Origin of the sequence: Acetobacter ascendens, assembly GCF_001766235.1 — a bacterium.
GTDB classification, from domain to species: domain Bacteria; phylum Pseudomonadota; class Alphaproteobacteria; order Acetobacterales; family Acetobacteraceae; genus Acetobacter; species Acetobacter ascendens.
Window position 1 is genome coordinate 2447928 of record NZ_CP015164.1, and the last position, 57671, is coordinate 2505598.

The following is a 57671-nucleotide window of genomic DNA, read 5'->3' on the forward strand; positions in this document are numbered from 1 at the left end:
CAGGCTCATAAGCAGAGCAATCACAACATCACGCGAATACCCGGCCTGTTCTGCCTCTTTCACAAAAGCTTCCAGGCGGGGTTTAAGATATGCCTCCGCCGTTAAATTGTTCATAAATCACTTTCTCCATATTCCTGAAGGCCGCATAAAAAGAACATGCATGTGCCCTCAGCTTTTTCATTACATTACTTATAATAATGGGAACGCTCGGAGGCGCGGTCAATGGATACCCGGCACCATGTGAATGGCTGATACCCATATATCCAGCAGCCGCTAAAAGTAAGGCGTGGCATCTGGCGCTCATACTCTTTATAAAGCCCAGAACGTAAGATAACGGCGTAAACACACTTTGCTAACATTTATGCCGCAAACCAGAATGATGGAGAAACCGGTCATGGCTGACAAACCGCGCTTTTTTGATGATCTTGCCGGCGTGGCCGGTGGAGCTTTTTCCGCCCTTACAGGTGTGCGCGAAGAAATTCACGCTATTGTCCGCAGCCGCGTAGATGAAGTGTTGACAGGCTTACAGGTTGTGCGCCGTGAAGAATTTGAAGTGATGCGTGATCTGGCTGCCCAAGCTCGCATTGGCCAGGAAGAAGCCGAACGCCGCTTGGCTGCGCTAGAAGAACGCGTAACTGCTCTGGAACATAAGCTGGCCCATAACACGCATGAACATGGGCACCAGCATCAGGACTGAAGCAGCACTTTCCCTCAATATTTTTTCTGCCTTCCCGCAGGCACGGAGTAACCCCATGCCAGCATTGACCTCCGAAGCATCATCCATGCTCGCCAACCCGCTTGACCTGATGGAACAGGTAATTGGTGGCCATGGATGGACATTCGAACGCTGTACCCCCACGGAAATGGCAGCAGAAGCCCCTTCCCGCTGGTGTGATTACGGATTGTTCTTTTCATGGTCTGCCGAACTGGGCGCCATTCTGTTTACCTGCGCGTTCGATCTTAAGGCAGCACCTACGCAGCATTCCGATCTATACGAACTGATCGGGCTGGCGAATGAGCAGATATGGGTTGGGCACTTCAGCCTAGATACAGAAGACGGCGTTCTGCTCTTTCGTCATGCGCTGCTGTTACGCGGCACGCCAGCCGTTACCGATGTATTTGAAGACATGATTGATATTGCGTTGGCTGAATGCGAACGCTTTTACCCTGCCTTCCGCTTTTTTCTACACGCAGGGTTAGATGCCAAAACAGCACTCGCAACAGCCATGATTGATTGTCAGGGAGAAGCATAATGACAAACATCCCCCTCCTGCCCTCCATTCTTTTGGTCGGTTGCGGTAAAATGGGCGGTGCCATGTTGGAAGGCTGGCTTGCGCGCGGATTAGCCCCTTCTGTAATTATAGACCGGCACCTTACAGAGCTTCCTGCACCCCACAGTGTTGTGCGCTCTCTTGATGCTATTCCGGCTAACTTTAAGCCAGATATTATTCTGGTTGCTGTCAAACCCCAAAAAGCCAATGGCGTTCTGGCAGAACTTGCCCAGCGCTTTCCTAACGGCACACTGCTTTCCGTTATGGCTGGCCGCACCATTGCCAGCCTGTTAGCAGCTTACCGAGAAGGAAATGCCACAGCTTCCCCTATTATCATCAGAAGCATGCCCAACACCCCTTCTGCTTTGGGCGCTGGTATGAGCGGGCTTTATGCACCGCCTGAAGCCTCTGAAGAACAGAAAAAACAGTGTGATCAACTCCTCAGCGCTGTGGGTGAAACCGTATGGGTTGAGCAGGAAGGATTGATAGATTCCGTAGCTGCCATTTCTGGTAGCGGACCGGCCTATGTTTTCCTTTTGGCAGAACTTCTGGAACAAGCCGGTGTGGAACAAGGATTGGATGCCTCAACAGCCCGCGCACTCGCACGCGGCACCATTTGTGGTGCGGGGCAGATGTTGCATCAGCTTCCCACCGATGCCGCAGAATTACGCAAGAACGTTACAAGCCCCGGTGGCACCACAGAAGCTGCGCTAAAGGTTCTTATGGCATCGGATGCATGGCCTCAGGCTGTTTCAAGCGCCATTGCTGCTGCCGTTAAACGCGCCAAGGAACTTGCATTCTAATTTTTGCCTTTATGACTATTGATTATATTTTCTCTTTCTTCTCCCGCAGGTTTTTAAATGGACAATGATGATTTTGATGCAGCGCTGGTTTCATCAGCTCTAACACTTGCTGCAGAACGTGGCTGGTCTAGCATTTCTGTATTGGATGCAGCGCGTGATGCAGGCCTTTCTCTGCGTGAGGCACGGCAACGCTTCCCACTTAAGGCTTCCATCTTGCTCCGTCTTGGACGTATGGCGGACGATGTGGCTCTGGCTGATGACACAGTAAGCGGCAACACGCGGGAGCGCCTGTTTGACCTGTTGATGCGGCGGTTGGATGTGTTCCAGCAATATCGCGATGGCCTCGGCTCTGTGCTGCGCAGCCTGCCTATGGACCCGCCCTTAGCTATTATTCTGGGCGGTGCCACGCTTGAAAGTATGCGCTGGATGGCAGATGCCGCCGGTATTAACGCCAATGGGCTAGGCGGATTTGTGCGCGTGAACATGATTGTGGGCGTATGGACCCATACTTTGCGCGCATGGGAAAAAGATGACAGCCCCGATATGGGCAGCACAATGGCCGCCCTGGATCAGGCCTTAGACAAAGCGGCCCGTTTTGGCCTTTTTCCTGCGGGTGATGAAGCTGCCTCTCTGGATGACGGATTGCCTGATCTGGAAGCTCTGCCCGATGCAGATTCTAGCTTTGCAGAAGGCAACTAATTCTTCCTTCTAACAAAGATATAAAAAAACAGACTTTACGAAAGCTGCCAGTTTGCCTTAAAAAGGGCGGCACTGGCAGCTTAATGCTGATGGGGCGTAGCCAAGCGGTAAGGCAGCGGATTTTGATTCCGCCATGCGGAGGTTCGAATCCTCCCGCCCCAGCCAGAACTCAATATCCTTGCCAATATTCGCGCTTCCTGTTTTTCTACAAAGAAGTGAAAACGTTTATTTTTAAGATTTTTTGTATTCTATATTTTATTAAACAAGTAAAATATTTCTTATATATTTAAGTTTGGGAAAACTTTTCAAGCATATCATCTAAAAAATAAAACTATTCTGGAAAAGTTTTCTTCTACTCACACTTACTCTTGACGTTACGGGCTATTCCTTTCTCTGGTAGAAAACGCCATTAGTGCTTTTTCTTTTGCTCTATCAGACTGCCCCTCTTCCCATGACAAACCCTTCTGCGCCGTCTCCTTCACTTTTAAAGCAACCGGGTATTCCTGCTGTTCTAGGGGGCAGAACACTTTCTGCCTTTGCATCTCAAGTACAGGCAGTAGCTGTAGGATGGCAGGTTTATGCCCTTACCCATAGTGCAGCCGCGTTGGGCTTTGTGGGGTTGGCGCAATTTCTACCTATGGTGCTGTTTATATTCCCTGCCGGGCACGCCGCAGACCAGCATAACCGGCAGCGTATTGTTATTTCGTGCCAGGTGATTGAAGCGCTTGCTACAGCATTCATGGCGTATGCATCCTTCTCACATCATCTTACTTCCCTCATGATTTACGGGCTTGTGGTGATATTTGGTATCTGCCGCGCCTTTGAGGCATCCGCACAACAAACTTTTCTACCCTCTCTGGTTCCACCTGCACTCTTTCCTCGTGCAGCCGCCCTTTCTTCCTCCTTATTTCAAGTAGCCTGTATCGCAGGGCCATCTTTGGGCGGGTTACTATACGGTTTGGGTGCTGGGGTATGTTACGCGCTGTGTGCGCTTAGCTTTGCCACTGCAGCGTTTTGTACTTTTTCCATGAAATTACAATTTCCAACCCGGGCCAAACAACCTGCAACACTGGCTGCGGTTTTTGGCGGCATTGCGTTTTTACGCCGTAAACCCACCATGCTGGGGGCTATTTCCCTAGATCTGTTTGCTGTTCTGCTGGGAGGAGCCACGGCCATGCTCCCCATTTTTGCAAATGATATTCTACATGCAGGCCCTTGGGGATTAGGTTTGCTACGAGCCGCCCCCGGTATTGGTGCATTATTGGTGGCCACTATTCTGGCCCGACATCCCTTGGGACGACATGCTGGGTTGTGGATGTTTGCAGCCGTTGCCATTTTTGGCTTTGCCACCATTGCCTTTGGTTTTTCTCACTCCATTGCTGTTTCAGTCATCATGTTGGCAATATTGGGCGGAGCTGATGTTATTAGCGTTATGGTACGCGGAGCACTGGTTCAACTTGGCACACCGGATGAAATGCGAGGCCGCGTTTCTGCCGTGAATATGCTCTTTATCGGCTCATCTAACCAGTTGGGAGAGTTTGAAAGTGGAATGCTAGCCGCTGCTATTGGCCCCATTCCTGCCGTTGTATTAGGCGGCATTGGCACATTATGCATTAGCGGAATCTGGATGACGCTCTTCCCCGGCCTGCGCAAGCTAGACAGGCTGGAAGACATTACACCCGAGCATTCCTAATAAAAAAGAGCCTTACGAAGCAATGTCCGTAAGGCTCTTTCAAAAGCTTATTCAGCTACCCGATAGTTCAGACTTAAACAGTCTTTTTCAGGTTCGGGCTTGCTTTAAAGCGCACCGTTTTGCCAGCTTTAACCTTTACCTGCTCACCTGTGCGAGGGTTCAAGGCTTTACGGGCTTTGGTTTTACGCACTGTAAAAGTCCCGAAAGAAGGAAGTGTAAAACCACCTTCACGCTTCAGTTCTTCTACAATTGCATCAATAAGGTCATTCGCTGCCTGATTGGCGGCAACGCCGGTGCAGTTGATCGAGTCCTGGATCACTGCTGCAATAAAGGCCTTGCTCATGAAGTACTAACTCCCTTTCAGACAGAACTGTATGCACAAGAATTATTTGGCTATCATGCCTATGCTTTAAGGGCTTGTAGTCACATTTTGATGAAAAAACCAACTTAAAAAATGCAGCATCTTTTAAATCCTCCCGATCCTGTCAGCAAAAACAGATCATGTGACTTTTCAGACACAGGTTTGCCACCGGGGTCTGTATGTCTTTTTGCTGCATTTGCACCAGATGGTATTTTACCAATTTTTACACGGTTTTACCTAAAAAACATTTTGAACTGCGGTTTTATTCTCCATCTGGTTCTTTCTGGTGAAACACCAGCAGATAAAGAAACCATTGTTTTCTGTAAAAAAAACAATATTCACGTTTGGCAACGCCCTAATGGCGGGATGGACTTTGGGGCATGGCGTTTTTTGTTGCAAAAAAATGTTGCAGCCCAAGCTCCGTACATCCTTTTAGCGAATGACAGTGTCTTCGGGCCATTTCAGCCTCTTGCCGATGTACTGAAACAAGCACGCGCATATGCGCTACCCGCTTGGGGGCTTGTTGCCTCCCGATTAGTAACACCACATTTGCAATCATGGTTTGTTGGGCTTTCACAACAGACACTGCAAACAGCACCAGTGCAGCGCGTTTTCTCCCTACCCTTTGAACACATGAGCCGGAATGAAATTATCTGGCATGGGGAACTAGGATTATCTGTTGCGCTACAAGAAGCTGGCATTCCTCTTCAGGCAGCTTGGAGCGATTTACAGTCCCCCCTAGCCCGCTTTCTTCCCACCAATCCTATGCACACGCACTGGTATTCTCTTGCCGTTTCAGGGCAGGTCCCTTTTATCAAACGCGAACTCTTACGGAACAACAGCTTTGCCATCTCGAACTTGCACCAATGGCCAGAGGTTATTCCCCCAGCCTGCGGCTTTAACCCACAATGGGTTACAGATAGCTTTTGCAAGAACGAATCCAGGCCAGTACCGGCTGCCACAACAGCAAAAGGCCGAACGCTTTATAACCTTATCAGCACAGCAGATGGCCTACGCTGGAAAGTAGGCCATCTGAAACGGTTTATACGTTAGCCTGAGACTTGCGCCACTTCGTGCAACCAGTTTCCCAGTTCTGCGCTTTGCTGTTCAAACGTGGCAAGAGTAGCCTTGTTGGGGTTTACATAGCCCTGCATAAATCCGGGTGTATCCAGAAGATTCTCTACCGCCATATGCAAGGTTTCGGGCCTGCCATCTATAGGGATAAGGGTGCCATTCACCCCATCCTCAATATCCTCTGCCTGCCCACCTGGAGCCGTAGATATCACCCATACATCGCGCGATAATGCTTCACGCACAGTCAAGCCATAGCTTTCCTTCCACTGTGAAGGAAACAGAAGCACATCAATGCTATTGAAAAACTCGTCTATCGTCTCACGCGTATAGGCAGGAATGGTGGAAACCTGCCCCTGTGTTTTCCATGCCCCTGTGTAAACAGATTTGATACCAAGATTAAGCTTGTTATCAACGATAACCAGTTCCCAATCATCTCGTTTTAGCGTTTCAAAGGCACGTTTTACAAGAGAATATCCTTTTATTTCTTCCGTACCTCCAACATAGCCAAACCGCAGCTTTTGGCCTGCTGCTCGTGGCGTATGAGGAGATTTTGGCCACAAAAACCCGTTCCGGTTAACGCGAATTTTGTCTGCTGGAACTCCATTCGCAATAAAAAGCGCACGGTGTTCGGCACTAGGGGTCAGCAGCAATGCCGCATGTTGCATGGCCGTTGTCATCAATACCTGACGTTCAGCCAAATGCCGTGCATGAGGCACACAAAGCTGACACGTGTGCAGATTGATTTTTTCTTGGAAGCAATAATGTCCATCGGCTTTTACCATGAACTGCCGTTCACATAGCCACCAGGCATCATGTAGAGTGATGACGTAAGGAATATTTTTTTCCATACATACCCTTACACAGCCCAGCCCTAACCCTTGTGTTGCGTGAAAATGCACAACTGAAGGACGAAATGCCTCTACCCACTTTTTAAAAGCCTGCGTGGCATCGGTATTATCCAACCCGGCTACGGAATCATGATCTGGGGGCGTAGTCACACCCAGAATATCTGTATTTTCCATACAATAGCGAATGCTGGATTTTCCACGTTCCGGTAAAGCTGGGCGCGAAGTAAACACCGCCACCTTTGTGTTTTCTTGCTGCTGAAGCTGGCGTGTCATTTCTTCCGCAACAAATGTTGCACCGCCAAATGAGCGTGGCTCATAATAAATATTTGCACATAAAATACGTAGTTCTATTGCCTGCTGAACATCCGGTTTGCCAAATGCTGGCAAAACCTGATTTTTCACAATGGCTTCTGGGCTGTAGTGGTCCAGAACATCGTTACGCGCTTGATCGCCAATTGTGCTTCGTAATGTGCTATCTGCCGCTAGCTTTAAAATAGCATCGCGCCATTCTGTATCGGTCTGCGCAACAAGCCCATTTTTACCTTCTTGCACAATCTGCATAAACGCATCACGCGGCGAGCAGATCACTGGCAGACTTAAAACGGCTGCTTCCAGAAACTTGATATTGCTTTTGGCATCATTGAAAATCGTGGGTTCTAACGGCGCGATCGTAATATCGGCCTGTGCCAACAACTTCATATAAGCTGCATAATCCAGCCCCGTTTGGGTATGGACACGCTCACCCAACGAATCAAACTCTGATGGCAGAGTAAGATCTCCAATAATATGCAGTGTCAGCCGCGCATCTGCTTGCATAGCAGCAAGAATACCGGCTGCTGCCAACTTAAAATCGGCATCATGCGTACGTGTGCCTGAACCATAAACAATGCGTATCTCGCGCTGCGTATCATGCTGAGGTACGCCTTCCTGCCGAATGGCCACCACCACATCCAAAGTCTGCTGATCCAGAGCGTTTTCTATAACGACAGTGTGCTGAATGCCGGCTTTTTGCATTGCCTGGGCCAGCACACGTGTAGAAGCGATAGCCTTATCGCAAGACAACAAACATTTACGAAAAAGCCGAACGCCAAAAAGAAGCTCTTCTTGCTCCTGTTTATCCAACGTGGCCAGATTGCCATTCTGCTTATAATCTTCCGCAGAAAAAATAAGATCATCCACTTCCCACCAAGGGGAAAGCTCTAACCGCCTTGTTTCCTTAAGAAGCGTTTCAACCGCAGGAAACGCGGGAACACGGTAAAAAATAACCTCAGTGCACACTTGAAGAGCTGAAAGTGCTTCTTCTGTTTCTCGCCAATCAACAACCTCTACAAGCCACCCTAAAGACCGTAGCTGCTCTTCTTTCTGCCAAACGCGATATTTGGCACATTGGCGCAAAGATAGTTCTGCAATAATAAGGATTCGAGGCGTAAAATTTTTTAAGCGTTCTTGACTAACCTTTGCAGAATAAACCTGATTTATTTTTTCTTCATGCGTTAAAATACTTGTGTTTTTCTTGGTGCCATTATCAACAGTTGCATTCCCCTTGGCAGCTTTACGCTCAAATAGACGCTCGGCAGCACGTCCAACAGATGAACGCGCCAAGCGGTGAGAGATACGAAACCTTACCCCTGCTACACCTTCATCCTGATAAATTTCTTGTAGTCTATGATAAACATCCGAGATCTTTCGGCCGGTAGGCAACTGCCCTTTACTTAAATGCCGGACCACCCTTAACGGGGCCGTAAGACGCCAAGATAACGTATGCTGCCAGATGCTAAGCTGATGTTGTGACTGTGAAAGTTCATGCCGAAGGTAAGATGCTTCATGAGCTATGCCGTCCATGCGCATAGCCTGAATACGCATACTGGCCCGATAACTGGCAGTAAGAGCTTCTTCGGTAGATTGTTGCTTTTCAGGCGTGTCACACGGTAGTTCAGAATACGCCATAAGCTTTAATTCTTTCACAATACTTTAAGAATACCACACAACCTTTTTATACAACCTATTCAAAAAAGAAAAGCCGGACCATAAGGCCCGGCTTTCCTTTTAAGCAAGAACGTAAACCTGTTCTAAAGACTTACTTCAGACCAGAAAACTGGTTTTCGTTCAGGGTATCAACATTCACAAATGTAATCTGGCTGTGATCAGACAGAGTAATTGTGGTGTTGTTACCGCTGTGTGTTGCTTTATCCAGAACGTCTGTCTGGAAAGAAGCTTTGGTGTAATCGTAGTCAACCAGCAGAACGGAGTTGTTAGCAGCGCTACCAAAGTCCTGAATGGTGTAATCTGCGCCGGCAACGCTGTTACGGAAACCGAACACGTTAGCTGCACCGCTACCACCTTCTAGGGTGGCGTTACCTACACCAGCAACCAGCGTATCGGAAGCTGTGCCACCGATGAAGGTCTGGGTGCCTGTTGTGCCTGCGTTGTTACCGAATGCCTGGAACCCGAATGCAGAAGATGCACCATCCAGCGTTTCGTTACCATCATTTGCAACGAACAGGTTGTTCGCGCCAGCACCATCGATAGAGCCCTGCAGGCTTGCACCAACATGGATATCCAGACCGTTGGAACCGAAGATCGTAGCGTGACCAGCCGTAATGGTGGTTTCGCCCGTGCCACCAATAAAGGTGAGATCGTCGGAAACGTTGATCAGTGCAGAATCGGTGTTTTCGGTCTGCAGGTTACCATGAGCAGCGGAAATCGTGCTGTTCTGGCCACCTTCAACAGTGCCTGTAGCACCGGAGAAGTTGATGTAATCCAGAGAACCACCGGTAACGGTGGAAGCACCACCAACCGTGATCTGCTGGCTACCATTGGCATCCACAACCAGGGAGTTGTCAGACAACTGAACCGTGGAGCTGCTGCCAGACAGAGTAACGCTCTGACGACCAGCAGTTGCTGTAATGGTGTCCTGGCCATCGGAATGAACATAGTTCATGCCCGAACCCAGATCGATCGTGTTGTGGCCCTGGCCAGCAGAGATGGTGTTGTTACCAGCACCACTGTTAACTGTGTCATCACCGTTACCGGTCATGATGTTCCAGTTACCTGCCGTGGACAGACTGTTGCCTTCGAACAGGTTGTCACCAGATCCAGCCAGGAACTGGCCGCTCTGATCGCCTGCACGGAAAGCAATACCTGTGTTGGTGCCGCCAAGAACGGTCATGCTGGAGGCTGTGCCACCATATGCATTAACGTTCACCCAGCCATCAAGAGCCGTACCCGGCTGAGTGCTGGCATCGGAACCAATGCTCAGATAATCAACATTACCAGCAACGCGGTAAGAGCCTGCAGAGGTAATAACCCCATAGCCAGCCTTGTTGCTATCGCTAAAGGTTGTGTCCCCAGCAGAAAGATTCTGTGCATCAAGAGTGCTGATGACTGAGTTCAACTGGTTCGACAGGTCAGTGGCCTGGTTGTACAGGACCGAATTCTGTGCGCCGTCTACGGTAACCTGAACATTACCGGACGCACCGACAACCGTGATAATCGGCATGTATCCGTCCTTTTTCTTTACATTTTGCCGCGCTAGCCAGAAATTCCAACCCGCCTACGGCAATCTAACGCTATCCTTTCCTGCTTCGCAAAATACTGCACGAAACGCAAGTAGATTATAGCGTTATTCCCTCGCTAACGGCCGACATTGCATAGCATTGCCAGCCATTAGCACTGTAAGAAATTTCTCTCTTTGATGAAATCAAAAAACGCCTAACCTATAGTGACAAATATTTATAATTTTCCTGATAATTGTATAGAATAGCACATTAGTATTGTTTGTTATTTTTCATCACCATAACTGGACTCGTGCCGGACTCATGCCTGTACCGCCTTCTTCGCTTTCAGAATCTCTCTCATCATTGGAAGATTCTCCGCTTTTCACGCCCGTTGTGCTCATACAAAACAGTACATCTGGATGTGAAAACATACCCTTCCTGACATGGATTCTTAAGGAGGCGTTTTTTAGTGGATTATTATTGGTTGGAAGCAGCCTTTCCATTAAGGAAACTCTGAATTTTAGCTTTAATATTCACCCCTCACCATTCCAACTCACCTTTCAGGCAGAGTTGCCACCTGCAATCACACATAACAATCGAGTTATTTATATAGCTGCGCAAATGTGGCAGGCGACTGAATCCATTCAGCATCTTCTAAATACCGCCCCAGAAGGTACTCTTTTTCTTCTAGAAGGCATAAAAGACTCGCCACGAGCAAAATCGTGGGAGCACCTTTCCACTCTCTTCCCTGCCTTTACACTTCCACAAGGAAAAGGATTGGGAATTCTGGCAACGACAGAGATTGCCAGCCTGTTTCCCCTGCTCACACCGGATTCCCGCCTTTCGGATACGGAAAAAACCACCAAGTGCTTGCTACGTGAACGCTTCGCTTTTGCTGGAGACTTCTGGTTCAACAAAGCACTTCTAACGGCTGCCCATACCCAGATAAATACACTCAAACAGGACCTGGTACAAACGCGCAGTCATGTTTTCTCACAACAAATGCTGACGCATCATGAGAGCGACCAAAGCGCACAGAAAATCGACTCACTTCAAAAAGCTCTTCAACAAACTCGGGAAAACGAACAAGCTCTTATTAAAGAAAAACAAGAGCTTACAGAACGCTTAACTGGCTTTATCAGCACAGTAAAACAGAGAGAAATTTATTCTCAGCAACAAACGGATACTCTTAACAACTACATAATTGGCCTAAGTACATATATAGAATCCTTAAAACAAACGTACTCTGCTTACTCCCAGCACATTCATGATCTATGGAGCCGGTTTGCGCAGGAGGTTCTTGATCGGACTGAAGCGCAAGATGCGCTTAAAACGTATCTTTCAACCCCTTCGGGCGTTATTCGTTCTATTGCACGTGCATTAGTAAAAGGGGTGACTGTTCCCTACGTTCCAGATCTGCCTCACCCCCCACAACTAGAATCCCCTCCGCAGGCCCCTCCGGCTCCGCCACCAGTCTTGCTGGAGCACAACTCCGTTACACCGCTTACTTTTCCTGATGTTCCAGAATCTGCTGCAATTCCTGCCCTTGAACAACCTTTACGGTCTTCTGAATTCAATGTTCTTTTTGTTGCAGGTGAGCCCGACTCCCCCGGCGTAAATTACCGCTGTATCCGCAATGCCGCTGCCTGCTCTCTTGCGGGCTTTCCCGCACAATGGAAGAGCTGCGCAGACGTTGGCCCCGATGATATCAATTGGGCTGATGTGATGGTTCTATGGCGTGTTGAATTCAGCGGCCATGTAGACATTATGCTGCGGCTGGCACGGGAACAAAACATACCTGTTATTTTTGATACAGATGATCTCACGTTTATTCCTAGCCTTGCGCGTATGGATATTATTGATGGCATACGCAGTATTGGCGCCACGGAAGAACGGATAGAAACTGTTTTTACAGATATGCAGCGCACCCTTTTGCGCACAGATATTGGCTTTGCCCCAACAGACGCCTTAGCAGATGCCATGCGGGTTTATCAGCCCGTTACTTATACTGTACCTAATACCTATAATGCAGCATGCTTGGCCCTAAGCCGCAAAGCGTATCGTATGCGTCAGCTTAACCCTGCTGAACAGATTATTCGTATTGGCTACGCAACAGGCTCCCGCACGCACCAGAAAGACTTTGCTCAGGTAAGCGGTGTTCTTGCACGCTTGTTACAGGAAAAACCCAACCTTCGGCTTGTACTGTTTCGTGAAACAGGAAACCATCGCCCCGTTCTGCTCATGAACGAGTTTCCTGAATTCGCACCCGTGCGTGATCAGATAGAATGGCGAGATATGTGCACCTTACCTGCTCTTCCTTCTGAACTAGCCCGTTTTGATATTTCAATTGCGCCACTGGAAACACAGAATCCATTCTGTAACGCCAAAAGTGAATTAAAATTCTTTGAAGCCGCTTTAGCTGGTGTGCCATCAGTTGTTTCACCAACAGCCCCCTTTCGCCAATGTGTTGAAAATGGCAGCACCGGTTTGTTCGCTACAACACCGGAAGAGTGGGAAACCGCACTACGCACGCTTATTGAAAACCCAGATTTGCGCCGCAGTATGGCGCGAAATGCGTATCATGCTGCCCTGTGGCACTTCGGCCCACAACGCCAAGCCATTCTCCTAGGCACCATTATGGAAAGCTTGAAGGGAGAAAAGCAGGCAGCCCAAACTGCTGAAATACAGATTGCACGCGGAAATTACATGGCGCGCAATCTACCAGATATTCCAGATTGCAGCGTACTGTTCGTGCATGATGCTCTGCAAGAAGCAAACGTTACCGTTATTATTACATCTTATAACTACGAAAGCTTTATTCTTGAGGCACTAGAATCCGTTCGACTGCAAACCCTCCCAATCCTTGATTTAGTTGTTGTTGACGATGGTTCTACAGATGGATCAATCAACCTGATCAAAAGCTGGATGGAAAAACAGACAGCGCGCTTTAATCGCCTCGTTCTGCTTCAAACCAATACCAATGCGGGGTTGGGCGGCGCACGTAACTGTGGTGTTACCTACGCTGAAACCCCATTCTTTTTGCCCTTAGATGCAGATAATCGGCTTTTGCCACATGCATGTGAAACACTTGTAAGCGCCACAGATGAATTAACAGCTTACGCCTACCCAATTATTCAGCAATTTGGAGATCCTGCCCAACACCCAACGTTAGGCCAAGAACCTTTCCGCCCCATGCAACTGGTCGCGGGAAATTATATTGATGCCATGGCTCTGGTAGCCAAATGGGCATGGGCTGCCGCTGGTGGTTACTATGTAAGGCGGGATGCAATGGGGTGGGAGGATTATGATCTCTGGTGTACCATGGCCGAATATGGTTTGCGGGGCACCCATGTGCCGGAAGTGCTGGCTGAATATCGCGTACACCAAACATCTATGACCAATAATGTAACGGAAAAGATGGCGCATAAACAGCGCGTCGTCTCATTAGTAGAAGCACGTCACCCGTGGATCAGACTGGTGCAAAAAAGCGCCAAGCAGCGTGAGGTCACAACAAGCTAAAAATTACGGATCAAAACGCTAAGAGCCCTTTTGGAAATTCACGGATGAGCGTTTCGGCGTAGCATGAGGCTTCCCATGGCGATGTGGATCATGGCCTCTGCGACGTCGATCCGCTGTTCGTAGTCCTTCACAAGGCGACGCCAGCGGATCATCCAACCGAAGGTCCGTTCCACAACCCACCGACGCGGCAGGATTTCAAACCCTTTTTGCTGTCTCTGACCGCCGGATGATCTCGACTGTGAAGTCGAGAAAAGTGGCCTTATCCATCAACTGGAGGCGGTCATAGGCTCCATCGGCAAACAGGTGCTTCACCCAAGGCCAGCGTTTGCGAATGGCATCAAGGATCATCTGTCCTCCTGCACTGTCCGAAATATCGGCTGTTGTCAGCTGGACCAGGAGAAGGCGGCCATCCGTATCAACTGCGATGTGACGTTTCCGACCGACGATCTTCTTGCCTGCGTCATAACCACGTGTCTTTGCGTGGGGTGCCTTGATACTCTGGCTATCAATGACACCACCCGATGGACTGGTTTCGCGTCCTGCCGCTTCACGATCGACGCGGATTTCTCACACTTGAGGCAATTTCAGGTCATTTTGTAGAGTTCAGTCATCCCACAGGAGCCCGATCTGGAATATTGACGATATTCTGCTTCTGGCGGCGGGTTCTGAACGCAGTGAGGGTGTCACGGCCTGAGAAGGCAGTGTTGGTGGAAGCTATGTGGTCTGTGCACTGTCTGTTTCTTCAGATGGCCTGCCGGAGCCTTCGCAATCGTGCATGAGCGAGGGCGAATTCATGCTGACAGGGGAACATGTCCGGCATGGACAGGACAATCCGACGGACGCTGAGCGTTACACGTGTCGCGATTTTGAGCAGTCGTGCGCGTATGGTGCCACAGGTCGCCGTCTCCAGGCTGGTCTGGCCAAGGGCCAGTCTTTGCAGAGCGGTCAGCAGGACATAGGCAGCGGCCGAGAACCACAGCCGGAGCTGGTTGGCCCGGATGGTGTGGGACGAGGTCCTGTCTGAGAACAGATCCATCTGGCATTCCTTGATGCGGTTTTCCATATCCCCGCGTGCGCAGTAAATCTGTTCGTAGAGATGGCGGGGGTCGGACATTCCCTGCGGTAGCGTGGTGACAATAAAGCGATGATAGCGGTTGCCATGGCGCCATTCGGCCTTGGCCACGACCCGCCTGCGGCGCGTCCAGCTGTCCTTTGTGATCCAGTCAAAGGAGGCAAAGCCGCGCGCCGCTTTGCCTGTCGTGGCGGCTTCGTCACGAACCTCAGCGGACAAAGAGGCAATCCGGTCATACAGGCGGGTGTTGCCTGCAAGCCCAAACAGGAAGTCAACGTGGTTGTCTTCGCACCATGTCATCAGACTGTCCCGGGCGAAACCGCTGTCCCCACGCACCAGGATACGCACCCGGGGCCAGCGGCTCCTGATCTGCTCCACGATCCGGCGGATGTCTGCCAGTGCTTCCTTCCCCGGGTCCCTGTCTGCCGTGCGCAGGGTAGCGCTAAGGAGATGGTCCCCGCAGAAGATGTATAACGGCAGATAGCAGTTATGGCCGTAATATCCATGAAAGGCCCGGCCTTCCTGATGGCCATGGATACGGTCATCGGTGGCATCCACATCCAGAACGATCCGGGCGGGTGCGCGCTCATGCTGGTCCATGAAAAGCATCACGAACAGGGTAGCCAGGGCCTCATGATCAGCAATGATGCGGCAGTAACGATCTGCCTGCTGCCCACTGCGCTCCAACCGGTTCAGCGTGGATTTGCCAGCCAATGCTGCGCAGTTTGCCCGGCCTCCTGACAGACGGCCCGAGGCCAGACCAAAGATCAGGTCATGCCGCAGGGCATCGTGATCATTGAGATCTTCATAGCCCAGTGCCAGGCCCATGATCCGCTGACGGACAAGGTCTTCAACCCGGTATTCCACAAAGGCAGGATGCCGCTCATCGCGAAAACAGGCAGCAAAACGGCGACTGAACCCCAGACTATCATCGACCTGCTTTACCAGGATGACACCGCCATCCGAACTCATGCGACCCCCGTCAAAACGGGCTACAACACGCCGTCCATAGGAGGCTGGAAATTCATACGCGCCTGCGCTACACTCTGTCTGCATCGGGTTTTCTTATAGCTTACGAAAATTTCTTTTGTGCAAAACAGACTTTTTCATAATCTAACCCGATGTACAACCCTTCCGTGAGATTTCCGCGTCGAGCATCAGACAGACATCATGAATGGTCTGGAACAGGAAACGGCGCATCAGCCTGCGGAACCACCAGTAAACCGTTTGCCATGGGCCAAAATGAACCGGAAGCATCTCCCAACCGCAGCCTGAGCGCACGAGATAGCGCAGAGCATTGATGATCTCACGGAAATCGGTTGTCCGTTTCCGACCACGCCGGTTCGCAGGGGGCATCAGAGGCGCTATGCGCTCCCATTCCTCATCTGTCAGATCAGACGGATAGCGTTTCGTCTTGCGTGTAATTCCGGCCATGCGGCCTCGTTGTGCTGGCGTCCACATCCTGCCTTTGAATCACGCTCAAAACCTCTTGAAAACCTATCATAGCGAATTTCCAAAAGGGCTCTAAGCCCGCAAACAGGCATACTGTTTGTGCGGCTTGGTATTTTGGCGCTGTGAAAAGCGCACAAAAAAAACAGAACTCCATTTCTGGAATTCTGTAAACCGCTCTGATTTTCTTGGGAAAATCTGGAGCGGGCGATGGGATTCGAACCCACGACCCCAACCTTGGCAAGGTTGTGCTCTACCCCTGAGCTACGCCCGCATTGGATGGCCTCCTTTTACGGATGATCATTCAGATAGGCAAGAGGGAAAATGAAAAAAATGCCTGAATTTGCATTTTCTTTCTCTCACCCTTTCCTACTTGTGTTGGAAAGGCCTGTTGGTGCTTTTCAGCCTGTGCTGATACTGATGCTCAAACGCTTTTGCGCCGCAAGGAAGGAAAACCGTGTCTGCTTCCATGTTCCGATCCCTTTATCATCAGGGATTTGCCCGTGTAGCCGCCTGCACCTTACCCGTAGCGCTGGCAAACCCAGCGATAAACGCGCAGCGTATTCTAGAATCTGCTTCAGCATGTGCGGCAGATGGTGCCGTTTTGAGTGTGTTTCCTGAACTTGGGCTATGTGGATACACACTGGAAGATCTTCTACAACAGGAAGCGCTTCTGGCAGAAACCAGAAAAACTCTTCTTTCCTTGGCGCAGGCTTCTGCCGCGTTGTGCCCTGTGCTGGTCGTAGGCGCACCGCTATTATGGAAGAACGCACTTTATAACTGCGCCATCGTAATTCATTCTGGCAAAATTCTGGGTGTGGTTCCCAAAAGCTATATCCCCAATTACCGAGAATTTTACGAGGCACGGCATTTTCGCCCCGGCGCAAATATTCGCGGGCAGACAATAGAGATCAATGGTCATACCGTGCCATTTGGGGTGGATCTCCTGTTTGAAGCAGAGGATGTGCCCTCATTCTGCCTGAGTGTAGAAATTTGTGAGGATATGTGGGTGCCTATCCCACCTTCAGCACATGCTGCACTGGCTGGCGCCACAATTATTGCCAACCTTTCAGCAAGCGACATTACAGTTGGCAAGGCAGAAACTCGGAACATGCTGTGCCAATCGCTTTCTGCCCGTAATGTTGCAGCTTACCTTTATGCCGCAGCCGGAGAAGGTGAATCCACCACAGATCTGGCTTGGGATGGCCAAACCGCTATTTTTGAAAACGGTAACTTGCTGGCAGACAGTGCGCGCTTTCCCTCCGGCGCAACCACCGTGATTGCCGATGTAGATCTTACGCTTTTGCGGCAAGAACGCCTGCGTATGGGAAGCTTTGCTGATGCAGCGCGCCAAACAAATACAGATACATGGCGGCACATTCGCTTTCCCTTAACGCCTCCCTCCGCAAATCTTGGCCTCAAACGCCCCCTTTCCCGCTTTCCTTTTGTGCCCGCCGCCCCAGAACGCTTGGCGCAGGATTGCTTTGAGGCCTTTACCATTCAGGTATCCGCTCTCAAGCAGCGCCTTAAAACAAGTGGCGTTAAAGCCATGGTTATCGGTATTTCCGGTGGGCTGGATTCTACGCACGCCCTATTGGTAGCTGTGCGTGCTGCAGATGAGCTGGGTTGGCCACGCAGTGCTGTACGAGGCTATACAATGCCTGGCTTTGGCACAACGGATAAAACCCTTGCCAGCGCCAACGCGTTAATGATCCAGCTAAATATCACGCATGAAACGCTGGATATCCGCCCTGCTGCGGAGCTGATGCTACGCACCATTCAGCACCCTTATGCAGATGGGCAGCCTGTGCATGACATTACATTTGAAAATGTTCAGGCTGGCCTACGCACGGATTTCCTGTTCCGGCTGGCTAACCAACATCATGGTATTGTTATTGGCACAGGAGATCTTTCCGAACTGGCGTTAGGGTGGTGCTCCTATGGAGTGGGCGACCAAATGGCGCATTACAATGTGAATGCTGGTTTGCCTAAAACACTTATCCAGCATCTTATTCGCTGGTGCATTGCTTCGGGCCATTTTGCGCCCAGTGTTGGCAAAGTGCTGACAGACGTTCTGGCTACAGAAATTTCTCCCGAACTTATTCCTGTGGGTGAAAATGGCCCCCAAAGTACGGAAAGCATCATAGGCCCTTACGCCCTGCATGATTTCACTCTGTTTTATATTCTGCGCTATGGCTTTAGCCCATCACGCGTGGCCTTTCTGGCTGAACAGGCTTGGCAGGATACCTCAACAGGCCAATGGCCACCGGGTTTTCCGGCATCAGAGCAAAAAAGCTATGATTTGCCCACCATTCGCCACTGGCTGGAAATATTTGTGAGGCGCTTTTTTGCGACAAGCCAGTTCAAACGCTCTGCCATGCCAAATGGCCCTAAAATTATGCCCGGCGGCAGCCTTTCCCCTCGTGGGGACTGGCGCGCCCCCTCCGATGGCAATGCCCACCTCTGGCTGGATGACCTGAAACACAATGTGCCCGAAACCTAAGCCATAAAAGAGGATTTCTGCCCACCGCTCCCCTAATGGCGTTATGCCCCATCTTGGGCTATACTCGCCAACATTATGAAAGCATCGCGTCAAGCCACCATCCATCGCGTTACAAGCGAAACCGATATCGCCATTACCCTTGATCTGGATGGATCCGGGCAGGCCGATATTCAAACCGGACTCGGTTTTTTCGATCACATGCTTACGGCATTAGCCAAGCACGCCCTGTTTGATCTGAAAGTAACCGTGAAGGGTGACCTCTATATTGATGGTCATCATAGTGTTGAAGATACAGGCATTGCCCTTGGTATGGCCTTAAAACAGGCTTTGGGGGATAAACGTGGCGTGCGCCGTTTCGGGCATGCCCTTGTGCCGCTGGATGAAGCTTTGTGCGAAGCCGTGGTTGATCTTTCTGGCCGGCCGTTTCTGGCATTTGATGCCACGTTTACCCGTGATCGCATTGGGGATCTGGACACCGAACTGGTAGAGGAATTTTTCCGGGCCTTTGCCATGTCCGCCATGCTTACGCTGCATCTAACAGAAAAAGCCGGCAAAAATTGCCACCATATTGCTGAAGCCGCGTTCAAGGCACTTGCACGGGCACTGCGCATGGCTGTGGAGCCAGACCCACGGGCGCAAGGCAGCATTCCTTCCACCAAAGGCGTGCTATAATTTTTTATACGGGTTAATAACCCAGCCCTGCCCGACATATCTGTTTTGCAGCGCTGGGCACAACCGAGAAGAACGCAAACCTGTCTGGGCTGCGCCTTATATGGTCAGCAGGATTCAGGTAGGATCACCAGCAACAAGAGGGTTCCATGACCCAGCCTCTTTCTATCGCCGTTGTTGATTATGAAGGCGGCAATCTGGCGTCCGCTGCCCGTGCTGCCCTGCGGGCTGCTGAGCTTTCAGGTATTACAGCTAATGTTGTTATCACCAACGAACCCGCTGCTGTCCGGCAAGCAGACCGTATTATTCTGCCCGGACAAGGCGCGTTTGCAGATTGCGCTCGTGGGTTAGAAGCCATTCCCGGCTTAAAAGATTCCATTCTAAATGCCACAGCCAACGGCACACCCTTTTTAGGCATTTGTGTTGGTATGCAGCTTATGGCGGAACGCGGGCGGGAACATGGGGTAACAGAAGGATTTGGGTGGATTCCGGGAGAAATCACCCAGATGGAAGCCACGGGCCTCCGCCTTCCCCAAATGGGCTGGAACGAGTTGGAGCTTCACACGCAGCACCCCCTCACCCAAGGGTTGGGTGATGCACCGCATGGATACTTTGTGCATTCCTATGCGCTGCAAAACACTGCGGCAGATGTTTTACTTGCCACTACAGATTATGACGGCAGCGTGCCTGCTATAGTGTGTAAGGGAAATGTTGCTGGCACACAGTTCCATGTTGAAAAAAGCCAGACTGTTGGCCTCAAGATTCTCGCCAATTTTTTAAGGTGGAATCCGAAAGCTTCCGTATAATGACCCGGAATAAACGCGTTCAACGCATTCTTAACCTAGAAGAAGATGACCTTCAGGCCTTATGTGAAGCCGTAGATGCTTCCATTCTGGATGGTGGCGGTTTTGGCTGGCTCCAGCCACAAGGGCGGCAGGTACTGGAGCGCTACTTCAAAGGCCTGTTGCTAGTGCCTGAACGCATGTTGTTTGTTATCCGGCATAACGGTGTGATTGTAGGATGTGCACAGCTTGTACGCAGCGCACGTAATAATGAGCTGCAAGCCATGTGCGTTACTCTGGCGCATTTGTTTATTGCACCATATGCGCAACGTCAGGGCCTAGGCACAGCCTTATTGCACGAAGTAGAAAATGCAGCCCGCAGCATGGGCTTTCGGATTATGAATACCGAAGTGCCTGAAACACAGGATGGCGCCATTGCCCTTTTCCGTAAGGCTGGTTTCCTGCATTGGGGCACACACCCCCTCTATACCCGTTTGGGCGACACTTACCTGCGCGGTCTGTACTTCACTAAATCATTGGATACAGATCCTCTTCCCCTTTCCTCTTCCTTTCAGCAAACGCGGCCTGAAACAATGACAGCATCCTCCTCCACGCATCCTCTTACCCTTTACCCTGCCATTGATCTTAAGGATGGGGCCTGCGTACGCTTACGCCGCGGGGAAATGGATGATGCCACCGTGTATTCAGATAACCCTGGCGCTCAGGCGCTGGCGTGGGAAGCTGCAGGTTTTAAATGGCTACATGTTGTGGATCTGAACGGGGCTTTTGCCGGACAGTCTGAAAATGCAGAGGCTGTACGCTCCATTGTGGAATCAACAGATATTCCCGTCCAGCTTGGGGGCGGCCTGCGTGACATGAAGGCCATTGAAGCATGGCTGGAGGCCGGAATCAGCCGCGTTATTTTGGGATCTGTTGCCGTAAAAAACCCCTCTCTTGTGCGTGAAGCCTGCCGCGCTTTCCCGGGTCGCATTGTTGCGGGCATTGATGCCAGATCCGGCCGCGTTGCAACCGAAGGCTGGGCCGAAGTTTCTGACATGCAAGCCACCGAACTGGCCCTACGTATGCAGGAAGCTGGTGTTGCATCCATCATCTTCACGGAAATCAGCCGTGATGGCATGCTAGAAGGGCTGGATGTGGAACAAACCATTACATTGGCCAATACGGTTTCTATTCCGATTATCGCCAGCGGTGGCGTTGGCAGCATTGAGCATCTGATTGCCCTGCGGGAAGCCACGCAGGACGCTCCGGGTATTGAAGGCGTAATTGTGGGCCGCGCATTGTATGATGGGCGCGTAACCCCAGCTGAAGCTCTAAAGGTATTAAGCTGATGCTGAAACTACGTGTTATTCCTTGCCTGGATGTTAAAAACGGCAGAGTGGTCAAAGGCGTTAACTTTGTTTCTCTGCGCGATGCGGGCGACCCGGTTGAACAAGCCGCTGTTTACGATGCAGCCGGGGCTGATGAACTGACTTTTCTGGACATCACAGCCAGCCATGAAAACCGTGATACAATTTTGGAAGTTGTTAGCAAAACAGCCGAGAAAATCTTTCTTCCCCTCACAGTCGGAGGGGGTGTGCGTACAACGGACGATATGCGCCGCCTTCTGCTGGCAGGCGCAGACAAATGTGCCATGAATTCCGCAGCAGTTAACCGCCCTGAACTGGTAAATGAAGCAGGCAACAAATTTGGCAGCCAATGCGTTGTGGTTGCCATAGATGCACGCCAGACTGCACCAGGAAAATGGGAAGTGTTTACCCACGGTGGCCGCACCCCTACCGGGATAGATGCCATAGATTGGTGCCGTGAGGTTGCAGAACGTGGTGCCGGAGAAATCCTTCTCACATCCATGGATCGGGATGGCACAGGAACAGGGTTTGATCTGGAACTTCTTAAAGCAGCAACGCAGGCCGTAAGGCTTCCCATTGTTGCATCTGGCGGCGTGGGCAAGCTGGAACACTTTGTAGAAGGTGCCAGGGCTGGTGCCACAGGCCTTCTGGCAGCAAGTGTTTTCCATTTTGGCCAGTTCACCATTCCTCAGGTTAAAGCGGCATTGTCAGAAGCAGGCTTGCCGGTTCGCCCTTCCCCCGCCCCTTTTGCAGGTTAATCCGTATCATGACAAAAAAAGCACCATCCAAAGCAGAAGCAAAAACAGATACAAAATCTAAAAAAAACAAAGAATCTCTATCTCTTCCTGAAATTTCAGAAGCAGATATTTCCGTTCTGAACCGCCTTTACGATGTTGTGCAAAGCCGTAAGGGCACAGACCCTTCTGTAAGCCATTCAGCGCGCCTACTTTCCCGAGGCACTTACAAGATTGCCCAGAAATTTGGGGAAGAAGCTGTAGAGTGTTTGATTGAAGCCGTAGCTGGCCGTAAAGACCTTATGATTGGTGAAAGTGCTGATGTACTCTACCACCTTATTGTTTTGTGGGTAGACGCTGGCATTACTCCAGATCAGGTTTGGGCCGAACTGCAGCGCCGTGAAGGCACAAGCGGCATTGCCGAAAAAGCTGCCCGTTCCAAAACAACAAAATCTGTAAAGGAATAATCAGAAATGGCTGTAACAGGTAGAGGGCCATATGACCCGCAAAACGTTTTTTCAAAAATCCTTCGCGGCGAAATTCCTTGCAAAGCCATTTTTGAAAACGAATGGGTTCTGGCATTTTATGATATCATGCCCAAAGCTCCTGTTCATGTTTTGATTATTCCCAAAAATCCTTATGTTTCCTTTATGGATTTCAGCCAGACTGCACCAGCAGAAGAAATTGCAGGTGTTATGCGCGCTGCGGGCCAGATTGCGCTTGATCTTGGGTTGGAAGAAAATGGCTATAGGCTGATTACGAATGCGGGCCTGCATAGTGGCCAAGAGGTTCCTCACTTTCATATCCATCTTCTGGGCGGAAAAGCATTGCCAGCCTTCCCGGCCTGATTTTTTGTTTCTTAGCCAGACGGACATATCCTTATGACACCCATGGACATGCTTTTATCTCGTGCCTCTACGGATCACCTTAAGGCTCCGGCACCATCTGAGGCGCAAATGGCAGAGGTTTTGGCGGCTGCTATGCGGGCTCCAGATCATGGAAAGCTGCGTCCATGGCGTTATGTTATTGTAAAAGATGATGCGCGACCGCTGCTAGCCAAACGTATTGTTGCCAGTATGGTTCGTCTTGATCCAGAAGCGCCTGAGTTTAAAAAAGAAAAGCGCTTTAACAGATTTTCCACAATTCCCATGACACTCGTTCTAGGTATGCACTTGCGACCAGAACATAAAATTCCTTTATGGGAACAGGAAATGACTGTAGCCGCAGGTGCCATGAATATTCTCAATGCACTACACACATTAGGGTTTGGTGCTATTTGGGTTTCTGGTGATGTGGTGAATGATCCGGTTCTTGCAGAAGAACTCGGCTTTCCCGCACCCCATAAGTTGGCAGGCTTTTTATTTATCGGCACGCCAGACGCGCCGCTTCCTGCACCCAAACGCCCAGATCCGGTTCAGTTCACCGCTACGTGGCAGGGCGAGCCGGTAAGTTTTGCAGCTGATGGAAAAACACCATGACACATATAACAGATGCCGTTGTTATTGGTGGTGGCCCCGTTGGGTTGGCAACAGCCCTTTCATTAGAAAAGGCGGGCCTTTCTGTAACCGTGCTAGAACGTTCTGCGCTACCTGTATGGGAAGAACCTCCTTTTGATGGGCGGGAAATAGCCCTTACGCATTATTCCATGCGTATTCTTAAAGAATGCGAAGCATGGGACCATATCCCGCAAAGCGTTATCTGCCCTTTGCGTGAAGCTCATGTTGAAACAGGAAATTTCCGCCACCCGCTTACATTTGATACAAACGGACGTGGAGAGGAAGCTCTTGGCTGGCTGGTTTCCAACAACCACATTCGGCGCGCCCTATTTGCCGCTGCAAGCGAAAAAGAGCGCGTTCACCTACAGCCTCACACCAGCGTAGAAACAGTACGACAAGGCCAAGATTATGCAGCCGTCCACCATTCGGGCGGACAGATTAAGACACGTCTTGTTGTTGGGGCTGATGGTCGCTTTTCCCTCACACGCAGGCGCGCAGGTATTGGCGCGATTGTGCATGATTTCCACAAATCCATGCTGGTTTGCCGCATGGCGCATGAATCTCCTCATCATAACATCGCGCTACAATGGTTTGATGAAGGACAGACGATAGCCTTGCTGCCAGTAAACGGTATGGCGTCCTCTTTAGTTCTCACGCTGCCAGCAAACGAAATACAGCGCCTGCTTGCAACACCGCGTGATGAATTCAATGCGGAAATTACCCAACGCGTTAGGGCCAGACTAGGCCAAATGCGCCTTGTAAGCACACGTCATGCTTATCCGCTTAAAGGAGTGTATGCGCATCGTTTCGTAGGACGACGTTTAGCTTTGGTTGGTGATGCGGCTGTAGGGATGCATCCCATTACAGCACACGGCTTCAACCTGGGGTTGAAGGGGCAGGAAACACTTGCCCAATGTATTCGCATAGCCTTTAACACTCAGGCTGATGCCGGAAGCGCACATGCTTTGCGGCAGTATGAACGGCAACACAGACGTGCAACTGCTTTGTTATTTGCAGGCACAAACGGCATTGCCTCACTTTACACGCATGATGCGCTGCCATTTAAACCCATTAGGCAAGCCTGCATCCGTCTGGCAGACAGGTTTACGCCTTTTAAGCAGGCCGTTACCACGCTGCTAATGGACAAAAAAACAACGGCCTGATTGTAAAAAGGCAGCCTGATTAGAGGCTGCCTTTTTTATTTTCGCGTTCTAATTCACGTTCCAACCAACCCATAATAACAGCCAGCACATAAGTCTGCTGCATTGGAGAAAGAGGCTGGTATTTTATAAAACCATGCCATTTTTCCAAGCATGATCTACAACATGTTCCCGTAGCGTGTTGTGCCACAAAAACAGGATGCCCTTTCCATGGGGTTTGCTTGCCATCTTTTTTGGGATTTGCAGGAGCAAGACGCCGAGTAATAAAATCTCGCCCATGCTCAGCAACCACAGGTAAACCTTTTCCTGTCAGATATGTCATATCCTGACAGTTTAAATGAAACCTGCTCCGAAAAGATGACCTTGCAAGCCGCGCCCACAGGGTATCTGGCACCGCAGGAAGTGTTTGCTCCTGCGAGAAAAGCTCACCCTGCTGCACTGTTATGATGTTCCTGAAAAGCAAAATACAACATTATAATAATGTGGCTATCATTCATCTGTTTTTACAGGGGGAACAGGTGTCTGTGCGATCAGTTCACCCTTACCTGTTGCCACACGAATATCCTGCTCGCGAATCAGCCAGTAAACAACACCCAAAGCCAAGACTGCAGCCGAAAATGCCAGCATTTCAGCAGGCCTTACTTCGTGCAAATCCAGAATGATAAACTTGCGAGAAACAGCCAGAAGCGCAATGAGCACAATTGTACGCACACGCACAACATCCCGACTATGCGACAGACTGATACGCAGCGAGCTTTTAAACTCCAGAGCAATAATCACCGTAAAAATATTGCCAAACACTTCCTGAAAAGCGGGCATATTTGAAGCATCTATTTGCGATGACATCACCAGATACCAAACCTCTTTGGTCAGATGCCATGTTGCAATAGTTGTAATGACCATGATCAGGCCCGTGAGAACCAGCATGATCAGAAGTTCGAATCCTTCATAAAGATTCATCTCAAAAAAGCTTTTCCGCAGCCGTGTTGCTTCACGAGAAAAAGGATCTTGGGACATCTGATTATGGTCTGGACTGCTCATGTTTCTCTATACATTTGGTAAAAAAGGACTGTTCTTTCTATCAGAATATTCTGACCAAGTCTCACTTAGATGATGATTATTTCCTTTTTAACTGAATCCTAGCGCCATCTAGAGCGGAATGATTTCGTTATCCTGTGATAATCTAAATATGTTTTCTGCTGCTTCGTGAACTGGCGGCCTTTCACTTTCAGCCCCTCTTGGCAGCCTAATAGTACAAGCTAATTTTTGTTTACTTGAGCTGCAACCAGCACAGTCCCTTCATCACTAAAAGTGATATATCCGCAGTCAAACAGATGATCGATATTAGACAGCCGTTGTGGCTGTCTATATGCTCGGCCCCTGTCACTATTGCTTCTACACTGCTTCTGAATTTACCTTACCCGCGTCTAGCTTGATATTTAGGCTTGGCGTTCTGTCTGGCTCAACGCCACATCTACTTGAATAGTTTGAGCTATGGCATCGTTTAAGGTGCATAACGCACCATCATCATTGCCAGCCCCTTGCGTCATTGCCAGAAAATCTTGCCCCATACGCCAAGCTGAGGGCTAATAGCCGCAGGATGGCTCACCACACCTTCCTGGCGAATTTGGCCGGAAGCGTTGGAAAGTATGTTTCACCCACCAAAACTGCATGAGGCGTAATTTCCCTTCCGTATTACTACGGTGCCGCCTTGCTGCCTTCGTTGGCGTAAGCATATGCCCCGCCACGATGAAGGGCACGCTGATAGGCAGAACGATTATGAATACGATGCAGAAATGCCGCCACATGAGGCCGATTCTTTATTGCCCCAGCACGTGCAGCAGCGGCTGCTTCAAGAGGAAAACTCATCTGAATGTTCGCTGCGGTAAAATCATTTCCGGCAAACCATTCATTTTCAGAGAGACTGTGTTCCCAATAATCCATATGCAATTTTAGCTGTGGATTTATCAACTTTGATTGCACCCCTTTTGCAATCAGGAAAGCAAAAGGGCGGATGGGCAAAGGAGCCTGCTTGGGCAGCATACCGAATATCAGCTTCAGCAATAGTGGCGGCATAGCAGACCCTTCTGCGTAATGAAGCCAGTATAGAAAACGAATATATTCAGGTGTCTCGCGCGCTGGTGCCAGTCGGCCATTGCCATATTTATTGATGAGATATTCGATGATTGCTCCGCTTTCTGCCAGCGTCACATTTCCATCTGTATCCGTTATGATGGGAGCCTTGCTCAACGGATGAATAGCCCGCAGAGACTTTGGAGCCATCATAGTTTTAGGGTCGCGTTTGTAAAACTGGATGTCATAAGGAAGTTTCAGTTCTTCCAGCAGCCACAGAATTCGCTGTGAACGGGAGTTATCCAGATGATGTACGGTTATCATAATACACGGCCCTTCTTCCAACTGGTGCCCAAACAGAGCTGATTACCAATTAGAAGATGTGTTTAGGGGCTTTGGTTCCGTATGCCATTTAAACCATACCATAGGCATATTTTTGCACCTGCAAAATTGCAGCAAAAAAAATACGCAAACACTAGAAAGTAGCAAAGGATAAGCGAAAGCTGGTGCGGCTTTTGTCCGTAAAACCCAAAGGCAAGAAAAAGCCTCTGCCTTACTAGCCAGCCACCAAAATACCACCAAAAATTTAAGAAAAATTTGGTGGGCGCACAAGGGCTCGAACCTTGGACCCGCTGATTAAGAGTCAGCTGCTCTACCAACTGAGCTATGCGCCCTTACAGCATATAACTGCTGAATTGAGGCAGTTTTTACCACCTCTAAATCATTAAGACAAGTCTGAAATTTAGGTTTTTAACATAGCTAGCACGGCATCAAGCTGATCCAGGCTTTTGTAATGAATTTGTAAGGAGCCCCCTTTGCGTCCATCAAAATGGACTTGAACCTTAAGCCCTAAGCGCGTTCCCAAATCTCTTTCCAATGCGGAAATTTCGGGATCCTTCATAACTTTAGGTTCTTTGGGTTCAACTTTTGTATTTTTTGCCTGCTCAAGAGCTTTCTGAACCAAAGCTTCCGTTTGCCGGACAGATAATCCTTTAGAGATAACCTCTGCGGCGGCCTGTATGGGATCAGGGTGCACCAGCAACGCACGCGCATGTCCCCCAGAAAGGGTTCCCTTTTTAAGTTCCTGCCGCACAACATCAGGCAAACGTAACAAACGCAGCGTATTGGCAACATGCGGGCGAGATTTGCCTATAGCTTTGGCCAATTCCTCTTGGGTCAGGCTATATTCTTCCATTAGCCGACTAAAACCTTCAGCCTCTTCAACTGGGTTCAGATCTGCACGCTGAAGGTTTTCAACCAGAGCGGCTGCCATGGCATCTGCTTCAGACAGATCCCGGACATGCACTGGCACTTCATGGCACTGCGCCAACTGCGCAGCACGCCAACGACGTTCCCCTGCAATAATCTGGTAATGCCCAGTTTTATGAGGATCTGGCCGCACCAGAATAGGCTGAAGTATGCCCCGCTCCCGAATAGATTCAGCAAGCTCCTGTAAGGCTTCTGGTTCCATATCCTGGCGTGGCTGAAAAGGCCCCGGAGCAAGAACCTCAACTGGTAATGAGCTTGCTGTAGGCGTAGCCTTGCCGGCAGTTTTACTGGAGGAAGATGCAGGTTCCTCTACAGAAGCAGCATCACCAAGCAGAGCAGCCAGCCCACGACCAAGCTTGGGACGTGCAGAGGTTTTACGTGATGATTGACCACTCATGATACCGATGCCCTCTTCATGACTTCTGCTGCCAATGCCTGATAAGCTGTTGTTCCGCTTGCTCTGGAATCATACAGCATAACAGGCTGACCGTGGCTCTGGGCTTCTGAAATACGGATATTACGTGGGATAACCGTTTCGAGCACATCTTTACCAAAGAAGCTTCGTGCATCTGCAGCCACAAGCTCAGACAGATTATTTCGTCTGTCATACATGGTCAGAACAATGCCCGCCATTTTCAGCTCAGGGTTCAGGTTTTTTTGCACGCGTCCAATAGTTTTAACCAGATGGCCCAAACCTTCTAAGGCAAAGAACTCACACTGTAGTGGAGCCAGAACACCATCTGCGGCCACAAAGGAATTCAATGTCAGCAACCCCAAGCTAGGGGGACAATCTATAATCACAAAATCCACGGTCTCACGCAAAGGCTCTAATGCCGTGCGTAATCTGGTTTCTCGGTGCTCCGCATCCACCAGTTCAATTTCAGCTCCTACCAGCTCTGTGTTGGCGGCAATGACTGAAAGATTATCAATTTCGGTAGGCTGCAAAAGATCATCTGCGGCTTTTTCATGCATCAGAAGCGCGTAAGAGCCACCTTTGCGGGAATCATAATCAACCCCCAAACCTGTTGAAGCATTCCCCTGAGGGTCCATATCCAGAAGTACAACTTTAGCACCATCAGCCGCCAGAGATGCTGCCAGATTAATGGCCGTAGTGGTTTTACCTACGCCCCCTTTCTGGTTTGCAACAGCAAAAACGTGGCAGGCTTTCCCGCTCTTCTTAACCTTAGACACGATTAAAATTTCTCACTTCCAGAATCATACCATCAGAACTTGTCTGGCTTGGATATGCTTGAACATCCATCTGCCAGACCTGCTCCGCGTCTTGGATTTCCTGCACAGCCTGTTGCCCTTTAAGAAAAATAGCTTTCCCTTCAGGCTGTAACAGCGGGTGCGCCCACTCCAAAAGTTTAACCAACGGAGCTAAAGCCCGCGCTGTTACTACAGGTGCGGGCTGAACTTTTACACTTTCAAGCCTGCATGGCAAAACTTCCAAATTTGTTTGGGTAAGCCGTGCGACTTCACGCAAAAAAGCAGCCTTCCTTTGGTCCGATTCAATCAAAACCCCGGGTATACCAGTTGCTATCCCTACCACCACAGCAGGAAACCCGCCCCCAGAGCCCATATCAATAAATCGGCTTTGGCCTTGTATCAAAGGAACAAGTTGAAGACTATCAAGAACATGCCTGCTCCAGACATTCTCAATATCCTTGGAAGAAACAAGATTTATACGAGGGTTCCACTTTTCCAGAAGGCTTACAAACGCGAAAAGCTTTTCTTCTGTTTCACGTGAAACATGAACTCCCTCAGGCCACTTGTGCATGGTGCTGCCCTTTTTTAAGATAAGCTAGAACAGCCATAAGGGCAGAAGGTGTTATGCCTGGTATACGTTGTGCTGCACCAAAGCTTTCTGGCCGTGCCTGCTCTAACCTTTCCTGCATTTCAGCACTCAGGCCGCCTATTTTTCTGAAGTCCATATCCTGAGGGAAACGGATTTCTGTTTCTGCCTCAAGTTGTTTGATCTCACGCTTTTGCCTTGCCAGATAACCGCTATAGCGCGCCTCTGTTCTCACGTAGCTACGTGCACGCTCAGAATACTCCTGCACCCAAGGTGCTAAAGTTTCTATGGTATCCTCATCAACTGCCTGCCCCATCACTTCCAGAAGGTTCCGACGGCGACCATCTTGAGCAACTTTAATGCTAACTTGAGAAAGTGCCTGTGGAGGCCAGCTTTCTGCTTCTGCTTTTTGAGTGAAGTGCTTTATCTCATGCATATCTCGCTCAAAGACCTCACGCCTTTCAGCACCTATGCATCCCCACTCCAAGCCTATCGGGGTTAAACGCACATCTGCATTATCCGCCCGCAATGTCAGCCGATATTCAGCACGTGATGTAAACATGCGGTAGGGTTCGCTCACCCCTTGCGTTGTCAGATCATCAATCATAACGCCCAAATAAGCTTTCCCGCGATCAAGGCTAACAGCTTTCTGCCCACCTGCCCTTCTTGCTGCGTTTACACCTGCCAAAAGGCCTTGAGCGCCAGCCTCTTCGTAGCCTGTGGTGCCATTAATCTGGCCTGCTAAGAATAAATTAGGGCACTTTTTAAGTTCTAAAGAAACAGTTAGTTCGCGTGGGTCAACGTAATCATATTCTACAGCGTAACCGTATTGCGCAATAACCGCCTTCTCCAACCCTGGGATAGAGTGGATCATGGCATCCTGCACATCTGCCGGCAGGCTGGTAGAAATACCATTGGGGTAAACCAGCCCCCCCCCTTCGTGATCAGGAAGTGCTTCTGGCTCCAGAAAAATCTGATGTCCCGTTTTTTCTGAAAATCGCACGACCTTGTCTTCAATAGAAGGACAGTACCGTGGCCCCCGGCCCGAAATAGCCCCGCCATATACAGCAGAAAGATGTAAATGTTCTCTGATAATATCGTGGGTTTTTGAAACTGTTGCAGTTATGCCGCACACCATTTGCGGGTTTGTGATGGACGCTGTTAAACGGCTAAACGGCTCGGGGGACGCGTCCCCCTTATCAACAGCAAGCGATGCCCAATCTATTGTGTCACGTTTGAGCCGCGCTGGTGTTCCAGTTTTTAAGCGCGCAATCCGCAAACCTAACTTTTTTAACCGTGACGCCAATGCAACCGAAGGTTGTTCTCCAATTCGCCCCGCTGGTTGGCTTTTATGCCCTATATGAATAACTCCATCCAGGAACGTACCTGTTGTTAAAACAACAGCACCCGCTGCCCATTGGCGTCCATCTTCACAGGCAACACCGGCAACATGGCTTTGATCATCACAAATAAAATCCGTTACAGCCCCCTCATCAATATCAAGTCCCTCTGTGTTTGCCAGAATATCCTGCACAGCTTGACGATATAAAAGACGATCAGCCTGGACTCTCGGCCCCTGCACAGCGGGTCCTTTAGAGCGATTGAGAAGTTTAAAGTGAATACCGGCTCGGTCTGCCGCCCGTGCCATAACACCATCCAGCGCATCAATTTCACGCACCAGATGCCCCTTACCGATACCACCGATGGCAGGGTTACAGGACATAGCGCCAACCGTGTTTTTATGGTGCGTTAACAAAAGCGTTTTGGCACCACAACGCGCAGCAGCGGCAGCGGCCTCGCATCCAGCGTGGCCTCCTCCTACCACAATAACATCGTAAGCCTTGTTCATCGTTTGCCCTTCCTGCACACCTTACTTTCCAATACAAAATTGGCCGAATATCGTATCCAGCAGATCTTCTACACCAACATGCCCTGTTAGGCGCCCTAACGCCCGCATAGCTAACCGCAGCTCTTCACCACGCAATTCTGGCCAATCCTGCAGCAACGCAGCATGGAGGCACCTTACAGCCTCCTGCACGCCTGCTTTGTGTCGTGCGCGCGTAAGAAGCGGTGCTCCAGATGCGGATGCAGCCGTAAGCTCCTCAACTTTTCTCTGTAGGAAAGTATATAACTCAGGCAGCCCATCTCCTGTTTTCAAACTAATGGCAAAAACATCCTTGCCTAGAATGGTTTTGGGAATTTCACCGATATCTACCTTATTCCCAATCAAAGTGGCGCCGGGGAAAATATCATCTGGCGGCTCATTGGCTGGGAACATTTGTAACACACAATCTGCCTGTTTCACGTGAAACAATGCACGGCGTACCCCTTCCGCTTCAATTTCATCATCTGTTTCTCGCAAACCAGCAGTGTCAACAAATGTCACTTTTATCCCGGCAAGAATACAGGCGGCCTCTAAGGCATCACGCGTTGTTCCTGCCTTTGAAGATACGATGGCAGTATCCCGGCCCGTAAGCCAATTTAACAAACTGCTTTTACCTGCATTTGGTGGGCCTGTAATAGCAAACACGACCCCTTGCCGTATTCTCTCCCCATGCTCACCGTCGGCAATATGTTGCTGCATTTCAAACTGAAGTTTTTGAATTTCCTGATTGATACCCTCTTCCACTTCAGCGGGTAAATCTTCGTCCGGAAAATCTATAAGAGCTTCCTGAAAAGCGAGTATCTTTTTTAACCGTTCAGACCAGCCTGAATATAATTGGCTTAATGCACCATCAGCTTGTGCCAAAGCCAGCTTTCTTTGACCATCGGTTTCAGCAGCAACCAAATCGGCAATACCCTCGGCTTCAACCAGATCCATGCGACCATTCACAAATGCACGCCTTGTAAATTCACCGGGCTCAGCTGGCCGCGCCCCAGCGTTCACCAAAGCCTCGGAAACAGCACGTATAATGGCAGGCCCAGCATGTAGATGCAGTTCAAACCCATCTTCACCTGTATAATTTTGCGGGCCAGGAAACCAGAGAACCAACGCCTCATCTAGTAAGTCATCTTGAGTAGAAGCATTGTTCCAGATTTTACGAAGAACAGCCTTACGCGCTACAGGCAGCTTGCCACAAACCTGTAAAAGAATGTTTCGGCTGCCTGCACCGCTCACACGCAAAACTGCAATTGCCGCACGCTCTATTCCTGTTGAAAGCGCAAAGATTGTATCTTCAGCCTGATACCCCAACGCGGCCACCCTTTCCGTTATCGTATGCCTGTTTCTTCTTGCTGCTTCTAATGCAGTTTTTCATGCAAACGTAGAGTTAAAAAATGATAGCCTCCCCCTTGCCTGCGTGATGAAGCACACTCCGGTTAGACAACACCAAAAGATTTTGAACAAAAGTAAGGTTTATGTTTTATGCCCCAACTCTCGCTGCACTCTCCTTTAGGTCCAATCACTTTGTCTGAAGAAGACGGGAAGATTATCTCTTTGGATTGGGGATGGGGTCGAGATCAAACCGAAACTCCCCTGCTCTGCCAAGCACGTGAATGGTTGGATAATTGGTTTGATGACCCTGAGAGTGCAGGTTCTTTCCCGCTTCCTCTGGATCCTTATGGAACAGCTTATCAGAAAAAAATCTGGGCCGCATTGCAGGAAATCCCAGTGGGCGAAACAACCACATATGGAGAACTCGCCGAAAAAATCGGTGGTAGTCCCCAGTCAGTTGGTCAAGCCGTTGGGAGAAACCCTATCCCCATCCTTATTCCCTGCCATCGCGTTGTGGGGGCTTCTGGCTTAGGAGGATATTCTGGTGATGGTGGTGTGGATGATAAAGCGTGGCTTCTACGCTTAGAAGGCGCCAAATTTCCACACCACTCCTAAACTGCTCTGATACGGATTCTAGCGTTATCGGATGAACGTATGTTCTCTATTTTCTGTCACAGCTTTCTGTACGGGTATTAAAAAATTTCCCGGCGCTACATCTGACCACAGAAGATGAATCCGTATCATTTCCATAACTTGTTGGGGGTGGATAAGAAGGTGCATTTCCCCCCTGCTGGCCACCATTATAATAGTAAGATGGGGGCGCATAAATGCTCTGCTGTGGTGCCGAATTATATTCAGATGCAGCTGCACTTCCTATTGCTAAACCAAGCACCGAACCGAACATAAACGGCGCCCCCCAGCCCCAGCCGCCGCCCCAGTAAGGATAGCCCCACGGTCCTCCACCATAGCCCCAACCATAATACGGATAACCCCAGCCCCATGGGCCGCCACCCCAGCCGCCGTACCAACCACCGCCCCACGGACGCCCTCCCCAGCCGCCGCCACGCCAAGAACCACCACCCCATCCACCTGGGCCGCCATGTGGCCCGCCAAATCCACCATGAGGAAAACCTCCTCCCGGACCACCGAAACCACCACCTCTTGGGCCACCGAAGCCACCATGACCGAAACCACCACCACCTGGGCCGCCGAAGCCACCGTGGCCAAAACCGCCCCCTCCACCAAAGCCACCACCACCTGGGCCGGGGTGGGCATATGCTGAAAATACAGGAACGCTAAGTCCGCATACCAAAAGAGCTGCCAGCCCTATTTTTTTGGATATTGCAGTCCACATAACATCGGTGCCCTTTGCACTTAACCTTGGATACTGCTTACACGACATAATACCGTAATATGTCCTTCTTCTAGTTATTACATGGGCATTAAAAGACAGTTTGCCATTGCTTTTTTGCTTCATCAGGTAAGATAAAAGCTCAGATTCATGTTGCGTTTTTTGCATTCCTGGTATACATTTTAATCATTGGAGGAAGCGGAGAAGATTTATCTTCAGCTTTGCCCCCTAACACCCCAAATTAGGAGGCCGGACTCATGGCATGGAAAAAAGCAACTTTTGTTTCCCTGTGGCTTGCTGCCCTTAGCCTGGCCATCTGCTCCACTTTTATTTTTATTGCATGTGGGCTTAAGTTTTCTATTTTTCATTCTGGTTTAACAGTAAACCAGGCTGATTTTGTAGATAATACGCCCTTTTCTGTATATCTGTGGCAGATGCTGCCTGAGACAGCACGTTGGAATGACTACGTGTTTTCTGGACCAGGGTTGATTGGTTTAGCAGCTTTTTTGGCTAGCATTGGTTTAGGCTCTTATGCCGCCATTAAACTGGAAGAAATTAACCACGCAGCTCTTGCAGCTAAAAAGACTGAAATGCACCGCTGGGATTCTTTGCTTATTGGGCCTTCTCTTGAAGACACATTGCAGAACTTTCAGCATACAAATGCATCAGATGTACAGTCTTACGCTGTTAAAAGTGCCTAATAACACAATATAATTTATGAAAAATGCTTCTGCTTGGAATCCAATTCTGAGCAGAAGTTTTTTTATGCAATACGCATATCGCGCATGTAATAAATAATATATTTTTAAGGGAAAAACTGGTCGGAGTGAGAAGATTCGAACTTCCGGCCCCTGCGTCCCGAACACAGTGCTCTACCAGGCTGAGCTACACTCCGATTACACGCTGCCTATACAGCGCTCTGGCCTAAGAAGCAAGAGTAGAAATGAGTCTTCCTACCCTTGCACGTCTTATTTTACATTACATCCATACCCAATGCTTCTGCGGGCTCAGTAACACGAGAGCATTCTAGAGCAGCGGCAGCATTCGGTACAACACTCAGCAGAGATCTTGCATCAACCGAGGCAAAACCCTGTTTCACAGCCTCATCAAGCATGGCGACAACCTTATCGCCCCACCCATCTACATTAATCAGCACGATGGGCTTATCATGGCGCTTAAGCTGCTTCCATGTCAGAATTTCCAGAAGCTCCTCAAACGTTCCAAAACCCCCGGGCAAAACCCAAAAAGCATCAGCCCGTGAGAACATGATCTGCTTACGGGTATGCATAGAATCCGTAACTATCAGTTCAGAAACGTCTTCATTCATTTTTTCACGGGTTTTTAGAAATTCAGGAATAACACCCGTAACGCTGCCACCTGCTTGAATAACGGCATGGGCCACAACGCCCATCAGGCCATTTGCACCGCCACCATATACCAGCCGGATTCCAGCCTGCGCCAATTCTTTTCCTGTTTCCTGTGCTGCCTGCTGATACACTGGCTTTGTCCCCATACGGGAACCACAAAATACGGCGACTGCACGCACATCAATTGTCATTATTTATGCTCCTCCAAATTGGTTTCTAAAGTTTTAGGTATCTGTTTCTTACGGTAAAATGGATTACCCATTTTCCTGACGATAAACAAAAGCACATATTCCAACACCCATAAGGCTCATCAGTGCCGTTGTTAAAAACAATCCCTGGTATCCCCAAAACGGAATAATAAACCCTAAAACGGGTCCAGATAGGCCAAGAGCTATATCAAGAAAAACAGAAAATGCGCCTACTGCAATCCCTTTATTTTCTGGCTTTGTACGAGCTACAGCCCCTACCCCCAAAGCCGGAAACAAAAGTGAAAAACCGGCACCCGTTAGCGCAGCTCCTATATTTGCCCAAACAGGTGAATGCCCCATAGCCAATACACATAAGCCCAAACTTTCTACGAGTAAGGAAACCAATGCAACAATTGTACCACCACGTTTTGTTATCTGAGTTGTAAAACCAAACCGTGTCAAAACAAAAACACATCCAAAAATAGATAATGCTGTTGCAGCTCCACTCCAGTTCTGATCAGAAAAATACAAAGTCAGCAAAGACGAAATGGCACCGAACCCAATAGAACCCGCAGCCAGAGCCATGCCATACGGTGCGACCTGACCGAAAACTGTCATAAAAGAATGGCGCTTACCTGTAGATGGAGCAAGCGGTTTGACTGCTACCTGGCGCCATGCCCACGGCACTCCTAAAAGCAGCATCAGCATACAGCACAAGCCTATGCCCCAAAAACCACCTAATGCCACATGAGACTGATAAATCATCATGGCAATAGGCGCCCCTAGAGCAATACCGCCATAAGAACAGACACCGTTCCATGATATAACACGGGCGGTTCCCGCGGCCCCTACCCTTTGGATGTTCCAGACAATAACACCCGTGGCCACCCAACTTTCAGAAACACCCAAAAAAAATGCGACCTAGTAAAACAATCGCCAAAGCCCCTAAAGGCCATGCCATCATGGAAGGCGCAAGCATGATAAGCAAACCAGAAAGCGCACCAAGGAAAAGCCCCGCAATAACAACTTTTTTAGGGCCACGTGTATCTATCCGATGCCCCGCTCCAATACGGGATACAAATGTGGCTAGATACTGAACGGAAACAGCAAACCCTGCGAGTGCAGAGCTAAATCCCAACTGTTCTTTTACAAACAACGGTACAACTGCCATTTGTAAACCGATTTCTATATAACAAAGCAAAGTAAAAACCACGATCGCAAAGATAGACCATAGTGTTTTTCCTGCTGTATCTGGTGCTACCTCAATATCATTATTCCCGTTCATTACATTCCTTTACGGTAATGGTGTTACATAATCAGAATCCGTACCAATTTGCTCGCATATGATAGGCTAATGCAAAGCAAAACTTAGGAATCCAGCATGAATATGTCTTCACCTGATGATGAAGGTTACATCACCGTTTCCTCCCGCATTACTTATGAAAATCCGTGGACCCGTGTGCGGGAAGATATTATCCGCCTACCAAATGGTAAGGATGGTCTCTATGGCATTGTAGAAAGAGGCGAATTTGTTGTTATTCTTCCTTTAGGCAAATCTGTAGATGGCCAGCCAACTGTAACGCTGGTCAATCAATACCGTTATCCCATTAAAAAACGACTGTGGGAGTTGCCAATGGGTATGTGGGAAGCACGGCCAGATGCCAAAATGGAAGATGTTGCCGCAGGTGAATTACAGGAAGAAACAAGCTTACGAGCCCAAAAATTGCAACATGCAGGCATTGTTTATCAGGGAGCGGGATATTCTACCCAGAAAGGTCACGTATATTTGGCTACAGGATTAACCCAAGGAGCACGTCAGTTGGAAGATACAGAACAAGGAATGACATACCATACCTTTCTGCTTTCGGAAGTTGAAGACATGATCCGCCGAAATGAGATAACATGCATGGTCAGCTTAGCTGCTTTTGGGCTTCTACGTATTAAAAACATGATTTAGAAATAAAAAAGTCCCTGATATACAGGGACTTTTTTTAAAATGGCCTGACAACAACCATAATAACAATAACCATCATCAAGATGGTCGGCACTTCATTGGCAATACGATAAAACTTTTCTGAATGGCTATTGCGGTCAGCAGCAAAATCTTTACACCAACGTACGCAACATCCATGAAAAGCAAACATAAAGAATACAGCAGTAAGTTTTGTATGCCACCACCCAGCATGCCAATCCACACCTCCTGGTGTAAACACAAGGAGCACACCAAAAAGTAGGCTAGCACACATAGCTGGTGTCATAATGGCTTTAAGAAGCCGGCGTTCCATAATTTTGAAGCGCTGACTTTCCTGAGATCCAACAACAACCTGGCAATGATAAACAAACAACCTTGGCAGATAAAATAATCCAGCCATCCACGCCATAACAGACATGATATGGAACGCTATAAGCCAACGTAACCAAGGCAAAAGGGCATCTATAACCATCATTAATGTCCTTGCAGCAGCAAGGCTTTCTGAACCAATGCCGTAAATTGTGAAAGACTATTAATTTTTAAAATATTTTTCCATTTTGGAATAGGTTTTTCATCAGATCTCAGCATAATACAGGTCATTCCGGCATCAACAGCTGCTCGTGCTCCTGTGTCACTATCTTCCAGCACAAGACATTCTGAAGGAGAAACACCTTCTTCTTCCGCTGCTTTCAGATACACATCAGGCTTGGGCTTTGGAATTCCCATATCTCTTGCAGAGTGAATGCGGTTTTCAAAAAAATGTTCAAGATTGGCAATAGAAAACTTTGCATCCATTTCTTCTTGAGATGAGTTGGATGCAACTCTTACAGGAATACCAAGTTTTTGAATACTGTTGAGCATATCATAAACACCATCTACTGGCTCAACACCATTTTTCATGGCTGCCACAAAGCGTTTTTGCATCATGCCTGCCCAATCAGCCCCCAACTTGGCGCCAGTTTCCTGTTCAATCATGTGTTGTATTCCCGGCAATGCCATGCCGGAAAATACGTTTACAGCTTGATCATCCGGCACATTCATACCAACACGCCGAGCCTCTTCTGCACTGATGCGACAACACGTTTCTTCGCTATCAACAAGAACACCATCACAATCAAAAATAATAAGCTTGAGATGCCCTTGAGGGGAAAGAACGAATGGTTGTTCTACCATCACGCTGTTTCCCTTATTGTGCTTACCAATTCTGCAACATGTTCAACAGGTGTTTGCGGAAAAACACCATGACCTAAATTGAAAACATGCGCACGCCCTCGGCCAGCTTCACGAATAGCAAGTGCTTCACGCTTCATGGCATCTCCACCAGCCAATACGGCAACTGGATCCAGATTACCTTGAATGCCAACATGTTCTGGCAGCATGGAGCGCACAATTTCCATATCTGCCCCTGTGTCCAGCGCTACAACATCTACGCCTGTTTCCCGGACATATTCAGCAACCAATACACCACTTAAACGCGGAAACCCGATAATGCGTGTAGAAGGATGCCGGGCTTTAATAGCCTGAACAATCTGGCGAGATGGCGCAATAACATGTTTGCGAAATTCTGATGGCGATAACAGGCCTGCCCATGAATCAAACAACATAACTGCTTCAGCACCAGCTTCAATCTGTTTGCAAAGATATTCAGCTGTTGTTTGGGTCAGTAAATCCATAAGTTTATCAAACAGAACGGGTTCTGCGTAAGCCATTTTCCGGGTAACAGCAAACTCGCGCGATCCATGCCCTTCAACCATGTAGCAGGCAACCGTAAAAGGTGCGCCCGTAAAACCAAGTAGGGTTGTTGCACCTGGTTGCGCGACACCAATTTTATCTGGGCCATTCAACTCTTTACGCAAGCGTGTCAGAGTTTCCAAAACTGGAGCTGTAACTTCGGCAATACGTGCAGCATCCAACCGAGCCAGATCCTGTTCAGAGCGAATAGCGCCCAACACAGGGCCTTTGCCTTCTACAAATTCAAGAGATTGCCCCATTGCCCATGGCAAAATCAGGATGTCGGAAAACAGAATAGCGCCATCCATTCCAAAACGTTTGATCGGCTGCAATGTCAGTTCTGTTGCAATATCCGGTGTCATGCAGCGTGTCAGGAAATCTGCTTTGGCACGCATAGCCCGAAATTCTGGCAGAAAGCGACCAGCCTGACGCATCAGCCACATTGGAGGTGGCCACAGGGCTTCACCGTTGAGTGTTCTTAAGAGCCGTTTGGCGGAGGGAATATGTTGGTCTGTCATCATGCTTCGATGTCCTGCCACGTCTTTGTTCACGCTGTCCACGCCCCTCTTCCTATAAAAAAAGAAAGGAATAGGTTTGTAGTTGTTTAAAAGTACTGTGAATGGTGGGGTACCCGGTATTCCAAAAATGTACCCCAGCTTTCCCACACTGTGTACAGATTTTAGGCTATTGGAAAACAAGGACTTTTTAAAGTTATCCAGAAAGTACCCTTACGGGGCTGTGTACAACTCACCGGTTTATCGTTTTAGAGAGTTGTGCCCGGTACTCGGTACGTCGCAGTTATGAGTTCCGTACAATCCACATGTACCCCGGTACTCAGGTGAGTACTCACAGGCCATTTTTTTACGAGTACCTGAACGGGACTCGAATTGATGCAGGATTTAGTACTAATGCCGACTCCATTACAGAACAGAGATTCGAAACTGCTTTTGGCGAGTGGTTCTTTTTCTAGACGCAAAATGCTTGAGGATGTTGGGCTGGATTTTGAAGTCCGGGTTGGAGGTGTAAATGAAGACATCCTCAAAGCAGCAGGCAAACGAGAGGGATGGAAGCCAGAAGCTGTGGCTCTTGGATTGGCAGAAGCCAAGGCGCTTTCTGTTCAGCAGGCAGATGCTTTTGTTATTGGCGCGGACCAGATGCTGTCCTGCAATTCCGTATGGTATGACAAGCCCAAGGATTTAGCGCAGGCCCGTGAGCAACTTCTGGCACTAAGAGGAAATACCCATATTTTGCATACGGCGGTTGTGTTGTGTCGGAATGGTCAGGTGGTATGGCAGCATGTGGATCAACCACGTTTGACCATGCGTTTGTTTTCAGAAGCTTTTTTGGACGCTTATCTGCAAACAGAAGGACCAGCATGTTTGACTTCTGTGGGCGCATATAGGCTGGAAGGGCCAGGCTTGCAGCTTTTTGCGCATATAGAAGGAGATTCTTTTTCCATTCAGGGGTTGCCTCTTCTGCCTCTTCTTGAAGCGTTGCGAGAGATGAAGGTGATTTTTTACTGAAAATAGGGGCTTGCCTGTTAAGGGTAGATCATGTAAGAGGCTGGGCACACACCGCATCTATCTGATGCAGCTGTGTGCAAGAACAGTGTGGGGCCATAGCTCAGTTGGGAGAGCGCCTGAATGGCATTCAGGAGGTCGTCGGTTCGATTCCGATTGGCTCCACCAGTTCTGATAAGACTCTCCAATCAAAACAAAATTTTACTGATTCCTTTCAAGTCGTTCGTGCTTACGCAGTGTTTTTCTCTGCGTTTCAAGCAAGAATGGTAGATAGCTTTCTATGAGCAGATGAGTTGCTTACTCACTCGGGAAGGTCAGTGGGCGTAGGCGCGGCTTTTGTGCCTTAATAACCAGCGTATCAAGAGCGGAAAGAAAGCGGGACCGATCTGCTTTTCCAAACACGCTTCCGCCTGGTGTCATCACTCCGGCTGAACGCAAATCTGTCATCAGATTACGCACTGCCAACGCCATACCAATGGCATCGCCATCCAGAATCCGCCCCTTGGGCTCAAGAACATAGGCCCCCTTTTCAACACACCGAGCAGCCAGCGGAATATCTGCTGTAATCACGATGTCTCCGTCCGATACGCGCTCCGCAATCCAATCGTCGGCGACGTCTGGTCCAGCATCCACCACGATCCGCTCAATGGGGGGAGAATCTGGCACCATAATCATTCTGTTTGAAACAATGAAAACGTGCAGATTGTAACGACTGGCTACACGATACACCTCGTTTTTTACGGGGCATGCGCCAGAATCAACAAAAATACGGGTCATACAGCTAATTTGCCGTAGGAAGGCTGTGATCGCAAATTACGACTTTCATTGTTGGCGCTATTCCTTCTCTATGTAAGGCAGGCAAGGCTTAACGCTTATTTTTCACTCAGAAGCAAAAGCAGGACATTTTTCTTTTAAAGTTATGCCTTTTTTCAGACACAAGCCTTTGTCATTAGTCAGAAAGCAGACAAGGTGTTTATGCACTTTGTTACGGTAAAGATTTTATAAGGCGAATCTGATGAAAAAAGTTTTGATGGCCACAGCGCTGACGCTGGGAATGATGACATCCGCAGTATCTTTTGCACATGCTCAGGAAGCCGCTCCGGCTGTTGGCGCACCTCCGCCGGGTGGCCCAGGCTGTGGCCCGATGCACCACCATGGCATGGGCGGCCCTATTCTGAAGCTGGACGGCGTTAAGCTGACCTCTGCTCAGAAGAAAAAGCTGAAAGCTATTTTTGACGTAAACAAGCCTTCAGACCCGAAAGCGGACATGGAACAGATTCACAGGCTGCACCAGCAGGAACGTGAATTGCTGACAACGCCGGGCCCGGTGGATCAGGCTAAGCTGCAACAGATTGAACAGCAGATCAGCACCATGCAGACCGAGCGCGCAACGCAGCGCCTGCAGGTTGAAACGCAGGTTCATGATATTCTGACCAAAAAACAGCTTAAGCAGATTGCAGAACGCCCTGAACCCCAGATGCCACCAATGTGCGGAAACGGTGCACCTCCGGCTCCGCCGCCGGCTGCAACCGAAAGCAAGTAAGCTTCTGCAAAAAAGCTGCCAGACATTCTGGCAGCTTTTTTTATGCTTAAAGCATTGATGCGTTGTGTTTGCATTCATAGACAAATAATGCAGATCAAGAGAAAGAACAGAATGTTCTTTTTCGGTGCCTGATATCATGACAACATCTTCTGCCCATCCTGCCTTTTTTAAAAATGGACTGCCGCTGCGGCTTATCCTGCTTTTGGGGCTGGTTACGGCAATCGGCCCACTTGCTACAGATATGTATCTTCCGGCTTTTCCTGATGTTGAGCAGGATTTGGGCGGTGGTGCAGGTTCTGCCCAGTTTACGCTGGGAGCATGGTTTTTAGGGCTGGCTTTTGGTCAGTTCTCTCAAGGTCCGCTGTCAGACAGGTTTGGGCGCAAGGCGCCTCTGATTATAGGGCTTGCCGTTTTTGCTGTTGCATCTGCTATGTGCGCTGTGGTGCGGGATTATCACCTGTTCTGTATCATGCGGTTTATTGGCGCATTTGGTGGGTCTGCCAGCGCAGTTATTCCGCGAGCTATTGTAAGAGATGTGGCGACTGGCAAAAAAGGTGCGCATATTATGGCGCAGCTTACACTAGTGTTTGGTGTCATGCCTGTGCTGGCTCCCAGCATGGGTAGCCTAGTGCTGAAATTCGGGAACTGGCGGTGGATATTCTGGAGTGGCACCCTATACGCCATTCTGGGTATGGTTGGCATTATATGTATGCTGCCAGATACGCTGTCTCCCGCATACCGGATGAGATTGGCACCATTTGAAATTTTCACGCGCTATCGCGCTATCCTGCGAGAGCCTGTTTTTCTTTCTAATGCGCTTATCACAACTTTTTCTACTTTTGTGATGTTCGCCTATTTGGGAAGTGCGCCGGTTCTGTTTGAGCAGGTGCTTCATTTTTCTCCCTCAGCTTTTGGCATGTTTTTTGGTGTGAATGCCGCTGCTTTTATTTTGGGAACACAAATTAACGGTAGGCTTGTGCATAGGTTTGCCATGCCAACTTTGCTGGAAGCGGCTATTGTTTGGGCTTTGGTTGTGGGTGGCATTTTTGTGGTGGTGGCCTGTTCTGGTTGGACAGGTTTTGCCCATCCGTGGCTGACTTGTGGGCTGATTACATGCATTACCGGCGCATTGGGGTTTATTGGGCCCAATGGCACCGTTATGGCATTTTCACGCCATGCACATCAGGCTGGCAGTGCCTCTGCCTTGCTAGGCACAATGCAATTTAGCCTTGGATCTTTAAGCAGTGTTCTGGTGGGTATTTTGCCCGGAGGCGGCGCTATTCCAACGGCTATTGGTATGATGACAGGTGTTATAGGCATGGTGTGCGCCAATATCCTGCGCCGTAGGCATACAGACCAAGCAGAGCATGAACATGAAGGATAATGAGCGCAGCAAGCCTCTCCGGCGCTAATGGCCAGAAGATCTATCAGCCGGTTTTCCGTAAATAGCTTGGGTTTGTGGGGTAACGGTATGCCCGTCTTCTGTTTCCATTGACCCTACAGCACCAGAACCTGCATCGGGCAGTGTTTCGTAACGTTCTTCAGGTTTGGGCGGGTGAGTTTGTTCAGGCTTGCCCTCACGCGCAGCTTGGGCTTCGCGCAGGTTTTCTTCCTGTTCTGCCGCCTTGGCTTCCGCCGGAGCCGCTTCGGGCAAAAAGCGCCCTGGCCGTTCAGGGGGGACATCAATGTTGTCCCCTTCAATAGGCCCGTGACATGCCACCAGCAGTGGAGAGACCAAAAGAAGGTTTCCGATCAGGGTGCCTGTTTTTTTCGCCAGAAGCATGGACGGGTTCATTGTAAAGGAGAAAGAGAGAAAGCTGTGAGATCAGCTTTCTAGGCGGCGAGCTTCATCTGGCAGCATGATGGGGATGCCATCACGGATAGGAAAAGCAAGACCAGCCTTTTTACTGATCAGTTCATTGGTTTCCGCATTATAAGTCAGAGGCCCTTTGGTAACAGGGCACACAAGCACCGAAAGAAGCCGGGAATCAAGCGGAGGTGTGTCAGACATTAGTTCTCTGTTCCTCAGTAAAAGGTTCAGGAAGGCGGGCCTTCCTGTTCCGGACCAGACAGGTCTAGCAGTGTTTGCAGCACCCGCACACGGTCAGTTAGATCTTCGGCATCAAGCAATGCCTGTTTTTCTGCCGGAGGGAAAGGACAGATCATGGGTAATGTTACCAACAGGATATCATCATCCATTTGTTCCAGCAGAGACCAACGGGCCTGTAATCCCTTTTTCTGGAAGTAACGCCGCATAGAGCCCAGAAGCTTTTCCCGATCAAACGGAGCAGACGGAATTTCGTTCAAGTCTCCCGCAAAGGTGGAAACATCTATCCGGGCTTGCCGGTATCCGCGTGCTTCTCCTGTTTCACGCAGGAGCCTAAAGCGCGTAAGGCCTGCAAGCGTAATGGCATAAGTGCCGTCTGCCCGCTCGGTAAAGGAAACAATCCGGCCAAGGCACCCTATGGGGTAAAGTGGCGGAGCGCCGTTGGCTTCATCTTCCTCTTCTCGCCAACGCGGCTGGATCATGCCTATCAGGCGCTGCGTGGCCAGTGCATCTTCCACCAATGCAATATAGCGCGGCTCAAACACGTTAAGCGGCAGTCTTCCACGAGGCAGAAGAACAACGCCGCTTAATGGAAACAGACCAACTTCCGGAGGGATATCGGCCAAAGTGATATCTCCCAGTCTGGGAACGTGCCGGAGGATATCATCTTCATCTTGAAAAAATACTGCAGCCAAAAAGTTTTACATCCTCATGAAAACAGCATGGAGGACAAACGGCGGCGCGAAACCGCAGTAGCGGGATCTTCATTTCCCCATGCTTCAAAAAAACGTAGCAGCTGCTGTTTGGCTGCCCCTTCTTTCCAGTTCCGATCTACCTTGATGATATGTAGCAGCTCGTTTGCGGCCTCTTCCCGCTTTCCTGCAGCATTCAGGGCTGTCGCCAGTTCACAACGTGCTTCAGAATCTTCTGGGTTCGCGGCAAGGCGTGCATGAATGCTTTCCATTTCCTCTGCGGCCTTGCGCCCTTCCTTTTTCAGGTCCAGTGCGGCACGTGCGCCAGTCACTTCTGGGCTATCTGTAATTTTAGCAGGTACGTCTGCCAGTGCGGCAACAGCGGCATCTTCATCATCCAGAGCCAACATAGCACGGATAAGCCCAGCCCATGCGCGGGGGTTTTCTGGTTCTTCCCCAATAACAGAGGAATACAGTTCTGCCGCACGAGCAGGCATTTCTGTTTCCAACGCCACATCTGCTTCACGCAGTTGTTCAGTTGCAGGCAGAATGCCGCCACCGCTGCTTTTTAGAATATTTTCGACAAACTTTTTGATTTCGCTTTCTGGCAAAGCACCTTGGAACAGATCCAGAATCTGCCCTTTCCAGAAGGCCGCAACCAGCGGAATGGACTGTAACGGCAAACCAACCTGCGCAAGTTGCCCCACTAGAGCACGGTTTGCTTCAATATCAATTTTAACAAGACGAACTTTGCCGCGTGCGGCTGTCACCACCTTTTCCAACACCGGGGCAAGCTGCTTACAGGGACCACACCACTCTGCCCAGAAATCAACAAGAACAGGAACAGAACGGCTTGCTTCAATCACATCCTGCATGAATGTGGCCTGAGACCCATCACTAATTACAGGTGCCGTGCTCTGAGGTGCTATTGTGCCGTTTTGTGTATCAGATTGCGGCTGGCCGATAACGTGTTCCATATGTTCCTGTATCCTTAATCCAATGCTGCGGTCAGTATGGAAAATATCCTTCTGGCCGACTTTGATCTGTTTATATGTTCTAGATGGTCAATCAGAGCATGATGCGCAATGGCAATTAGGGCATGGCTTGCCCATATCAGATTAAAGGCAATGGCTGCCGCCGCCTTATCACGCATTGCATGAAGGTGGCCTTAGGCGGCATACTAGTACAAAACAGGAACGGCGGCAGATTTCTTACATGAAAAAATCAGATTTTTCCGGTCAGCAGAGCATCCGGGTGCGTGGTGCACGGGTCCATAATCTCAAAAACGTGGATATTGATATTCCGCGTGATAAGCTAACAGTGATGACAGGGCTTTCTGGGTCCGGCAAATCTTCCTTGGCGTTTGATACAATCTACGCAGAAGGACAGCGCCGGTATGTGGAAAGCCTTTCCGCCTATGCGCGTCAGTTTCTGGAGTTGATGGGCAAGCCGGATGTAGATGCCATAGAGGGTCTTTCCCCAGCTATTTCTATTGAGCAGAAAACGACATCTAAAAATCCGCGTTCTACCGTTGGTACTGTTACAGAAATTTACGATTACATGCGTCTGCTCTGGGCGCGGGCAGGTGTACCGTACTCTCCAGCGACCGGGTTGCCGATTGAAGCGCAAACAGTCACCCAGATGGTTGACCGTATTATGGCGTTGCCGGAGGGAACGCGCCTAATGCTTCTTTCTCCTGTTATTCGTGACAGAAAGGGAGAATATCGGAAGGAACTGTCAGAACTTCAGCGCAAAGGTTTTACACGTGTAAAAGTTGATGGAACACTTTATGAAATTGACGATGTTCCTAGCCTGAACAGGAAGTTGCGCCATACTGTAGAAGTTGTGGTTGACCGCGTTGTGGTGAAGGAAGGGCTTGAAACACGTCTTGCTGATAGCCTTGAAACAGCATTAGAACTTTCTGATGGCATTGTGTATGCAGAAGAGGCTTCAAAAGATAAAAGCAAGGAAGACGAAAAACTTGTTTTTTCATCGCATTTTTCTTGTCCAGTAAGTGGGTTTACACTGGAAGAAATTGAGCCTCGGTTATTTTCCTTTAATGCACCACAAGGTGCATGTCCAGCATGTGATGGCATTGGTGTGGAAACCTATTTTAATCCACATCTTATTGTGCCAGATGAAGGCCTTAGTCTTGAAAAAGGTGCTATAGCACCGTGGAAAGATGCAAAATCTCCATTATTGGAACAGACGATTGAAAGTTTGGCACAGCATTTTTCTGTAAACATGGATACACCGTGGAAAGATCTTCCAGAAAATGTGCGAGACGGTATTCTTTATGGCACTTCGGAAAATGTAGATTTCACCTATAAAGATGGCAGGAAAAGCTATGTTGTTTCCAAACCATTTGAAGGTGTGATTAAAAGCCTAGAAAAACGCCTGCGAACCACAGAAAGCATGTGGGTAAGAGAGGAACTTTCTAGATATCAGTCTGAAAAAGCATGTCATGTGTGTGAAGGTGCGCGGTTGCGGCCAGAGGCTCTTTCTGTGCGTGTGGCGGGAAAAAATATTGCGCAAGCCACGAATTTACCTATAGGGCAAGCCTTGGACTGGTTTGATACAGTTTTGCCAACGCTTACACCGCAAAGGGCCGAAATTGCCCGCCGTATCCTGCGTGAGATTCTGGAACGCCTGAAGTTTCTTGATGATGTCGGTTTGGAATATCTGACACTTTCAAGAAGTTCAGCTACTCTTTCAGGTGGAGAAAGCCAGCGTATTCGCCTTGCCAGCCAGATTGGTTCCGGGCTTACGGGTGTTTTGTATGTTCTGGATGAGCCTTCCATTGGCCTTCATCAGCGTGATAATGAACGTTTGCTTGGCACATTGCAGCGTTTGAAAAACCTTGGAAATACGCTGATTGTTGTTGAACATGATGAAGATGCCATTAGAAGTGCAGACTGGCTTGTAGATATGGGGCCGGGTGCAGGTGTAAATGGGGGCACTGTTGTTGCCCAAGGTACGCCAGCGCAGGTTGCCAAATCTCCCGATAGTTTGACAGGGGCTTATCTTTCTGGGCGCAAAAAGATTGATGTTCCTGTTGAACGGCGGAAGATAAATAAAAAGAAAATTCTAACAGTTGAAGGTGCTACCGGGCATAATCTAAAAAATGTAACTGCTCGCTTTCCGCTTGGTACGTTCACCTGTGTAACGGGTGTATCTGGTAGCGGAAAATCCACTTTGGTTATTGATACACTCTATAAAGCGCTTTCCCGCCAATTGATGGGGGCTGGTACATCGCCAGAGCCTTATAAGCGCATCAAAGGAATGGAGCTGTTAGACAAGATTATTGATATTGACCAATCCCCTATCGGGCGCACACCACGTTCCAACCCGGCAACTTATACAGATCTCTTTACGCCTATAAGGGACTGGTTTGCGGAACTGCCTGAAAGTAAAGCAAGGGGTTACAAGCCCGGCCGCTTTTCCTTCAATGTAAAAGGTGGGCGTTGTGAAGCATGTCAAGGTGATGGTGTTATCAAAATTGAAATGCACTTTTTGCCAGATGTGTTTGTAACGTGTGATGCCTGTAAAGGGCAGCGCTATAACCGTGAAACACTTGATATCAAGTTCCGTGGCAAGTCTATTGCAGATGTGCTGGCCATGAGTGTGGATGAAGCCCTCCCTTATTTCTCGGCTCAGTCTCGTATCCGCGATAGGTTGGCTATTCTGCAAAAAGTTGGTTTGGGATACGTTGCTTTGGGGCAGCAGGCGACCACTCTTTCTGGAGGTGAGGCACAGCGCGTTAAACTTTCCAAGGAGCTAGCGCGCAGGGCAACGGGGCGCACACTGTATATTCTTGATGAACCAACAACAGGATTACATACAGAAGATGTAAGAAAACTTCTGGAAGTTTTGCATGCCCTTGTTGATCAGGGAAACACAGTTGTTGTGATCGAACACAACCTCGAAGTTATAAAAACGGCAGACTGGATTATAGATGTCGGCCCTGAAGGTGGTGATGGTGGAGGGCAGATTGTTGCCGAAGGCACACCAGAAGATATTGCTGCATGCCCGGAAAGTTACACAGGCCGTTTTCTTGCCCCGCTGTTAGTGAAGAAATAATGAAAAAGCACTTTTGTATTTTAGCCTGTATTGGATTTTCTGCTCTGTTTGTAAACGGAGAAGAAACTTATAGCGCACTGGCAGAAACATCGTGTTCTGCCCTGCCCTCTTCTGTTCTGTTTGAAAAACAGACATGGACAGAAATCCAGTCTGACATTTCGTGCGGGATAACAACTCTTATTATTCCTGTTGGCGGAACAGAACAGAGTGGGCCTTATATAGCGGTTGGTAAACACAATATGCGTGTTATGGAAATAGCGCAAAGGATAGCGGAAAAATCTGGAAAAACCCTTGTAGCACCGGTTGTTTCATATGTTCCAGAAGGTGGGATATCTCCCCGGACTTCACATATGAAGTTTCCGGGAACAATTACAGTGCCGACAGATGTTTTTGAAAAACTGATAGCATATGCTGCAAAAAGTTTTCAGGTTGAGGGATTCCGTCTGATTGTTTTTATTGGCGATCATGGCGGTTATCAGAAATCTTTGGATAAAGTTGCCTCACAACTTAATAAGGAGTGGTCAGGCACCCACGCCCAAGCTCTTTACGTAAAGCAATATTATAGCGTTATACCGCATCAGTATACTCAATGGCTCAGCCTGCATGGATATGCAAAAGATGTAGGTATGCACGCAGATATAAGTGATACATCATTGATGCTGGCTATTGATCCAACAATGGTGAGGTTGGATGCATTACAAAAATCGGACACTCCATCCAGCGCTCAAGGCATTTATGGGGGAGATCCGCGTAAGGCATCGGCCAGTTTGGGGCAGGTAGGTATCAATATGCAGATAACTGCGGCAGTTTCTGCCATTAACGATGCGCGAAATAAATAAGTGGAAACTATTTTATAGAATAGAACATAAGTTCTCTACTTAAAAAAGATTAGAATAGACCTTATTAAGGCACCATGATAAATCCAACCTGATATAATAGATAAAGCATGGTGCCAGAGATAATGAGGTATAGTGTAATGGCTTCCAAAGCCTATTTGATAGCGGCAACGGCTTTAGCTGCGGTAATGAGTGCTGGAACAGCAGCATTTGCTCAGGATGCTACACAGGCAGCTCCATCGGCTCAGCCGCCAGCAGCAGAAGCTTCTGCACCTGTAACGGCACCAGTTCCCACGCCTGCTCCAGAAAATGCAGCAACTTCAGCTACAAAAATTGAAACAATTCCGGGTATGCCTCCCGTTATTGATCCGGATAACCTCTATAGTGAAACGCGGGCGGATAATATTGCACCGGAAGTAGCACAAGATCCGGCACGTATTTATGTGCCAAACCTGCGTTCGAATGATGTTTCAGTTATTGATCCAGCAACATCAAAAGTCGTGGATCGTTTTCCTGTTGGTAAAAGCCCGCAACATGTTGTGCCCTCGTGGGATTTGCGCACCTTGTGGGTAACCAACAATGCAGAAGGCACCACAAACGGTAGCCTAACGCCCATAGACCCACGTACAGCCAAACCCGGTCCTGCTGTGCAGGTGGATGATCCTTACAACATGTATTTTACGCCAGATGGCAAATCAGCCATTGTTGTGGCAGAAGCCCGCAAGCGGCTGGATTTTCGCGATCCGCATACAATGGCTTTGCAGGAATCTGTTGAAGTTCCACAATGTAAGGGGGTGAACCATGCAGATTTCTCGATTGATGGACGTTATGCTATTTTCACATGTGAATTTGGTGGCCACCTTGTAAAAGTTGACACGGTGAATAAGAAAGTTCTGGGGTATCTGGCGCTTTCAAGCGGTGGTATGCCGCAGGATATTCTGATCTCTCCAAATGGAAAAACCTTTTACGTTGCTGACATGATGGCAGATGGTGTTTTCCTTGTAGATGGTGATACATTTAAGGAAACGGGCTTTATCCATACGGGTGTGGGTACGCACGGCTTGTACCCCAGTCGTGATGGTACTAAGATGTATGTTGCCAATCGTGGCTCTCACAAAATTCATGGTAAGCCGCACAGCAAGGCTGGTGGTGTTTCGGTAATTGATTTTGCAACCAATAAGGTTGTGGCTGATTGGCCCATTCCCGGTGGTGGTAGCCCTGATATGGGGAATGTAAGCGCTGATGGCAAAAGTCTATGGCTTTCCGGGCGGTTTGATGATGTTGTTTACAAAATCAACACCGATGATGGTTCTATGATCAAAATCCCCGTTGGTGCGGAACCTCATGGTCTTACCGTATGGCCGCAGCCTGGCCGCTATTGCATTGGTCATACAGGTATCCTGCGTTAAGGATAGAAATCTAAGAATGTTTTTGAAAAAGCCTTTCTTGTTTTCAAGAAAGGCTTTTTTTATGAGTTTAGGAAAGCGGTATGTCTGATTTTCAGAGTGAAAATATTGAAAACAACAATGCAAAAAAGAAACTTTATCCATTCCAAAAGTTATCTTCTGCACAAGAATGTTTAAAGAAGGATATTCTTGAGTTTTGTAAAGATCATCAAAAAGATGAACATGCTATTTTTGTTATTGAAGGAGATGCCGGAACAGGAAAAAGCCTTGTTATAAATTCTATATTTAATGATTTGCAGCGTATGTCTAGAAGCAACCCGAAAGGAGACTGTTTTTCTGGAAAAGAAAACTACCTTATTGTGAATCATCCTGAGATGATGAAGCTATATATAAATATATCGGAAGACTTTCCATACATCAGAAAAAAGGATTTTGAGCGTCCAACAACATTTATCAATAAAATGAATAAATTAAAAAAGAGAGCGGATGTTGTGCTGATTGACGAAGCGCATCTACTTTTAACACGTCCTGATAAATACAATAGATTTAACCAAAACAATCATCTTGAAGAGATTATAAGGCTTGCCCGTATTGTTATTCTTGTTTTTGATGAAAATCAGGTTCTAAAATTTAAAAGTTACTGGAATAAAAATACACTTTCAAAAATATTAGAAGGATTTCCGGTTAAAACATTCTATCTGACAGATCAATTTCGAATGCATGCAAACGCAGATGTTTTGGAATGGATAAAAAATTTCTGCTCAAAAAAAGTGACAACCTTCCCAAAAAAGCAGGATTTTGATTTCAGATATTTTGAAGATGCTCAAGCAATGTACGCGTTAATCAAACAGAAAAATAGCCAATGCGGATTGTCGCGCATCGTTGCAACTTATGATTATCCTTACAGATTGGATGGCAAAGAGCACTTTATTGATGAAGGACGTTTTCATCTGCGGTGGGATCTTTCAAAACCGGATGAAAAATTGCCTTGGGCAGAACGGCCAGACACCATCAATGAAGTTGGATCTGTTTACACAGTGCAGGGGTTTGATCTGAACTATGTAGGCCTCATTCTAGGTCCATCCGTTATGTACGATGTACAAGCAGATTGCTTGCGCTTAGACCCCTCGCGTTATGAAGATGGTGCAGCATTTGCGGGAAAGGATGGCTTGACGCAACCAGAACAAGTGAAGGAGCAAATTATGCTCAACGCCATGAATGTACTTATGACAAGGGCTGTTAAAGGGTTGTATCTTTATGCGCATGATCCCGCGTTAAAAAAGAAACTGCTGCAAGAACAAGCGTTACGCAGCTAAGCCCTTCCTTTATTTTGGGTTATCTTATGTTGCATAACTGCATGGCAGATTTGCCAAACGGCAAGGGGAACATTCTGCCATGTAAAATTAAGGAAAGTTGATTATTCAAAGAAAATTAACCTTAAGAGAACCGTTTTTCTTTGAATACAGGACTTGTTTCGTACGCATTCTAATGCCAACTGAAAGGTAACAAGTTCTCTTTCCTCATTACTCAGGCTTAACTGGTCATGTTCATAGAAACCGAAGGCACACCCAATCCTGCAACGCTCAAATTTTTGCCTGGGCAGGCTGTTATGGGAGATGCTGGTACCATTGATTTTATTGATGCTGATGCCGTAGCGGGCCGTTCTCCTTTGGCAGAGGCTTTGTTTGCACTTCCAGGTGTTTCTCGCGTGTTTTTGGGGAACGACTTTGTTTCTGTAACAAAAGCGGATTCCGAAGATTGGGAAGAATTGCGCCCTCAAATTCTGTCCACCCTCATGGATCATTTTGTAGCCGGGCACCCTGTGGTGGCAGAAGGCGTAGCTGTTACGGAAGATGCCACCGCGCCGGAAGACGAAGAAATTGTGACCCAGATCAAAGAGCTGCTGGATACGCGTGTGCGCCCAGCCGTAGCAGGTGATGGCGGTGATATTGTTTTCCGTGGCTATCGCAACGGCATTGTGCGGTTGACCATGCAGGGTGCCTGTTCAGGGTGTCCATCTTCTCGCGCAACGCTTAAGCATGGTGTGGAAAATATGCTGCGGCATTACGTGCCAGAAGTGGTTTCTGTCGAACAGGTAGACTAAGTGCGGCACCTGTCTGCTTTTGTCGCGTCCCAAAGCGTGGCATAGAAAGCAGGCAGGTGTTTTTTATGCCTGCCCTTTCAATGATAAACGCAAGATAGGGCAAGATACATATGCTGGATGAAAACGGGCTGGATCTCCTTTTCAGAAAGGCGCGTACGCCCCTCCGCTGGACAACCCGCACAGTCGAAGAAAATTTGCTGCGCCAGCTTTATGATCTCACAAAAATGGGTCCTACATCCGGCAATTGCAGCCCAGCCCGGTTTGTTTTTATTACCGGTTCAGATGGGCGAGAGCGGTTGCGTCCCGCTTTGTCTGAGGGCAACGTTAATCGGGTAATGGGTGCGCCAGTTATTGCCATTGTTGCGCATGATCCGTTGTTTTTTGAGCAGTTGCCGCGTTTGTGCCCTCAAGAAAATTTGCGTTCGTGGTTTGCTTCAGATGTCGGATTGGCAGAAGAAACCGCCTTTCGGAACGGCACGTTGCAGGGAGCCTATATGATTATGGCTGCACGCGCCCTCGGTTTGGATGCTCTGCCAATTTCGGGGTTTGATCAAGCCTTGGTGGAAGATGCTTTTCTGGCTGAACAAGGATGGCGTGCAAACTTTTTACTGTGCTTAGGGTATGGAGATTTTGAAAACCAACTCCCACGTGCCCCTCGTTTAGTCTTTGAAGAAGCCTGCTGCGTGGTTTCATGATGGTGCAGCGTATTCTGATTTTGGATGGTAGCCCGGCAGGAGAATCTGCTTGCGGGATGGCTGCATGTGTTCTGGCCGAAGGTGATAAACTTTCCGTGCTGGATGCTGAGGTCGTGGCTGGTAAGCAGGCAGCAGAAGGCATTAACCTTCTTGCTGATAGGGTTTTACAAAAAGCCGGATGGGGCGCAGGAACCGGCATACAGCCAGATCTTGTTGCCGTGGTTGTTGGTCCGGGGTCTTTTACTGGCCTGCGTGCATCTTGCGCTGTGGCTGCCGGGTTTGCTCTGGGGGCTGGCAGCCCATTGGTAGGCGTAACACGAGCAGAAGCTCTGGCACCTGCTTTGGATAAAGAATTGCAGCACCATCCAGAGTTAGAAGGGTGGCTAGTGGTTACACCGGCGCGTCGGGGCCGAGTATTTGTTGAAGATGCTCAACACGTCCGTGCAGCCATGATAGCCAATTGGCAGCCACCAGAAGGAAGTTGGTTGGTGGCGGGTGATGCTAGGGAGGCTCTTTCTTTTGCACATGCTGTTCACTGTCCATTACATATGCCAACACCAGAGCAAATTGCGGCTGCAGCGTTAAAGCGTCAAATGGGAAAGCTTTCTCCGCGAGATCCTGTTCCGCTGTATGTCGATCCGCCAGAAGCCAAATTACCGGCAGATGGTTTGCGGGCTCAACCTGTTTGACTGTGCATGTGCAGGAAGTGGGTATTGCATATGCGCCGTTATTGGCCAGCATGCATACGCAATGCTTCAATACCGGTGCTCAGTGGGATCAAACAGCCATAACGGCTTTGCTATCATCTCCGGGTGTGTATGCAGGCATTGTTATAATGGAAAGTCACCCCGCTGGTTTTATCATATTACGAAGTGTGGTGGATGAAGCAGAAATTTTAACAGTCTGCATATTGCCAGAGTATAGAAAGCGCGGTTTGGCACAACGTTTGCTGGCATGGTGTGCTCAGGTTGCGCAACATAAAGGGGCGCAAACCCTGTTTTTGGAAGTTTCGATAAATAATCAATCTGCCAGAACCCTTTATGAAAAACAGGGTTTTAAAAAGTTGGGTTTGCGCAAAAAGTATTATGAAGATGGATCGGATGCCTTGGTTTTGGGTCGAGCCTGCCAAGCAGCAAGCCCTTAGCCAAACAGAAATAGGTCTGCATAGCCAAGGGCTGTAAATTTAAAGGCTGTTTAAAGGGCGCGGTTACCGATATCTGTGCGCCATGTAGCACCATCCCATGAAATAGCCTTAACGCCTTCGTAAGCGCGTTCCTGTGCCTGTTTTACGGTGTCTCCCAATGCGCAAACAACCAGCACGCGGCCTCCGGCTACAACAAGTTCCCCTGCTGCATTCAGCTTGGTGCCAGCTTGGAAAACCTGCACATCAGGCAACTGGGTGGCATTTTCAATGCCGGAAATTACAGCACCTTTTTCAGGTGTGCCGGGATAGCCACGAGCAGCCATCACAACGCAAACAGATGCTTGATCGGAAAATGAGACTGGTGCAGTATCCAGCCGATCTTCTGCAAGAGCCTTAAGGGCGGGAAGAAGATCTGAAGCAAGCCGTGGCAGCAGGGCTTCTGCTTCCGGATCACCGAATCTTACGTTGTATTCGATCAACTGTGGGCCACTATCTGTCAACATCAGGCCGGCGAAAATAACACCCCGGAAAGGTGTGCCACGGCGCACCATCTCCTTCAGCATGGGGCGTACCAGCAGATCGAGAGCAGCTTCCTGTTCTGCCCGACCAAAACCTTTTGGAGGGGAAACAGCTCCCATTCCGCCGGTATTGGGGCCGGTATCTCCATCTCCAATACGCTTGTGGTCTTGGGCAGCGCCAATCAGCGTTGCTGTTTCCCCTGCGCAGAACGCAAAAAGTGAGACTTCTTCACCGACCAGGCAATCTTCAATCACCACGCAACGGCCTGCATCACCAAGTAAGCCACCGGCCATCATGTCTTGCACAGCGCTTTCAGCTTCAGCCAATGTGGTGGCTACCACAACGCCTTTTCCGGCCGCCAGACCATCGGCCTTGATAACAATGGGCGCACCTTTTTCACGCACATAGGTCAAGGCGGCGTTTACGTCTGTAAACCGCTCTGCCTGTGCTGTGGGAATGTTGGCGGCGTAGCAGATTTCCTTGGTAAAGCTTTTGCTGCCTTCAAGCCGGGCAGCGGCCTGCGTGGGGCCCGCACAGGCCAGCTTGGCACGGGCACAGGCATCGGCTAGCCCAGCCACCAATGGGGCTTCTGGTCCGGGAATAACCAGATCGACTTTTTGTTCCAGAGCAAACTGCACAAGTGCAGGAACATCTTGCGCGCCAATGGGCACATTTACGCCAAGTTCCGCTGTGCCGGGGTTGCCGGGTGCGATAAACAGGGCTGAAAGTTCCGGAGAACGGGCAAGTGTTGCGGCCAGCGCATGCTCCCTGCCGCCAGATCCAACCAGAAGTACCCGCATTGTTTTCTCCTGCATCTTGATGTTCTGCTCTTTTCAGGGCGAGCGTCTGTAGCATAGGTTAGCCGCATGACCGAACAGTTTGACATTCCATCGGCCAGCAACAATGTGCCGGAATTTACCGTTTCAGAAATTTCGGGGGCGATCCGGCGCACGCTGGAGGGCACGTTCAGCCGTGTGCGTGTGCGTGGCGAAATTACGGAGCTTAAGCGCTATCCCTCCGGCCATGTGTATTTTTCGCTCAAAGATGAGCGGGGAAAAATTTCTGGTGTGGTATGGCGCGGTTCGGTTTCTCGCCTTGGTCTGGTACCAGAAAACGGGGTGGAGATTA

Annotated in this window: 55 protein-coding genes, 5 tRNA genes and 3 pseudogenes (2 of these 63 cut by a window edge); 33 read left to right on the plus strand and 30 right to left on the minus strand. The window is 48.9% G+C overall.

What is annotated here, in order from left to right:
* On the minus strand, positions 1-114 hold the 5' portion of the coding sequence (locus A4S02_RS15875; protein WP_019089087.1) for a hypothetical protein. The gene continues 57 nt to the left of window position 1, outside the view; only the first 114 of its 171 coding nucleotides appear in the window; its start codon is at positions 112-114; the stop codon falls past the left edge of the window.
* 280 nt (positions 115-394) lie between these two features.
* Between A4S02_RS15875 and A4S02_RS11995 the strand changes: the two genes are divergently transcribed.
* The 6 genes from A4S02_RS11995 (at position 395) to A4S02_RS12020 (ending at position 4466) form a co-directional block, all read left to right on the plus strand.
* Positions 395-697, plus strand: coding sequence for an accessory factor UbiK family protein (locus A4S02_RS11995; RefSeq protein ID WP_026019353.1), 303 nt, complete (start codon positions 395-397; stop codon positions 695-697).
* 55 nt (positions 698-752) lie between these two features.
* Complete coding sequence (locus tag A4S02_RS12000; RefSeq protein WP_026019352.1) at positions 753-1253, plus strand: type III secretion system chaperone family protein; 501 nt, start codon at positions 753-755, stop codon at positions 1251-1253.
* On the plus strand, positions 1253-2074 hold the full coding sequence (proC, locus tag A4S02_RS12005; protein ID WP_070323908.1) for a pyrroline-5-carboxylate reductase: 822 nt from the start codon (positions 1253-1255) through the stop codon (positions 2072-2074). Before A4S02_RS12000 ends, proC begins: the two co-directional genes overlap by 1 nt.
* A gap of 57 nt (positions 2075-2131) precedes the next feature.
* A complete protein-coding gene (locus A4S02_RS12010; RefSeq protein ID WP_070323909.1) occupies positions 2132-2773 on the plus strand; it encodes a TetR family transcriptional regulator in 642 nt (213 codons plus the stop codon).
* Between the two features lie 90 nt (positions 2774-2863).
* Positions 2864-2938, plus strand: a tRNA-Gln gene (locus A4S02_RS12015).
* Between the two features lie 247 nt (positions 2939-3185).
* Positions 3186-4466: an MFS transporter gene (locus A4S02_RS12020; protein ID WP_082246831.1), complete on the plus strand. Its 1281-nt coding sequence runs from the start codon at positions 3186-3188 to the stop codon at positions 4464-4466.
* Positions 4467-4539: 73 nt separating this feature from the next.
* Here A4S02_RS12020 and A4S02_RS12025 read toward each other — a convergent pair whose 3' ends face one another.
* Complete coding sequence (locus tag A4S02_RS12025; RefSeq protein ID WP_070323911.1) at positions 4540-4809, minus strand: HU family DNA-binding protein; 270 nt, start codon at positions 4807-4809, stop codon at positions 4540-4542.
* Between the two features lie 111 nt (positions 4810-4920).
* Between A4S02_RS12025 and A4S02_RS12030 the strand changes: the two genes are divergently transcribed.
* A complete protein-coding gene (locus tag A4S02_RS12030) occupies positions 4921-5880 on the plus strand; it encodes a rhamnan synthesis F family protein (RefSeq protein ID WP_070323912.1) in 960 nt (319 codons plus the stop codon).
* Here A4S02_RS12030 and A4S02_RS12035 read toward each other — a convergent pair.
* Both A4S02_RS12035 and A4S02_RS12040 read right to left on the minus strand, forming a co-directional pair.
* Positions 5877-8696: a glycosyltransferase gene (locus A4S02_RS12035; RefSeq protein ID WP_070323913.1), complete on the minus strand. Its 2820-nt coding sequence runs from the start codon at positions 8694-8696 to the stop codon at positions 5877-5879. The two genes, A4S02_RS12030 and A4S02_RS12035, sit on opposite strands and share 4 nt — an antisense overlap.
* 130 nt (positions 8697-8826) lie before the next feature.
* Complete coding sequence (locus tag A4S02_RS12040) at positions 8827-10248, minus strand: beta strand repeat-containing protein (protein ID WP_070323914.1); 1422 nt, start codon at positions 10246-10248, stop codon at positions 8827-8829.
* A gap of 319 nt (positions 10249-10567) precedes the next feature.
* Here A4S02_RS12040 and A4S02_RS12045 point away from each other — a divergent pair, with 319 nt between their 5' ends.
* Positions 10568-13765, plus strand: a complete 3198-nt coding sequence (locus tag A4S02_RS12045; protein WP_070323915.1) for a glycosyltransferase — start codon at positions 10568-10570, stop codon at positions 13763-13765.
* Positions 13766-13803: 38 nt separating this feature from the next.
* Here the strand turns inward: A4S02_RS12045 and A4S02_RS12050 are convergent.
* The 4 genes and pseudogenes from A4S02_RS12050 to A4S02_RS12065 form a co-directional block, all read right to left on the minus strand.
* Positions 13804-14332, minus strand: a pseudogene (locus A4S02_RS12050) (IS5 family transposase); the annotation flags it as partial.
* 175 nt (positions 14333-14507) lie between these two features.
* A complete protein-coding gene (locus A4S02_RS12055; RefSeq protein ID WP_070323916.1) occupies positions 14508-15893 on the minus strand; it encodes an IS1380 family transposase in 1386 nt (461 codons plus the stop codon).
* Positions 15894-15974: 81 nt separating this feature from the next.
* A pseudogene (locus A4S02_RS12060) lies at positions 15975-16298 on the minus strand (transposase); the annotation flags it as partial.
* A 187-nt stretch (positions 16299-16485) separates the two neighbouring features.
* Positions 16486-16560: transfer RNA gene (locus A4S02_RS12065), tRNA-Gly, on the minus strand.
* A gap of 195 nt (positions 16561-16755) precedes the next feature.
* Here A4S02_RS12065 and A4S02_RS12070 point away from each other — a divergent pair.
* The 9 genes from A4S02_RS12070 (at position 16756) to ubiM (ending at position 25000) form a co-directional block, all read left to right on the plus strand.
* The gene (locus tag A4S02_RS12070; RefSeq protein ID WP_070323917.1) at positions 16756-18789 is read left to right on the plus strand and encodes an NAD(+) synthase; all 2034 of its coding nucleotides are present in this window, start codon (positions 16756-16758) and stop codon (positions 18787-18789) included.
* Positions 18790-18864: 75 nt separating this feature from the next.
* Positions 18865-19461, plus strand: coding sequence for an imidazoleglycerol-phosphate dehydratase HisB (gene hisB / locus A4S02_RS12075; RefSeq protein ID WP_019089077.1), 597 nt, complete (start codon positions 18865-18867; stop codon positions 19459-19461).
* 146 nt (positions 19462-19607) lie between these two features.
* Positions 19608-20264, plus strand: coding sequence for an imidazole glycerol phosphate synthase subunit HisH (hisH, locus tag A4S02_RS12080; protein ID WP_070323918.1), 657 nt, complete (start codon positions 19608-19610; stop codon positions 20262-20264).
* Positions 20264-21589, plus strand: a complete 1326-nt coding sequence (gene hisA, locus A4S02_RS12085) for a 1-(5-phosphoribosyl)-5-[(5-phosphoribosylamino)methylideneamino]imidazole-4-carboxamide isomerase (protein ID WP_070323919.1) — start codon at positions 20264-20266, stop codon at positions 21587-21589. Before hisH ends, hisA begins: the two co-directional genes overlap by 1 nt.
* Complete coding sequence (gene hisF / locus A4S02_RS12090) at positions 21589-22365, plus strand: imidazole glycerol phosphate synthase subunit HisF (protein WP_019089074.1); 777 nt, start codon at positions 21589-21591, stop codon at positions 22363-22365. The genes hisA and hisF overlap by 1 nt, the downstream gene beginning before the upstream one ends.
* Before the next feature lie 8 nt (positions 22366-22373).
* The gene (locus A4S02_RS12095; RefSeq protein WP_019089073.1) at positions 22374-22808 is read left to right on the plus strand and encodes a phosphoribosyl-ATP diphosphatase; all 435 of its coding nucleotides are present in this window, start codon (positions 22374-22376) and stop codon (positions 22806-22808) included.
* A 6-nt stretch (positions 22809-22814) separates the two neighbouring features.
* Positions 22815-23189 carry a histidine triad nucleotide-binding protein gene (locus A4S02_RS12100; protein WP_019089072.1) on the plus strand — a complete coding sequence of 125 codons (375 nt, stop codon included), beginning with the start codon at positions 22815-22817 and terminating at the stop codon, positions 23187-23189.
* A 33-nt stretch (positions 23190-23222) separates the two neighbouring features.
* Positions 23223-23819, plus strand: coding sequence for a nitroreductase family protein (locus A4S02_RS12105; RefSeq protein WP_070323920.1), 597 nt, complete (start codon positions 23223-23225; stop codon positions 23817-23819).
* Complete coding sequence (gene ubiM / locus A4S02_RS12110) at positions 23816-25000, plus strand: 5-demethoxyubiquinol-8 5-hydroxylase UbiM (protein ID WP_070323921.1); 1185 nt, start codon at positions 23816-23818, stop codon at positions 24998-25000. Before A4S02_RS12105 ends, ubiM begins: the two co-directional genes overlap by 4 nt.
* 19 nt (positions 25001-25019) lie before the next feature.
* Here the strand turns inward: ubiM and A4S02_RS12115 are convergent, their stop codons facing one another.
* The 9 genes from A4S02_RS12115 to mnmE all read right to left on the minus strand — a co-directional run bounded on the left by A4S02_RS12115 (position 25020) and on the right by mnmE (position 33336).
* Positions 25020-25436 carry a DUF4186 domain-containing protein gene (locus tag A4S02_RS12115; RefSeq protein ID WP_070323922.1) on the minus strand — a complete coding sequence of 139 codons (417 nt, stop codon included), beginning with the start codon at positions 25434-25436 and terminating at the stop codon, positions 25020-25022.
* 50 nt (positions 25437-25486) lie between these two features.
* Positions 25487-26038: a phosphate-starvation-inducible PsiE family protein gene (locus tag A4S02_RS12120; protein WP_019089068.1), complete on the minus strand. Its 552-nt coding sequence runs from the start codon at positions 26036-26038 to the stop codon at positions 25487-25489.
* A 657-nt stretch (positions 26039-26695) separates the two neighbouring features.
* Positions 26696-27394, minus strand: coding sequence for a glutathione S-transferase (locus tag A4S02_RS12125; protein WP_070323923.1), 699 nt, complete (start codon positions 27392-27394; stop codon positions 26696-26698).
* Positions 27395-27668: 274 nt separating this feature from the next.
* Positions 27669-27744: transfer RNA gene (locus tag A4S02_RS12130), tRNA-Lys, on the minus strand.
* Positions 27745-27812: 68 nt separating this feature from the next.
* Positions 27813-28736, minus strand: a complete 924-nt coding sequence (locus tag A4S02_RS12135; protein ID WP_070323924.1) for a ParB/RepB/Spo0J family partition protein — start codon at positions 28734-28736, stop codon at positions 27813-27815.
* Positions 28733-29530 carry a ParA family protein gene (locus A4S02_RS12140; RefSeq protein WP_019089064.1) on the minus strand — a complete coding sequence of 266 codons (798 nt, stop codon included), beginning with the start codon at positions 29528-29530 and terminating at the stop codon, positions 28733-28735. The genes A4S02_RS12135 and A4S02_RS12140 overlap by 4 nt, the downstream gene beginning before the upstream one ends.
* A complete protein-coding gene (rsmG, locus tag A4S02_RS12145; protein ID WP_070323925.1) occupies positions 29523-30119 on the minus strand; it encodes a 16S rRNA (guanine(527)-N(7))-methyltransferase RsmG in 597 nt (198 codons plus the stop codon). The genes A4S02_RS12140 and rsmG overlap by 8 nt, the downstream gene beginning before the upstream one ends.
* Positions 30103-31983 carry a tRNA uridine-5-carboxymethylaminomethyl(34) synthesis enzyme MnmG gene (mnmG, locus tag A4S02_RS12150; RefSeq protein WP_070323926.1) on the minus strand — a complete coding sequence of 627 codons (1881 nt, stop codon included), beginning with the start codon at positions 31981-31983 and terminating at the stop codon, positions 30103-30105. The genes rsmG and mnmG overlap by 17 nt, the downstream gene beginning before the upstream one ends.
* Before the next feature lie 21 nt (positions 31984-32004).
* Positions 32005-33336: a tRNA uridine-5-carboxymethylaminomethyl(34) synthesis GTPase MnmE gene (gene mnmE / locus A4S02_RS12155; RefSeq protein ID WP_070323927.1), complete on the minus strand. Its 1332-nt coding sequence runs from the start codon at positions 33334-33336 to the stop codon at positions 32005-32007.
* Between the two features lie 162 nt (positions 33337-33498).
* Here mnmE and A4S02_RS12160 point away from each other — a divergent pair, with 162 nt between their 5' ends.
* Positions 33499-33963 (plus strand): methylated-DNA--[protein]-cysteine S-methyltransferase, encoded by a 465-nt coding sequence (locus A4S02_RS12160; RefSeq protein ID WP_070323928.1) that lies wholly within the window; start codon positions 33499-33501, stop codon positions 33961-33963.
* A 46-nt stretch (positions 33964-34009) separates the two neighbouring features.
* Here A4S02_RS12160 and A4S02_RS16375 read toward each other — a convergent pair whose 3' ends face one another.
* A complete protein-coding gene (locus A4S02_RS16375; protein WP_026019351.1) occupies positions 34010-34702 on the minus strand; it encodes a hypothetical protein in 693 nt (230 codons plus the stop codon).
* A gap of 254 nt (positions 34703-34956) precedes the next feature.
* Here A4S02_RS16375 and A4S02_RS12170 point away from each other — a divergent pair, with 254 nt between their 5' ends.
* Positions 34957-35400, plus strand: coding sequence for a hypothetical protein (locus A4S02_RS12170; RefSeq protein WP_019089058.1), 444 nt, complete (start codon positions 34957-34959; stop codon positions 35398-35400).
* A 117-nt stretch (positions 35401-35517) separates the two neighbouring features.
* Here A4S02_RS12170 and A4S02_RS12175 read toward each other — a convergent pair.
* The 3 genes and pseudogenes from A4S02_RS12175 to A4S02_RS12185 form a co-directional block, all read right to left on the minus strand.
* Positions 35518-35594 (minus strand) — tRNA-Pro (locus A4S02_RS12175).
* A gap of 78 nt (positions 35595-35672) precedes the next feature.
* Entirely contained in the window at positions 35673-36257 is a 585-nt protein-coding gene (locus tag A4S02_RS12180) for an LOG family protein (protein ID WP_070323930.1), read from the minus strand.
* A 63-nt stretch (positions 36258-36320) separates the two neighbouring features.
* Positions 36321-37539 (minus strand): annotated as a pseudogene (locus A4S02_RS12185) (MFS transporter).
* A gap of 96 nt (positions 37540-37635) precedes the next feature.
* Here A4S02_RS12185 and A4S02_RS12190 point away from each other — a divergent pair.
* Positions 37636-38211 (plus strand): NUDIX domain-containing protein, encoded by a 576-nt coding sequence (locus A4S02_RS12190; protein ID WP_070323931.1) that lies wholly within the window; start codon positions 37636-37638, stop codon positions 38209-38211.
* A 34-nt stretch (positions 38212-38245) separates the two neighbouring features.
* Here the strand turns inward: A4S02_RS12190 and hemJ are convergent, their stop codons facing one another.
* Genes hemJ through hemE form a run of 3 tightly spaced genes read right to left on the minus strand, consistent with a single transcriptional unit; the run spans position 38246 to position 40478 of the window.
* On the minus strand, positions 38246-38698 hold the full coding sequence (hemJ, locus tag A4S02_RS12195) for a protoporphyrinogen oxidase HemJ (RefSeq protein ID WP_070324268.1): 453 nt from the start codon (positions 38696-38698) through the stop codon (positions 38246-38248).
* Between the two features lie 2 nt (positions 38699-38700).
* Positions 38701-39402 carry an HAD family hydrolase gene (locus A4S02_RS12200; protein ID WP_082246833.1) on the minus strand — a complete coding sequence of 234 codons (702 nt, stop codon included), beginning with the start codon at positions 39400-39402 and terminating at the stop codon, positions 38701-38703.
* A complete protein-coding gene (gene hemE / locus A4S02_RS12205; RefSeq protein WP_082246834.1) occupies positions 39399-40478 on the minus strand; it encodes a uroporphyrinogen decarboxylase in 1080 nt (359 codons plus the stop codon). The genes A4S02_RS12200 and hemE overlap by 4 nt, the downstream gene beginning before the upstream one ends.
* A gap of 369 nt (positions 40479-40847) precedes the next feature.
* Between hemE and A4S02_RS12210 the strand changes: the two genes are divergently transcribed.
* Both A4S02_RS12210 and A4S02_RS12215 read left to right on the plus strand, forming a co-directional pair.
* Complete coding sequence (locus tag A4S02_RS12210) at positions 40848-41480, plus strand: Maf family protein (protein WP_070323933.1); 633 nt, start codon at positions 40848-40850, stop codon at positions 41478-41480.
* Positions 41481-41569: 89 nt separating this feature from the next.
* Positions 41570-41645 (plus strand) — tRNA-Ala (locus A4S02_RS12215).
* Between the two features lie 129 nt (positions 41646-41774).
* On the opposite strand, the gene A4S02_RS12220 is transcribed toward A4S02_RS12215, so the two are convergent.
* The gene (locus tag A4S02_RS12220; RefSeq protein WP_070323934.1) at positions 41775-42254 is read right to left on the minus strand and encodes a YaiI/YqxD family protein; all 480 of its coding nucleotides are present in this window, start codon (positions 42252-42254) and stop codon (positions 41775-41777) included.
* Positions 42255-42492: 238 nt separating this feature from the next.
* Between A4S02_RS12220 and A4S02_RS12225 the strand changes: the two genes are divergently transcribed.
* Positions 42493-43020 (plus strand): Spy/CpxP family protein refolding chaperone, encoded by a 528-nt coding sequence (locus tag A4S02_RS12225; RefSeq protein ID WP_070323935.1) that lies wholly within the window; start codon positions 42493-42495, stop codon positions 43018-43020.
* A 136-nt stretch (positions 43021-43156) separates the two neighbouring features.
* Complete coding sequence (locus tag A4S02_RS12230; protein WP_070323936.1) at positions 43157-44404, plus strand: multidrug effflux MFS transporter; 1248 nt, start codon at positions 43157-43159, stop codon at positions 44402-44404.
* A 24-nt stretch (positions 44405-44428) separates the two neighbouring features.
* Here the strand turns inward: A4S02_RS12230 and A4S02_RS12235 are convergent, their stop codons facing one another.
* The 4 genes from A4S02_RS12235 to A4S02_RS12250 are packed head-to-tail and all read right to left on the minus strand — an operon-like array spanning position 44429 to position 46736.
* On the minus strand, positions 44429-44815 hold the full coding sequence (locus A4S02_RS12235) for a hypothetical protein (protein ID WP_070323937.1): 387 nt from the start codon (positions 44813-44815) through the stop codon (positions 44429-44431).
* Positions 44816-44845: 30 nt separating this feature from the next.
* Positions 44846-45031 carry a Trm112 family protein gene (locus A4S02_RS12240; protein ID WP_003623252.1) on the minus strand — a complete coding sequence of 62 codons (186 nt, stop codon included), beginning with the start codon at positions 45029-45031 and terminating at the stop codon, positions 44846-44848.
* Between the two features lie 26 nt (positions 45032-45057).
* Positions 45058-45762: an LON peptidase substrate-binding domain-containing protein gene (locus A4S02_RS12245; protein WP_070323938.1), complete on the minus strand. Its 705-nt coding sequence runs from the start codon at positions 45760-45762 to the stop codon at positions 45058-45060.
* 14 nt (positions 45763-45776) lie between these two features.
* Entirely contained in the window at positions 45777-46736 is a 960-nt protein-coding gene (locus tag A4S02_RS12250; RefSeq protein ID WP_070323939.1) for a tetratricopeptide repeat protein, read from the minus strand.
* Positions 46737-46974: 238 nt separating this feature from the next.
* Here A4S02_RS12250 and uvrA point away from each other — a divergent pair, with 238 nt between their 5' ends.
* The 8 genes from uvrA to rimI all read left to right on the plus strand — a co-directional run bounded on the left by uvrA (position 46975) and on the right by rimI (position 56024).
* Positions 46975-49839 (plus strand): excinuclease ABC subunit UvrA, encoded by a 2865-nt coding sequence (uvrA, locus tag A4S02_RS12255; RefSeq protein ID WP_070323940.1) that lies wholly within the window; start codon positions 46975-46977, stop codon positions 49837-49839.
* Positions 49839-50678 (plus strand): creatininase family protein, encoded by an 840-nt coding sequence (locus A4S02_RS12260; protein ID WP_070323941.1) that lies wholly within the window; start codon positions 49839-49841, stop codon positions 50676-50678. The genes uvrA and A4S02_RS12260 overlap by 1 nt, the downstream gene beginning before the upstream one ends.
* A gap of 107 nt (positions 50679-50785) precedes the next feature.
* The gene (locus A4S02_RS12265; RefSeq protein WP_082246835.1) at positions 50786-52084 is read left to right on the plus strand and encodes a YncE family protein; all 1299 of its coding nucleotides are present in this window, start codon (positions 50786-50788) and stop codon (positions 52082-52084) included.
* Between the two features lie 80 nt (positions 52085-52164).
* Positions 52165-53397, plus strand: coding sequence for a DUF2075 domain-containing protein (locus A4S02_RS12270; protein WP_070323943.1), 1233 nt, complete (start codon positions 52165-52167; stop codon positions 53395-53397).
* 227 nt (positions 53398-53624) lie between these two features.
* Positions 53625-54185 carry a NifU family protein gene (locus A4S02_RS12275; RefSeq protein WP_006116607.1) on the plus strand — a complete coding sequence of 187 codons (561 nt, stop codon included), beginning with the start codon at positions 53625-53627 and terminating at the stop codon, positions 54183-54185.
* A 110-nt stretch (positions 54186-54295) separates the two neighbouring features.
* The gene (locus tag A4S02_RS12280) at positions 54296-54880 is read left to right on the plus strand and encodes a malonic semialdehyde reductase (RefSeq protein ID WP_070323944.1); all 585 of its coding nucleotides are present in this window, start codon (positions 54296-54298) and stop codon (positions 54878-54880) included.
* A complete protein-coding gene (gene tsaB, locus A4S02_RS12285) occupies positions 54877-55569 on the plus strand; it encodes a tRNA (adenosine(37)-N6)-threonylcarbamoyltransferase complex dimerization subunit type 1 TsaB (RefSeq protein ID WP_019089039.1) in 693 nt (230 codons plus the stop codon). Before A4S02_RS12280 ends, tsaB begins: the two co-directional genes overlap by 4 nt.
* 2 nt (positions 55570-55571) lie before the next feature.
* Positions 55572-56024 (plus strand): ribosomal protein S18-alanine N-acetyltransferase, encoded by a 453-nt coding sequence (gene rimI, locus A4S02_RS12290; RefSeq protein WP_026019347.1) that lies wholly within the window; start codon positions 55572-55574, stop codon positions 56022-56024.
* A 50-nt stretch (positions 56025-56074) separates the two neighbouring features.
* On the opposite strand, the gene purD is transcribed toward rimI, so the two are convergent.
* Entirely contained in the window at positions 56075-57358 is a 1284-nt protein-coding gene (purD, locus tag A4S02_RS12295) for a phosphoribosylamine--glycine ligase (protein ID WP_082246836.1), read from the minus strand.
* A 51-nt stretch (positions 57359-57409) separates the two neighbouring features.
* Here purD and xseA point away from each other — a divergent pair, with 51 nt between their 5' ends.
* On the plus strand, positions 57410-57671 hold the 5' portion of the coding sequence (gene xseA / locus A4S02_RS12300) for an exodeoxyribonuclease VII large subunit (RefSeq protein ID WP_070323945.1). 1193 nt of this gene lie beyond the right edge of the window; 262 of the gene's 1455 nt are visible here — the first part of the coding sequence; the start codon lies at positions 57410-57412; its stop codon lies beyond the right edge, outside the window.

Coding starts and splice junctions, on each gene's coding strand:
- A4S02_RS12100 (WP_019089072.1), top strand. CDS start 22,815: ATGGCTGTAACAGGTAGAGGGCCATATGACCCGCAAAACGTTTTTTCA.
- A4S02_RS12105 (WP_070323920.1), top strand. CDS start 23,223: ATGACACCCATGGACATGCTTTTATCTCGTGCCTCTACGGATCACCTT.
- A4S02_RS12120 (WP_019089068.1), bottom strand. CDS start 26,038: ATGAGCAGTCCAGACCATAATCAGATGTCCCAAGATCCTTTTTCTCGT.
- A4S02_RS12280 (WP_070323944.1), top strand. CDS start 54,296: ATGCTGGATGAAAACGGGCTGGATCTCCTTTTCAGAAAGGCGCGTACG.
- ubiM (WP_070323921.1), top strand. CDS start 23,816: ATGACACATATAACAGATGCCGTTGTTATTGGTGGTGGCCCCGTTGGG.
- A4S02_RS12035 (WP_070323913.1), bottom strand. CDS start 8,696: ATGGCGTATTCTGAACTACCGTGTGACACGCCTGAAAAGCAACAATCT.
- A4S02_RS12240 (WP_003623252.1), bottom strand. CDS start 45,031: ATGTCTGACACACCTCCGCTTGATTCCCGGCTTCTTTCGGTGCTTGTG.
- hisB (WP_019089077.1), top strand. CDS start 18,865: ATGAAAGCATCGCGTCAAGCCACCATCCATCGCGTTACAAGCGAAACC.
- proC (WP_070323908.1), top strand. CDS start 1,253: ATGACAAACATCCCCCTCCTGCCCTCCATTCTTTTGGTCGGTTGCGGT.
- A4S02_RS12265 (WP_082246835.1), top strand. CDS start 50,786: ATGGTGCCAGAGATAATGAGGTATAGTGTAATGGCTTCCAAAGCCTAT.
- A4S02_RS12225 (WP_070323935.1), top strand. CDS start 42,493: ATGAAAAAAGTTTTGATGGCCACAGCGCTGACGCTGGGAATGATGACA.
- A4S02_RS12070 (WP_070323917.1), top strand. CDS start 16,756: ATGTTCCGATCCCTTTATCATCAGGGATTTGCCCGTGTAGCCGCCTGC.
- A4S02_RS12160 (WP_070323928.1), top strand. CDS start 33,499: ATGCCCCAACTCTCGCTGCACTCTCCTTTAGGTCCAATCACTTTGTCT.
- A4S02_RS12030 (WP_070323912.1), top strand. CDS start 4,921: ATGCAGCATCTTTTAAATCCTCCCGATCCTGTCAGCAAAAACAGATCA.
- A4S02_RS12095 (WP_019089073.1), top strand. CDS start 22,374: ATGACAAAAAAAGCACCATCCAAAGCAGAAGCAAAAACAGATACAAAA.
- A4S02_RS12025 (WP_070323911.1), bottom strand. CDS start 4,809: ATGAGCAAGGCCTTTATTGCAGCAGTGATCCAGGACTCGATCAACTGC.
- tsaB (WP_019089039.1), top strand. CDS start 54,877: ATGATGGTGCAGCGTATTCTGATTTTGGATGGTAGCCCGGCAGGAGAA.
- A4S02_RS12210 (WP_070323933.1), top strand. CDS start 40,848: ATGCAGGATTTAGTACTAATGCCGACTCCATTACAGAACAGAGATTCG.
- A4S02_RS12170 (WP_019089058.1), top strand. CDS start 34,957: ATGGCATGGAAAAAAGCAACTTTTGTTTCCCTGTGGCTTGCTGCCCTT.
- A4S02_RS12250 (WP_070323939.1), bottom strand. CDS start 46,736: ATGGAACACGTTATCGGCCAGCCGCAATCTGATACACAAAACGGCACA.
- A4S02_RS12010 (WP_070323909.1), top strand. CDS start 2,132: ATGGACAATGATGATTTTGATGCAGCGCTGGTTTCATCAGCTCTAACA.
- A4S02_RS12135 (WP_070323924.1), bottom strand. CDS start 28,736: ATGAGTGGTCAATCATCACGTAAAACCTCTGCACGTCCCAAGCTTGGT.
- mnmG (WP_070323926.1), bottom strand. CDS start 31,983: ATGAACAAGGCTTACGATGTTATTGTGGTAGGAGGAGGCCACGCTGGA.
- hisH (WP_070323918.1), top strand. CDS start 19,608: ATGACCCAGCCTCTTTCTATCGCCGTTGTTGATTATGAAGGCGGCAAT.
- A4S02_RS12230 (WP_070323936.1), top strand. CDS start 43,157: ATGACAACATCTTCTGCCCATCCTGCCTTTTTTAAAAATGGACTGCCG.
- A4S02_RS12180 (WP_070323930.1), bottom strand. CDS start 36,257: ATGACAATTGATGTGCGTGCAGTCGCCGTATTTTGTGGTTCCCGTATG.
- uvrA (WP_070323940.1), top strand. CDS start 46,975: ATGAAAAAATCAGATTTTTCCGGTCAGCAGAGCATCCGGGTGCGTGGT.
- A4S02_RS12125 (WP_070323923.1), bottom strand. CDS start 27,394: ATGATAACCGTACATCATCTGGATAACTCCCGTTCACAGCGAATTCTG.
- hemE (WP_082246834.1), bottom strand. CDS start 40,478: ATGATGACAGACCAACATATTCCCTCCGCCAAACGGCTCTTAAGAACA.
- A4S02_RS16375 (WP_026019351.1), bottom strand. CDS start 34,702: ATGTGGACTGCAATATCCAAAAAAATAGGGCTGGCAGCTCTTTTGGTA.
- A4S02_RS12000 (WP_026019352.1), top strand. CDS start 753: ATGCCAGCATTGACCTCCGAAGCATCATCCATGCTCGCCAACCCGCTT.
- A4S02_RS12275 (WP_006116607.1), top strand. CDS start 53,625: ATGTTCATAGAAACCGAAGGCACACCCAATCCTGCAACGCTCAAATTT.
- A4S02_RS12270 (WP_070323943.1), top strand. CDS start 52,165: ATGTCTGATTTTCAGAGTGAAAATATTGAAAACAACAATGCAAAAAAG.
- hemJ (WP_070324268.1), bottom strand. CDS start 38,698: ATGGTTATAGATGCCCTTTTGCCTTGGTTACGTTGGCTTATAGCGTTC.
- A4S02_RS12235 (WP_070323937.1), bottom strand. CDS start 44,815: ATGAACCCGTCCATGCTTCTGGCGAAAAAAACAGGCACCCTGATCGGA.
- A4S02_RS12220 (WP_070323934.1), bottom strand. CDS start 42,254: ATGACCCGTATTTTTGTTGATTCTGGCGCATGCCCCGTAAAAAACGAG.
- A4S02_RS11995 (WP_026019353.1), top strand. CDS start 395: ATGGCTGACAAACCGCGCTTTTTTGATGATCTTGCCGGCGTGGCCGGT.
- A4S02_RS12045 (WP_070323915.1), top strand. CDS start 10,568: ATGCCTGTACCGCCTTCTTCGCTTTCAGAATCTCTCTCATCATTGGAA.
- rsmG (WP_070323925.1), bottom strand. CDS start 30,119: ATGCACAAGTGGCCTGAGGGAGTTCATGTTTCACGTGAAACAGAAGAA.
- A4S02_RS12260 (WP_070323941.1), top strand. CDS start 49,839: ATGAAAAAGCACTTTTGTATTTTAGCCTGTATTGGATTTTCTGCTCTG.
- hisF (WP_019089074.1), top strand. CDS start 21,589: ATGCTGAAACTACGTGTTATTCCTTGCCTGGATGTTAAAAACGGCAGA.
- A4S02_RS12190 (WP_070323931.1), top strand. CDS start 37,636: ATGAATATGTCTTCACCTGATGATGAAGGTTACATCACCGTTTCCTCC.
- purD (WP_082246836.1), bottom strand. CDS start 57,358: ATGCAGGAGAAAACAATGCGGGTACTTCTGGTTGGATCTGGCGGCAGG.
- hisA (WP_070323919.1), top strand. CDS start 20,264: ATGACCCGGAATAAACGCGTTCAACGCATTCTTAACCTAGAAGAAGAT.
- A4S02_RS12055 (WP_070323916.1), bottom strand. CDS start 15,893: ATGCAGACAGAGTGTAGCGCAGGCGCGTATGAATTTCCAGCCTCCTAT.
- A4S02_RS12040 (WP_070323914.1), bottom strand. CDS start 10,248: ATGCCGATTATCACGGTTGTCGGTGCGTCCGGTAATGTTCAGGTTACC.